The following is a 57671-nucleotide window of genomic DNA, read 5'->3' on the forward strand; positions in this document are numbered from 1 at the left end:
AAAAATGCGTCTGTTGAAGGTTAATAGTTTTATTCATCTTTGTTCATCATATTTTGTGTTTGGTTTAATTCTGCAAATCTAAAATATTTTAAATTTACTTCAAAATAATTCACTGTACTTTTTCTCATAATCTATTGACTATTAGTCAATAATACAAATGTAATCCTGTGCAGCGACAGAACTCGTCGTGTCTGAAATATGTTATACTGAAAAAATAAGGTTGAAAACAGTAAAAAAAGATTGGTGATATTTGAAAAGCACCAATAATAAAGAAATCGGTTATCTTAAAAACAAAAAATCCTCTGAAACAGAAGTTCCAGAGGATTTAGAGTACCCCAGACGGGACTTGAACCCGTACATCCTTGCGGATACAGGATTTTAAGTCCTGCGTGTCTACCAATTCCACCACCAGGGCATGGTGTGGAGCGAAAAACGGGATTCGAACCCGCGACCCCAACCTTGGCAAGGTTGTGCTCTACCAGCTGAGCTATTTTCGCAATCGTAGTGCGGATGAAGGGACTCGAACCCCCACGCCTCACGGCACCAGATCCTAAGTCTGGCGTGGCTACCAATTACACCACATCCGCATTATTATTGAGTTATTTTAAAGAACTTGTTTCGTTTTTGTGAGTGCAAATATAGGGCAATTTTCTTTACTTCCAAGCATTTTCCGAAAAAAAATTAATTTTTTGCAAAATTTATTTGAAACCATTTTTTTTAAATTTCATTTTACTACTTTTACACCGATAATATTTACGATATGGAATTACAAGGAACAGTAAAGAAAATCACTGATGTTCAAACATTTGCGAGTGGTTTCCAAAAAAGAGAAATGGTTATTCTTACACAAGAGCAGTATCCGCAGCCAATCAACATCGAATTTTTACAGGATAAAATAAATTTGCTGGATTCTTTAAAAGAAGGAGAAAATGTGAAGGTAGGAATCAACATCAGAGGAAGAGAATGGGTTTCACCACAGGGAGAAACTAAATATTTCAACTCTATTACAGGGTGGAGAGTAGAAAAAGTTTCTGATAATGCATCAGAGCCTACACAAGCTGCTCCGTCTCAATCTGCTTCTCCGGTATCCAACGAGAATCCTTTTGCAGGTGACGATGATGATGATTTGCCATTTTAATTAAAAATAAATCAAATAACAATCCTGCTTTTTGAAAGTAGGATTTTTTTTCCTCTACATGGTTCGATTAGACGAAAACGAAATTTCATTTCCCGATCCTGCTCAATATGACGGTCACGAAGGTATCATTGCTTTCGGCGGAGATCTATCGTTGGAAAGAATCTGGTTTGCTTATCGGAACGGAATTTTTCCATGGTTTGATCCGGGTGATGAAATTCTGTGGTGGTGTCCCGATCCTAGATTTGTACTGTTTCCTGATGAACTGAAGGTTTCAAAATCGATGAGAAAAATTTTAAATAAAAAAGTTTTTACCGTTACCGAAAACCAGAATTTCAGCGAAGTCATCAAAAGTTGTCGTGAGATCAACCGTAAAGGACAGGAAGGAACCTGGCTTTCTGATGAGTTAATGGAAACTTTTATTACCCTTCATCAATATGGCGTTGCAAGAAGTGTGGAAGTCTGGCAAAACGATGAACTTGTCGGCGGATTGTACGGCTTACAAATCGGAAAAGTTTTCTGTGGCGAAAGTATGTTTTCGAAAGTAAGCAATGCTTCCAAAGCAGGATTTATCCATTTTGTAGAAACGCATAAAAACGAATTTAAATTGATTGATTGCCAGTCTCACACCGATCATTTAGAAAGTCTGGGAGCGAGAATGATTCCTAAAAAAGATTTTTTGAAAATTTTACACGAAAACAATGAACGCAGATAAAGAAAAATGGCTTCTTCTGATTTTACTGAGTTTAATCTGGGGCTCTTCATTTATTTTAATTAAAAAATCCTTAGAACATTTCACTCCGTATCAAGTTGGTGCATTAAGGGTTTTGATTGCCGGAATCATTTTAATGCCCGTTGCGATTTCAAAATATAAGCTTTTCCCCAAGAAACATCTGAAATGGCTTATTTTGGCTGCTTTTACAGGAAATTTCATCCCGATGTTCCTCTTTCCTATTGCAGAAACCGAAATCAGCAGTACTATTGCAGGAATTATCAATTCGATGATGCCGATTTTTGTGATTATTGTAGGTGCTTTAGCCTGGAAATTTGAAACAACACAACGACAGATTACAGGAGTTATTATAAGCTTTACGGGAGTTTGTTTATTGGCTTTTGGCGGTGATGACGGAGCACAATTTAAATTATTCCCAATTCTTTTGCTGCTTTTAGCAACTTTGTGTTACGCAATCAGTACAACAACGGTAAAATCGAAGCTGATGGATGTTTCATCAACTGTTTTATCGGCATTTGTATTTTCTTTTGTCTTGTTTTTACCGTCGCTTATTTCATTGGTATCGACAGGTTTTATTTCCACATTTACGTTTAACCGAGAAAATATGATAGGATTAGGGTTTGTAAGCCTTCTTTCTATTTTCGGAACCGGATTGGCGATGATGATGAATTACCGACTGTTGAAAGTTTCTACTCCGCTATTTGCTTCTACGGTTACCTTGCTAATGCCGATTGTCGCAATTATCTGGGGTCTTTTAGATGGCGAAAAACTGACTTCTTTACAGTTTGCAGGAGCAAGTGTCATTATTGCCGGATTGATCTTTTTAAGAGCTAAAACTGTAGTTAAAAAGTAAGATAATTTATTTAAACGCAACGAACACAAAGTATACTAATCATTTGGAAAATATTTTTCGTTCGCAAAGGCTTTTGACTTCGTCGAATCTTCGATTTCATCCAGCAAAGAAAAACAAAAATCCCGCATCGCTGCAGGATTTTATTATTTAATGTATGCTGAAGAGTGACAATTTAAAACTTCAAATTTCCGTCACCCAGCTTCCAGCCTAAAGATTTTTCTTCTTAACCTTTGCTTTAGCTTTTTTCACTTCATCTTTGATGTAAGGATATTTTTTCTGCATATCACTGATTAATGAAGGATCTAATTCTAAAGCTTTTTCCAGAGATTCACTGCCTTTTTCATTGTTTCTCAAATTAAAATAGCAGTTACTCAGCTGATAAAACAATTCCGCTCTGTAATGATGCTTTAAAGCTATATTTAAAACCGTCACGGCTTCTTCATATTCGCCAACCAACATCAAAACTTCAGAATAAGCGTACCAATTGTAAAACCTTGAAGGTTCTGCGTCTACCAGTTTCTTCAGGCAAGAAAGACTTTCTTCAAACTTACCGGAATCGATGAACAAAAATGCCAATCTTTTCTGATAATCAAGGTTGCTGTCATTCAGCAAAGTTGCTTCTTTTGCGAAATGTAAAGCTTCCGGCATTCCGCCCATTTCTTCATAAAGATAAGACTGCTCCATCATGGCAAGATAAAACTGCGGGTCTTCTCTCAATGATTTCTGGAAAGAATTTAAAGCTACAATCGGTTGCTTTAAAGCTTTATAGCACAATCCGATTTTGTAAAATGTAAATGCTTTAGTATATTCCAATTCAAGCATTTCTTCATATACTTCAATCGCTTTTTTATATTGGTTTAAAGCTTCATAACAAGCTGCTTTGCTCGCATAAACTCCAACTGAGCTGGAATTTATCGCCAACATATAATCGAAACCTTTAATGGCTTCTTCGTAATTTTTTCTGTTGAAGTAATATTGTCCATACTCGCTCCATGCAATTTCTGAATACGGAAAATCATCTAGATATGCATTCAGAAAAGCAATTGCCTCTTCACCCTTATTCAAATCATTGAAGCAGACCATTGCATTTTCCAAAGAATATTCATCCATTGGATCGTGTTTAAGTGCTTGCTGATAATGTTTAAGAGCGTTAAAAGGATCTCCCAGGTTCACATATTCGTCTGCAATAAAATTATTGAGGAAGTTTTCCTCTTCCTGCAATTCCAGGGCTTTTTTGCAGATTTCAATGGATTTTTTAGGATTTCCAAGATTCGAATAATACTTGGCGTAGCAAACCAAAAAGTCTGTATTCTCCATAGAAGAACCTTTTAACTCATCGATTAATTCCTTCGCCGTATTATAATCTTCCCACTCCAGTAGAACTTCAAGTTTTTTTATTTTGATGTCTAAAGAATTGGGATGGAGTTTAAGACCGTAATTGACCGCCATGTCGGCATAATTAAAATCCCCAAGCTCCAAATAATAAACAATAACATCTTCTAACTCTTCTGTATCAAAGTAGAATTCATCATTGTTTTCCATCATTTCCTCGAACTTTTTTACCAGTTCATTTCCAAAGTATTCTTCCAATATCTTCTTCTGTGTATTTACAACGTTAAAAATTCCTTACTAACATTGTAAAACAATTTTTATTAATTATTAAAAAACCAAATCTCTTTAATTTTATTGATTAAAGTGTCATTAATTTTTATTAAAGTTAATGAATTTAAATTTCATTTTGATTTCTTCTGTTATCGAAAAAAGAGATTATTTGAATTTTATTTTTCACTAGTTTATAGGTCACAGAGAAATTTTCTAAAATCAGAGGTTTGATTTATTGTGCTCTATCCAAAATTTATAGATTAAATCAAACTCGCGTAATGCTTTTTTCGTCCATTCTATCTTAATCATTTACCGTAAGATTTCAAAAAATCTTCATGAGAAACAATATTTCCGTCTTCTATATCTTTCAAACCGTCTTCAATCATTTTTTTTTCGGCATCAGAAATATCGTTCCACCAAGATTTCTCTTCTTTTCTGATTTTCGAAATCTTATCTATTATCCTTAAATCATCGATAGAAGAAAGCCAATGTATCAACTCTAGCTTTTTAGTTTGAAGTTCTAAATTAATGTCCATCTTGCAATCTTTTATTTAAAGTTATAAAATTTATTTAAATCAAACTTCTGATTTTCGCAATCATATCATCACCCAGTTTGTCGGCTTCTTCCTGAGATTTAGCCTCTGTATAAATTCTGATAATCGGTTCTGTATTCGATTTTCTCAAATGAACCCAGTTGTTTTCAAAATCTATTTTTACGCCGTCTACCGTAGAAACCTCTTCATTTTGATACTCTTTTTCCATTTTAGTTAAAAGAGAATCTACATCAATCTCCGGAGTCAGCTCTATTTTCTTTTTACCCATGAAATAACTTGGATAACCAGCTCTTAGTTCTGAAACTGTTTTGTTTTCTTTTGCCAAATGCGTTAAAAATAAAGCAACACCAACCAAAGAATCTCTTCCATAATGAAGGTCAGGATAGATAATTCCACCGTTTCCTTCACCACCAATTACAGCATTTTTTTCTTTCATTAAATTCACTACATTCACTTCTCCTACTGCACTTGCAAAATATTCTGAGTTATGAGTCTTCGCTACATCCCTCAAAGCACGGCTTGAAGAAAGGTTTGAAATCGCTACTCCATTTTTATTTTTCAACAAATAATCTGCAACAGCAACCAAAGTATATTCTTCGCCAAACATTTCGCCTTTTTCGTCAATAAGAGCCAATCTGTCAACATCCGGATCTACAACAACGCCAAAATCTGCATTTTCTTTCTTTACAAGTTCACAAATATCTCCTAAATGCTCTTTCAAAGGTTCAGGATTATGAGGAAATTGTCCGTTTGGTTCGCAGTATAATTTTACCGTTTCACAACCTAATTTATCTAAAAGCATCGGAATGGCAATTCCGCCTGTAGAATTTACGGCATCCAGAACAATTTTATATTTTTTAGCTTTAATGGCATCAACATCTACCATTGGTAAATCTAAAATCTGCTGAATATGAATATCAAAAGCATCTTCTCTGGTTTCGTAAGAACCCAAATCATCTACATCGGCATAGTTGAAATCTTCGCTTTCAGCCAAAGCTAAAACTTCAGCACCATTTTCTCCGCTGATGAATTCTCCTTTGTCATTTAATAATTTTAAAGCATTCCATTGTTTCGGGTTGTGAGAAGCGGTTAAGATTATTCCGCCATCTGCATTCAATTCAGGAACCATTACCTCAACAGTCGGAGTTGTAGAAAGTCCCAAATCGATTACATTAATTCCTAATCCCTGCAATGTTGCAGTAACCAAAGAATTAACCATCGAGCCCGAGATTCTTGCATCACGACCAATAATTAAAGTTAAATCTTTTTTATTTTTATTATTCTGAAGCCAGGTTCCGAAAGCTGACGCAAATTTCACAACATCAAGCGGTGTTAAATTATCACCAACTTTACCACCAATCGTTCCGCGAATTCCCGAAATACTTTTTATTAATGACATTTTGTTTAAATTTTATTTTTCTGATTATTAAGATTATGCAAAGTGCATTTTTATTTTTAATAATTCAAAAAGTGTAGATTATTTTTAGTTTAATTTTCAGTTTGCAAAGATACTGAAAAGACAACCAACTTATAAGATTGGAATCTTTTTCTGAATTTTTTTATAATTTCTTTCAACAACTTTGGGAGGCGGAAAGCGGTAACCTATGTACAGAAGCCCATAAGTATTGTTGTTTTCTACGGTAGAGTTTTCTTTTTCATCATAAGCCGTAGCATTAAAATTCAGCTTCCCTCCAAATAAAAATCGATCAGAATTATATCCTACGTGTAAACCTCCCGATCCTTTTGCCGTTATATATTGCTCATTTTGTTTTGGGCCCATTGTTCCGTTTTCCAAAGTATCTTTGAAACTTGTAAATTTTCCGCCGAAACCTATGGTTAAGTATGGTGCAATATTTACCTTTTCGGCAATCACCCAATTGTAAAAATATCCGATGTTTGCTCCGAAATTGTATTGATATTCTTTGCTTTTCAAACCATTAATCGTATTGCTGAAAATTGTAAAATCATAATCTAAAAACGGAACCCAGCTTCCTTTGCTATTTTTCTGCCATTCCCCTTGTGTATATAGGTTTTTCAACGAAAAATCGTTGTTTAAAATATAGGCTGTAGAGCCGCCAAAAGTCTGAACCCTTAAATCCGGAAATTTAATATAAGGATCTGTATCTTTTTGCCACCCCGGAAGAAGATCCTGCATATTTTCGACATAAAATCCTTTTACATTTTTATAATATAGGGTTTGTACAAATCTTTGAGGAAAAAATCTAAAACTGAAATTGGTATAAGAGCTGTTTCCTTTTCTTTCGTCGTCATTATTTCCCGGAAAAAATCGGGGAGTGAAAGATAAAGTTGCACTTATGATCTTGTAATCTATAGATAACGATGCCTTTGTTTTGTTATTGATGGAAAGTATGGTTTCGTTTAAATTTTCTTCATCACCTTCAGAAAAAGTGTAATTTTCTACATTCGTATCAAAATTAGCACGAATCATCACTTTATCTGCGTAGGAAATAATTGTTGCAGAATCTGCTTTATTCTGTGCGTTTACACTCAGAAATAGGAGACTTATGCAAAAAAGTATGACGCGTTTAATCAAGCAAATTTGTTTAAAATCAGGGTTAAATTACTACAAATTATTCAGATTCTACGAACATCCACAATCTTTATCGCAGGCAGATCTTTTAGAACTAAACTTCTTGGGCGCAAAGTTTTTCCTGAGCAGCTTAAAAAGCGAATAACAGGCAAATGCAACCACAAGTGCGACAATTACATATTGAAAAATTAATGATGTACTCATTATTTTAAGATTTGATAAACAAACATCGACACAAAATATGCCAAACCGGTCATCATTGCTACCTGAAAACCAGTCCATTTCCAGCTTTTGGTTTCTCTGTAGACTACTGCAAGTGTAGAAACACACTGCATTGCAAATGCGTAAAACAACAATACCGAAACCCCTGTTGCAAAGTTGAAGACCTTTTCGCCGTTCGGTTTTACATCCTGTCTCATCTTATCGATTACTTTTCCTTCCGGAGCATCATCATCCAAGCTGTATAAAGTAGACATCGTTCCTACGAAAACCTCTCTTGCGACGAAACTTGTAAGAATTCCCACTCCCATTTTCCAGTCATAACCAAGAGGTTCGATAGCCGGCTCGATAAATTTCCCCATTCTTGCTAAATACGAATGGTCTAATTCAACATCAGTTGCAACTACCTCATCAGGATTTTGTTTCGGCCCGAAATAACTTAAAACCCAAATGATAATACTTACGATAAAAATAATTTTTCCTGCTCCAGTAATAAAATCCCAGACTTTCCCTAAAACCAATTTAAAATCGTACCCGAAAAGTGGTTTTTTATACGTCGGCAAATCCATCACAAGATATGTTTTACCGTCTTCTTTAATAAAGTTTTTAAGAATGGCTGCAGATAATAAAGCTACAAAAAATCCTAAAAGATACATTCCCAAAAGAACTAACGCTTTGTATTGAATTCCAAATATGGTGGCATCGGAAATAATAAGACCAATGATAATGCTATAAACAGGAAGTCTTGCAGAACAAGTCATGAACGGTGTTACCAAAATCGTAAGCAATCGTTCCTTTAAATTTTCAATATTTCTTGTTGAAATTACCGCCGGAATTGCACAGGCTGTCCCAGAAACCAATGGTACGATGCTTTTTCCGTTTAGTCCGAATGGTCTTAAAATTCTGTCCATCAGGAAAACAACTCTCGCCATATATCCTGAATCTTCCAGTAAATAAAGAAAATACAATAAAATTCCGATTTGTGGGGCAAAGATGATAATTCCGCCTAAACCAGGAATAATTCCTTGTGAAACCAATGAATTGATAGGACCTTCAGGAAGATGTGTTGATGAAAATTCAGAAAGCCACGCAAAAGCTTCATCAATCCAGTTCATCGGATATTCTGCCAAGAAATAAACGCACTGGAAAATAATTAAAAGGATAAATAAGAAAACAACATATCCCCAGAATTTATGAACCAGAACTTTATCTAATTTTTCGGTCAAAAGTTCTTTAAACTGAGCTTTTTTAGTAATAACATTTGCTAAAATCTTGTCTGCATTCTGGTAACGTCTCACGGTTTCCTGAACCTGAAGTCTTTTCGGAACTATATTTTTTGATTCAGAATCTGAATCTTTACCAAGAGTAAGATTGATCCATGCGTGATAATCATGCTCTGAATCTGTTTTAAGAAGATTTTTATGTTCTACAGGAATTTCAAAGCCGGCTTTTTCAGAAGTCATAAATTCGTTGTTGAAAACCGCTTCTTTAATCGCTTCTATTCCTATCTGTTCTTTTGCATTCGTCTGAATGACTTTTATGTTTAACGCCTGAGAAAGTTTTTCTACATCAATATGAATACCTCTTCTTTCCGCCTGATCGATTTGATTTAAAACCAAAATCATAGGAATTCCCAAATCCTGAATCTGTTGAAACAACAACAAGCCTCTTTTCAAACTTAATGCTTCCAGAATATAAACCACTCCGGAATAGTTTTTTTGCCCGTCGATAAGAAATTTAGAAAAAATAGCCTCATCTTCAGAACTCGGATAGATGCTGTAAGAACCGGGAAGATCTACAATCTCAACCTCTTCATTTTTATATGAATAATTCCCTGAATGACTCGATACTGTAACGCCTGCATAATTTCCCGTTTTCTGCTTTTTGTTGGACAGCGCATTAAAAACGGTAGATTTTCCTACATTCGGATTTCCTACTAAAAGGATCTGTTTGTTGTTATTTTCCTGCATTAATCAAATCTTCTACAATGATAAAATCTCCTTCTTCTTTACGCAAGGCAATACGGCTTTTTTCTTCACCAAATTCTACATAAAGCGGTCCGCCAAAAGGAGCCTGATACAAAATTTTAAAAAGTGTGTCCGGAAGAAGTCCCATTTCTATAATTTTGGCAGGCATTTTCAGTCCATCATTTTCATAACCCACGATTTTCCCGATTATATTTTTCGGGAAGCTGCTTAATGTATTTGATTGAATATCCTTCAAGACCCTTGATTTTTTGTGACTGCAAATATAGTTATTTAAATTTAATCTAAATAACGCTAGTTTTCATATTTAAAGGCAGTTAGATTTACAATATATTTAAGTATTAATAAAAATAAACCCAAACACATTACTGGATTTGGGTTTATTTTAAATATAGTTTAGTTGATATGAATGTTATTTTTTCTTTTTGTTTTCTGCTGCTGCATTTAGCTCAATAGAATTATTGTTTTCTTTTAGTTGTTTTTTTAGTCTGTCTTCAGCATCTCTCATCATCTGAGAAATCGAAGTTCCATCCGGCATTTTTGCATCAGCAGGAATCATTGCCATCTGTGATCTTATGCTTCCGAAAGGATCTTTTTTATAAGCAGCATACATAGTTTCGAATTTATCTCTGTTTACTTCAAGATTATTTTTCCCCTGCCCAAACTGCTTCATCAGCTTTTCGCCATAACTTTCGGGTTCGTAATTGGCAATTTTTTTGTTTCCTTTAAGCTCCCATGAATAATTTTTCGCATCATCTTCCACTTTTACAATCAGTCCCGGTAATCCTTTAAATTTATACGGTCCATCCTGGAATGGAACATCCGTAGTAAACCAAGCCACCCAGTTTCTTCCACCATAAGTAGTTGTCGCTTTTTGTGCATTATATTCTCCAATTTTAGCTTTATCTCCTAAAATTTTCCATTCAAAAGGCTTATCGTCTTTATAACTTACTTTATCCTGAAGAATATAGTCTGCATAAGAAATATCCATTGCAGGATAAGTTTTTGTAATGGTATGCGAGAACTTCGGTTGTTTTATAGATTTTGAAAGATCTTTGAAAGTTCCTGCTTTCTGCATTGCTTCAACCTCAACTTTCAGAATAGAATCCTGAGAAACCGCAAGATAATCTCTGTAAATAGATTTATCTTTTGTAATATCCAAGATCATCATCTCCTTATTCTTTTTTTCTAAAGAATCTTTATTTGGGGCATACGTTAATTCGTAAAAGAAACGGTTTGCTGTTTCCTGCGCATTTGCCATTGCAAAAACGGCGATCAATACTATTGAAAATATATTTTTCATTTTCTAAAGGGTTTATACTATTAGTTCGCAATGGTGTGTTTTTGTTACAGAATTTTTCAAATTTTTATTAATAAAAGTTTTTAGCTCTTCTAAAAGTTTTAATTTTAAGCTTACCTAAAAACAAAATATATGGACACTTTAAAACAACTAAGAGACGAGCTGAAAGCTGAGTATCAGACAACAAAAAGATTTTTAGAAATCTATCCTGATGACAAAAATGAATATGCTCCACATTCGAAAAGCATGAAAATGATGCATCTTGCCACCCACATTACGGAAGTTTTTGGCTGGGCAGGATTTATGCTGAATACTTCTGAACTTGATTTTGCCAAAAGCGGAATGGAACCTAAAGTTTTAACGACAAAAAACGAATTGCTTCAGGTTTTGGATGAAAACTATAAAGCTAGTGAAGAAGCATTGGAAAAAGCTTCAGAGCAAGATCTTGAGCCAAGATGGGCATTAAAAAATGACGGTCACGAACTGGCTTCCTGGACAAAATATGAAGCGATTCGCCACAGTTTAAACCAAATTACCCATCATAGAGCACAGCTGGGAGTTTATTACAGGCTGAATGATATTGATCTTCCCGGAAGCTATGGCCCGACTGCAGATCATCCAAATTTTTAAAAAGATTAAAAACAAAAAACCAATCTCGCTGAGATTGGTTTTTCAATATTTATTTAAAATTGAATTTTACGGTAAACATGACCTGGCTTGGTCGAAGTTGCATGGTTGTATATCTTACTGCATTCTGAGATGCTAAAATATCATACGTTTCAAAAACTTTACGATTGGCTATATTCATCCATTTCAATTCAAAGTCAATTTTCTTTTTTGCCCACGAAAACTGGTATGAAAGATCAAAAAATGCATTATCAAACTTTCGTGTACCATCACTAGAATTTACCTGATCCCAAGCAAACCCAATTGTATGATTTTCTAATGGATAAAGAAATGCCGCAAGATTATGATTAAATCCTTTATTTGTAGCCAATCTTCCTCCATTAGGGAGACCAACATTCTCCTGCTTGTTTCTAGAAAAACTTACATTATAGTCAATACTCATCCAGCTAAAATAAGTGTTATTAAATTTCAAACCATAAGATTGATTATTGTTTTGGCTTTCATATTGAATATTGTTAAAAAACGCATCAGAAACAGTATCCGAATTTCTATAGTTAACTGATAAATTAGTTTTAAACTTAGGAAAATACTTTCCAATTTCACCGCTAAAGCTATTGCTTGTTGAAGTATTATCCTGATTTCTGTATTGAATCAAAGTAAATCCTGTAGTAGGATCTAAAACCGGAGAAGACAATAGGTTTCGTTTTGTATCGCTTATTCTGTAATTTAAATTAAAAAATAAGTTATTCAGAGGATTTCTGTATTCTATTCGTGAGCCTGCAGTCTTTGTATTAATTTCAGGGATCGGATTATTTGCATCCATTACATTAAATCCTGCGGGACTCAGCAACATATAACCTGCATAAGCAGTTTGTATATCTCCAAAATTATTGCTGATGTTTCCGGTAAGACTTGCTTTCCAAAAAGAAGCAAAATTATATTGCACAAAAGCATTTGGAGTAAATGTTGTTTTGCTTAACGATTTTGAAACTCCTCTTACATCATCTTGAGCTTTAATGCTATTAAAATTCACGGGTAAATTTGCAAATAAGCTCCATGCATCATTTTTATAATTAATACCAAGTGAAGCTGAAGGTACTATTTCTGTAAATTCAAGATTATTTTCATACAAAGAGCTTGCGAAATCTGGTGGGGCAACGGTTGGAATAAGAGGATCTTGAACTGCTAAACCGTCAAAATTCGTATTTAATTTATTGGTTGAATAATCAAATCCTACTTCCGGAGTAAAAGTCCATCCCTTTTTTGTAAAACTGATGTTAGCCGAATGAGAAGTATCTAGTGTTTTTATTCTGAAATCTTGTACCGCTCTCGTTCCGGGAGCAAAATTTATCGTTGCATATTGGTCCGGATCAGTTGGATTTGTCTTAGGAAGTAAATATGGTAAAGGTAACTGCAGATAATTTGCAGGTGAAATGCTCAAAGTCTGGTTGTCATCTTGATAATTTATGTATGATTTTAAATTTACCATTTTCTCTTTCCACGGAATAATGGTGCTCAATGAGTTTTGAAAAGAAGAAGTTGGAGATTGCAAAGATTGATCACCTATTCTTCCAACTCTCGTAGCAACTGCCCTATCTGCATTCCAGAACTGCGAAAAAGTCGTTGTATTTTTGAAGAACCCTTTTTTTGCATTTTTAGTGAAAATTAATTCTCCTTTTAATTTATCCGTGTAAAAATTATTTCTTGTTGAAGTTGTAATAGTCGAGCCAGCTTGATCCTGTGTTGGTGCGTACACTGTTTGCACATTATCTTCTCTTTCAACACTGTTATTGGTGTAATTAGCGTTAGCTTTAAACTCCCATTCTTTTTTATTATCAATATTGGTAAGATAGTTTGCTGATAGATAATGCACATTGTTAAATAAATATCTTCTTACCGGAAGATTAGGTGTATTTGCATTTTCTACGTTTAGCCAATCATTTTGTGCAGCATTTCCTCTTCTTCCTTCCCAAGAACTTCCGAAGCCTATAATATTACCTTCATTTTCTACCTGCTCTCCCATATTGTTGGTCTTGTAGTTGGCTACCCACTGACTTTTTTGTCCGAAAAACATAGGTGTAAGTTTCACATTCCAAAGCCATGGATCGCCGAAACCAGTGCCGACTTCGCCTCGACCGGTCATGGTAACAGAGTTTTTAAGTTTAATATTTATCGCTGCCGCATCAGAAGGAATCTTTCCCTGCAACATTTTTACGGGTTGGTGATTTTCTAAAACCTCAACTTTTTGTACGGCATCTTTAGGCAGGGAGTTGTTGATGGTTCCATACCCTCCTTCCATTAAATCTTTTCCGTTGACATAAAATTTATTAATTGCATTTCCCTGATAAAGGATAGATCCGTCTGCATTTACTTCAATCCCCGGAATTTTTTTCATCACATCGGCTAAAGTACGGTCGCTTTTGCTGTCGAAAGCTTTCAGGTCGTAGGCGATGGTGTCACCTCTTGAAGTAATCATTTTTGTTTTCAGCTGCACCTCTTTGATTTCGGTTGCTTCAGACTGCATTTTGAATGTTAAAGTCTGATCGCTATTGCTGATCTGTTTAATGATTGGTTTTTGGTTGAACGCCTTCACTTTTAAGTCCACATTAGATTCTGCAGAAGTAAATGTTACTTTGTATTCACCTTTAGAATTGGTAATTCCGTATGCAAGAATCGCATCTTTCCCTGGTTCCTCAATCGTTACACTTGCGCTTGGAATCGCAATGCCGTCTTCATCAGTAATCTTCCCGGAAACTGTTTTTTGTGCAAAAACTATTGCAGAGAAAAAAATCATCAGAAAGAGGTAAATTTTTCCTTTCATAATTTATTATTTGAGTAATTAGTTATTTATTAATGTTTTTTGTTACACTTTATAGAGATATAAATTTTCAGGAATAGTTAAATTTAAAAAATTATCACTACAAACATAGTTATAAAAACAAATATCATTACGCTTCTTTTGTAAAATTTAACTTTTGAAGAGCAAATTTTAACATCAATATTCAAAAGCAAATAAAAAATCACCATTTAATGAATATTTTTTTCAATGTTTATTTAAATTTTAATTACTAAAAATCCTTGAATTATAAGGTAAAAGCTATGTTTATTTCGACTGAATAAAAACGTGATGAACATCATAGATTAAAAATATCTTAAAGAAGATACTGTATTTAAATATTTAATAATTTTGTAACATAAATTTTTACAAGAATGGGAGTTATCCTCAAACCGATAGATATTGTAGACGATATTACAAAAGAAGAGTTCTTTGAAAAATATCTGAAGCCAAGAAAGCCTGTTGTCATCAAAAATATGGCAAGAAAATGGCCGGCATATCAGAAATGGACAATGGAATATGTGAAGGAAGTGGTAGGAGACGTAGTGGTTCCTCTATATGACAGTGCAAAGGCAGATCCGGCTGCACCCATCAATACTCCTACTACGGAAATGAAATTTGCAGATTATATCGATTTGATCCAGAGAGAACCTACCGATTTGCGTATTTTCTTTTTTGATCCTATAAAACGCGCCAATAAGCTTCTTGAAGATTATATTTCTCCTTCGGATCTTATGGGTGGATTTCTCGATAAATATCCTTCCATGTTTTTTGGTGGAAAAGGTTCTGTAACATTTCTTCATTACGACATAGACTTAGCCCATATTTTCCATACTCATTTTAATGGGAGAAAGCACGTATTGCTATTCGAATACAAATGGAAAGAAAGATTGTACAAATTGCCTTATGCAACTTATGCATTAGAAGATTTTGATATTTCTAATCCTGACTTTGAAAAATTTCCGGCACTGGATGGTGTGGAAGGAATTGAATGTTTTCTGGAGCATGGCGACACTTTATTTATGCCAACCGGATGGTGGCACTGGATGAAATATCTTGACGGAAGTTTCTCTCTGTCACTTCGCGCATGGGACAAATCGTGGGCCGTAAAAGCCAATTCTCTGTGGAATCTCACCGTTCAGAGAAATTTCGATAATATCATGAAAGGTCAGTTCAAAAAGAAATACATGGACTGGAAAGAGAAAAAAGCTGTAGAAAGAGCCAACTATGCACTGAAAAAAGGCTTGCCAAAAAGATAGTTTCAAACAAAAAACAAAATGTTTAAATAAGGCCTTTCTGTAGTGGGAAGGCCTATAATATTTCTTCCAGTTTCTCAAACAGCGGTATAATCGATTTGCCTTTTTCGGTAAGGTAATATTCAATGTGGAGAGGTTTCTTTCTGATCACGATTTTCTCCAGCACTTCAGCTTCTGTCAGATCTTTCAATGCAATCGCCAAAGATTGTTTATTTGCACCATTTATTTCACGCAACAAAGTATTAAACCTCAGCGAAGATTTTGTAGCTAGAAGAAAAATTTCAGGTTTTAGCTTACCGGAGAAAAGCTTCAAAAGCCTTTGTACAGGACAAGGATTTGAATTATCATTTGTGTGTGTAGTAGTCATATTTTTTTTACTTATTGTAAAGTTAGACCAAAAGGTTAATCTTTGTATAAAATTAATCTTTTTTACAATAAGTCTAATAGTCTATCTATTAAATATATCTAAAAATTATTAACTCTAAAAACACATTATGAAATGAAAAAAAAATCTATTTTAAAATTTCTATTTTTGGTTTTGGGTCTTGCACACATCCCCATTTATTCTCAGAATATAGTGGATCTCGACCCGAATATTGAAGTTACGCAAACAGCTAATCAAAAGGGTGCTGTTGTGATAAAAGGTAATTTCAACAAACCAGTAACTTCTGATCACGTCGTGGTTACGATAAAGTACAAAGATGCTGTCGGAAACTGGATTCCGGTATGGCACAAAACATTTATCGCGGCCAATACATTTAGCCAAAATTTAACGGCAACATTTGAATTACCTGCATCTGCTGCAAGTTTACAAAACATCAAGATTGAACTAAGTTCTAATTCAAGTCTTTCAAACTGGTCGTCAATCATCTGGCAAAAAACGGTATCACATTACAAACAGTCTGACTATACAACCGGAAAATGTCAGCTGGATGAAAATGATTATACATATTTGTTTACCCCAAAAACCAACGGAACCATTGTATTAAACCCCAATGGAACGGTTGCAAATGTAAAAGACAGGGTAACTTCTCAGCATTTAGCAAAAAAACTTGATAACATTGCTTTATCAATCAATGCAAACGGTACATTGGATACGTCAAATCCTGATGCACCAGTTATAAATATTACCAACCCGAACAATTTAGCTACCATCGCAAGTTCTCAGAAATATATTTATCAGGGAAGCGATACAAGCCCATGGGAATATTCTTATCATGATCCCGTATATATGTTTGCAGGAAAATTTTCGAATGCCGGGTTTTTCATTAATTTTAGTAATTGGATAATGCCTCCGGAAGAAGGTGGCGAACAAGCGGGTAGAGGATATTTAGATTTTAAAAATCCCACTGCTTTAGTAAATAGGTATTTTAATCTTTATAATTATATCACCGAACAACTTAATAATGTAATTACAGACCAAGAACCTGTAGTAATCGTTATTAGTAAAGTTACAGGGCTAAGAGTGTACAAAGCCAATGGAAGCTATGTTACTATTAACGCAATGAGTAACTATAGTACAGCTAATGATTACGGTTATCCACCTTTAAACAATAAAGACAGAGGTCCCGGATCCGAAAATTTCTTTTTAGGAGATACTTCACAAGCTTCCCTTTACGGAGTCGGGGCAATCAGAAACAGACAGGTAACTCCGGCTTGGAACGGTACTTCAAGACCATTATCTGAAATTGAAACTGAAATCAATAAGTTTATTAATTATGTAGGGGTTTTTGGTAATACTGTAAATCCTGATACCGCAGCTTGTATCACCATCAATCCGGGAGCACAACCCGATGCTGTCGACTGGACAAAAGCACCAAACAGCTATGTTTTCACGGGTAAAGATAAAGATGGTAACAATGTAGACGGATTGTATATTCCTGTGAAAAAAGCTTACGAAATGTGGAGAAACGGAAATTACATGAAAGGAAGCACCATTCCTTCAGGTGTAATATCTGCCGATGTTTTGTGGGAAGACAATATGGGGCTTATAAAATCTAAAGAAAACTATGCTTTGGATATTGTTGGCAGCGGAGAAAATGCAGAGATAAAAATTCCTGTAAACAAAGTAAAAGAAGGAAACGCCGTTATTACATACAAAATAGACGGAGTTGTATATTGGTCGTGGCATGTTTGGGTAACCGATGATCCGACAAATGGTTCAACCTATAAAAGTTATGATGATATAAAAAGAGAACTCAGCGATGGTACGATAGAAACGATTCCGAATTCTGATTGGGGTTGGATGGATAGAAATCTTGGCGCTCTTGGCGGAACTTTGAATGGGGATGGTTGGAACAGAAGCGGCGGATTGATGTACCAATGGGGAAGAAAAGACCCTTTCCCTTCACTGACAAATAATGACGCAAGTTTCTACCAGATAACGGGAAGCATAGGAAAGGTTGTTTATGATGATGCAGCGGCAAGACTAAAGTATTCGAACAGTCCATTTAATGATTATAAAAACTTTAATAGTTTAATAAAATTCATTAATAAATCAACTGCAGAAATAAAAGAAAATATCAGAGAATCTGTAAAAAATCCTTTGAGTCTGATCTATGTAGCTGATGACGGAACTACAACACCAGCTGTATATAGCACTATATCAGGTGTTCCATATTATTATAACTGGTTCGGGCAGGTTACGGGATTACAGATCAATGAACTAAGCAAAACAAATTTATGGTCAGATAATTCTTTAGGAATACAGGCAACAGATATTTCAGTTCCGCAACCTTATAGAAATAAATCATCTTATGACCCATGTCCGAACAGATGGAGACTTCCATCGGCATTGGTTGCTTCGTCAACCAAAAATGTAAGAATGGACTTTACGCCTTTTGGACCTAAAGTAAGCAGCCCTCTTTCAGCTTTAAATGGAGTACAATCAAATATTCCTCCGGGACTGTCTAACTTAAAACCATATCTTGCTGGCATAAAAGTATATCCTCAATATGGTTTTGACATGACTAATGTAGCGGGCAACAACATCGGTATATTCCCGGGAACAGGATGGATTGGAAGAGGAAAAAGCGGCGATGGCAGATATCATACGAAAGCAACATTTACAGACCAACTTGAAACCTATTTATGGACCTCAACGATGACTACTTTTGGAGATATTTCATCAATAGCAGGTGCCCTGAGATTAATTCCTTCTGCAGATCAGATTGCTAATAATTATCAGCCTGACGCAGCCAACTATCCGAATGTGTATGGTTTGTACAGCTACAAACCCGCAGACGACTATCCAACAAATGATGCACACGCCTGTAGATGTATAAAAGATCCTCTGTTTGTAAAAAACAACTATGATTTCCAAACTAAGTTTTTCAGTGAAACTGAAACATATAAAACAGGATTAGATAATCCAAATAGTTACATGATTACAAAATCTGGTACAGATCAGATCATTTCAATCCCGGTAAGCAAGGCTTTCTCTGCGCAGAGCAATTATTTAGGAAATACTCAAATTTTAAATCCATCAAGCTTTAATGATTTAAAAGCGAACGTACTTTGGACAGATAATAACGGTTTAATCACTCAATTAACCATTGATAACCCGTCTTCAAAAGATGCTAATATAAATGTAAAAATAAATGCAAATAAGGCTGGAAATGCTGTTGTTACATTACATAATGGCTCTATCACTAATCCCGCATACTGGAGCTGGCATATCTGGGTGACAAATACTCCCATTAATTCTGTTACGTATGTAAATGATACGCCTATAACCACAGATAATTATGTGAATTATACGCCGTATGGTACAATCATGAAAACCACGATTATGGATAGAAACTTAGGAGCCATTGACACTACACCAACTTCTTATTCAAAATCGGCAGCGGAAATGCTTCAGTTAAATAATTCTCAGGGATTACATTACCAATGGGGAAGAAAAGACCCTTTACCAACATTCACTAATGTAGCACCACTTCTTTCTAAATTTAATGTATTTACCGGCAGTACCAATAATGGTATTGTTACATATTCTACTTTGACAGAAGCTAGCTATATTTCTGGAAATGTAGTGAACTATGACACTTACAAGAGCAGCATTAATACAGCTGATAAAATAGATGTAAGAATAGAAAAAATACTTGGATATTCTGTAGCAAATCCGCTAAAGTTTATGATGCCGAATGTAAAATATCCAACCCGTACAGATATTAATTATATTCTTGGTTCCGACTGGTTATTTGATACTAATTATCATGGTTTATATGCTGAAAGATGGGGCGTTGGCGAAAAGAAATCTGTTTTTGACCCTTGTCCAAGCGGATGGAGAATACCAGAGACCGGAACAAGTCCTACAAAATCTTCGCCTTGGAGTTTGAAAAACAATCCGGAGTATATTGCTTATTCAGGCAGTGACGGTCAACCTGTTGGCGGTTCTGAAATAGGCTATTACGGATCGGTTATTTCTCACATCCCATCAGGAACGAATCCTTATGGTAGAACGGTAGGTTTTATATTTAATAATAGTCTGTACAATACTGGCAATTATCCAAAGGGCTATATCCGAGGCAAAAGAACTGTATTATATACGGCATCTTTAACCAGTGAAATTGATCCTAATGTTCCTGGTATTCCAGGCGGAATCTGGTATGCCAATTTACAACAAAACCTTACCGGAAGAGGCACTTATATGAACTTCGACAGATTCTCCAGAATCCTTGTGAAATATACAGATGTAGATCCTTACGCAGCAATGAATTGCAGATGTGTAAAGCAGGAAGATAACGGAACGACAAGAGGTCCTTTACCTGGTATTCCTGTAGCTCCAAACACAGGTGGTCAGGCTAAGACCGCTTTCACAAAAGAAGTGATTGAAGAAAAAGTAAAAGCAGAAAAATTAGCTTTGTATCCTAATCCTGTGAGAGACATTCTGCACATTGATGCAAAAGATGATAAAGATTACTATTATCAGATTTATAACATGTCTGGACAACTTGTAAGAGAAGGAAAATTTGAAAACAAACAAACTAACATTTCTTCTTTAACCACAGGAGCTTATTTAGTTCGAATAAATAATTCCGAGCTTATTGTAAAGATCATTAAACAATAACTTTTTTGCAAAAACAATAACAAAAAAACCACGCGTCATGCGTGGTTTTTACTTTTATATTTTATTAATGCATTCTGCTTACTAATAATTCCTCCATATTTCTGGTAATTTCATTGCAAGAAAAACAGGCATCATTCCCATCCTGAGAAAACCATCTGCACTGAGACCGAATCGGGCAATAGGATAATTCCTTATTTTTGTTTAAGTCTAAATTCTGAACTTTCCGAGATAAAGAGCATTTAGATTCTTCATTATTCCACTGAGCACAACCCTTTTCTACACACTTTCCGGTAAATCGAAATCTCTGTTCAAGGTTTTCATTTTGCTCAATAAAATCTTCTGTGACAGCGAGAGGTGTGATAAACTGTACCTTTCCGTCTTTATTGACGACTCCAAAAAGCTGTGCCCCAACTTTCCCGAGATAACTGGGACACATTTTTTTTGAAGAATTAAATTCAGATTCCATAGCCTTTCATCTGGCTCTGAATATCCAGAATCTGCTTGTCGATTGCTACCCCAGGCTTGAAAATGATAATTCCCCAGGGAAACCAATCTTTCACTCTTAAAGGTCTCAAAAATTCTTTGAAATTTCTGTGTGCTCCGAAAGCCTGCGAATTATCCAATTTCGAAAGTTCGGAAAGCACTACATTCTGAATTCCTCTGTCGATGTTTTTTAACTGTTCGTCTGAAAGGTCTACTCCTTCCAATGAAACGAAAAATTGCTTTTTAGTTGCCATAGCTGTGATTTTTATTGGTTTTTTCTAAAGCAAATTTCACTCTATAAAATCATAAAAATCAGAGGAAAAACACCCGAATTGATAAGGTAAATACACCTGAAATCATTTTAATTTCGTAAAGGTTTGTAAAAGTGCTTGACAAACACAAAGTTTGTCATTCAGAGCGAAACGAAGTGGAGCGTGGAATCTATGCTATTTTGGAGTAATCGTCGAAATTCCTACGGAATGACAAAATTCATGTATAATTTTGTTCTCGCAGATTTTGCTGATTGTGCAGATTTTTACACTAAAAATATCTTCCCCATTTTAGAGAAGATATTTCAGCGGCTTCCTCCGTGAATGTCACCTATCGCTAATGTTCTTTTCATTTACTTTGAAATGTATTTTGCATCCACAAAATCTGTCAGCCAAACATTGTTTTCAGAAAGATAAAACAGAATTCCGTCTTCAAACATTTTTTCTGTTGAAATGGTGATAATAATTGGTTTTCCGTGGCGCATTCCAACATTCGTTGCCGTTTCTTTATCTATGCTTAAATGAACGTGTTGCCGGCTTCTTTTTTCAATCCCTTTTTCTAAAATGGAATAGATATTATTCTGAGCCGTTCCGTGATAGAGAAATTCCGGCGGTTGTTGCGGAATTAAAGCTAAATTAATATTGATAGAATGTCCCTGACTTGCTCTGATTTTAGTTTTATCTTCATTAAAAGCAAATCGTTTTTTAGAATTGGTCTGCACAATTTCATCCAGTTCTTCAAAAGTAAATCCTTGATAAGAATCTCTTTTTGATTTTGTGATCAATTCATCAACATTTGCCCAACCGTTTTCATCCAGATTCAACCCTATCGATTCGGGATGATGTCTGAGAACATAGCTTAGGAATTTGCTTATCTTCTTCTTTTGTTGTTCGGTCATGGTTTGTGTTTTTTTATTTCATTAATTTTTCATCCAATTTTTCACACAGCTTTTCAATATCCTTTTTCCTTGCTAAAACCTCAACCCACTCCTCAGGAATATTTTCAAAACCATAATAAATTCCGGCAATTCCACCCGTAATTGCTCCGGTTGTATCGGTATCTTCTCCTAAATTAACGGCTTTCAAAACTGCTTCAGAATAACTTTCAGAATTTAGAAAACACCAGATTGAGGCTTCTAAACTTGAAAGTACGTATCCCGATGAACTTATTTCTTCTTCCTCTAAAGTATGTAACGGAGCCAAATCATATTTACCCACTTTTAATTCTAAAATTCGATGAAATTTATCCATTTCATTTTGAGAGCAAACAGGATTATGATCCAAAAAGTTTCGAACTGTTTTCTGCATTGTTTTGTATGCTTCCCATTTATCTTTCCCTTTTAAAACTTCCAAAACCAACTCCAAATAAATAAAGCAAGCCAAAGCAGAACGAATGTGTCCGTGTGTAATCTTGGAAACATCTTTTGTAATATCAAAACGTTTCTCAATAGAAAAATCTTTAATATAAAATAATAACGGTAAAATTCTCATTAAAGAACCATTCCCATTATCAAACTCACTTGTTCCACCACATAAAGTAGGAGAAGTTCCTTTGCTAATTCTATGGATGGCTTGTGAAGTTGCTATTCCAATATCGAAAACTCTTCCGTGTGGTGTCCAAATTTCCGCATTGTACCACTGTAAAAACTTCAAAGCCATGTCTTCCAAATTATATCCATTACAAAGGCTGTCTGCAAGACATAATGTTAAAGAACCATCATCACTCCAGGTTCCCGCAGGTTGATGATGTGTTCCTAAAGCTCTCATTTTTGTAACTGGTGAACGTTTTAATTGTTCCCTGCTTCTGAATTCCACCGGAACGCCCAAAGCATCGCCAATGCAAACTCCGAAAACTCCTGCTTTTACAGTATTTTTCATTAGGCAAGATTTACTAATTTATCATACAATAATTGCATTCCTTTTGTTGCGGTTTCTTTCATTACGACCGCTCTTTGTCCGTATCCGAAACCTGTTTCGTTGGGATTAATTACAATTAAAAGACAATCATCCTTAATATCATGAAGCAATCCTGCAGCCGGATAAACCTGCAAAGAAGTTCCAATTACCAGAAAAATATCTGCTTCTTTCGCTTTTTTTGAAGCTTCATACATCAAAGGAACATCTTCACCAAACCAAACGATAAAAGGTCGCAATTGAGCGCCGTCTTCCGCTTTATCCCCGATGCTGATATCGTCTTTCTGTTCGTAAATCAGATTTTTATTGTTGCATGAACAAGATTTGAATAATTCTCCATGCAAATGAAGGATATTCGCAGAACCCGCTCTTTCATGAAGATCATCGATATTTTGTGTGATAATCTGAACCTCAAAATGTTCTTCTAAATCGGCAATTAATTTGTGTGCATCATTTGGTTTCACTTCATGAAGTTGGCGACGTCTCTGATTGTAAAATTCCAATACCAAAGCTCTGTCTTTTCGCCATCCTTCCGGACTTGCAACATCTGTTATATTATGATTTTCCCAAAGACCATCTCCGTCTCTGAAGGTTTTTATTCCGCTTTCGGCACTGATTCCTGCGCCGGTTAATATGGTTAATTTTTTCATTTGTTGTTGTTTTTAATTGTTTTTAACGCAAGGCTCGCAAAGAATTTTTTTACCATTATTCTGTATATTTTTCGTTCGCAAAGGCGTTACACTCAGCAAAGAAATAAGCTTAATCTCTTATACTTTGAATATCATTTGTCTTTTCAAAATTAACTTTTTGATGTTTTCAATCACCATTTTTTCTCTTTCTTCCCAAGTTCCGGAAACTTCGAGAAAATTAATCTTATTTTCTACTAAAACCTTTCGATGACTTTGATCTAAAAGGTTTCTTTCTTCAAATTCAAGGCGGGTTCCGTCCTGAATATATTCTGCATCTTTTGTCAAATAAAGATATAAATCGGCTTTATTTTTCTCAATAATTTCTTCCGGAACGTTTAATTTCCTCCCAAAAATAAATTCAGCGTACGATTTCGTAATGTGAACATCAGTATCAATTAAGGTTAAGAAACTTTCTTTATGATCCACTTTTTCAATTCGATTGGCGTGTTCTGTGTAGACTTTTTCAAGATTTTCAAATTCGAATTTCTTAGAATTTTGAATTAAATCTCTTCCCGCTTCCGACACTTTATTTGCTTTAAAATATTCGGAAAGTTTATTCGTCATAACCGTTTTTCCCGTTGATTCTGTTCCTAAAAAAACAACTTTTAATGCAAAATATTTCTGAACGGATAACGGAAGATAACTCCAGTTTTCAAATAAATTTTCGCGGATTTCTGAAGCTGAAATCTGAATACTTTCCCTGTTTTCATCAAACATAAAATGGTCAACATCCATAATCACAGAAAGCATTTCGCCATATTCCTCAGATGTTACCAGAAAGTTTTCTTCTTTAAAATACTCATTAAAAACCTCACTCCACTTCTTTGAAATTTCCCAATCTGAAACTGATGAATTCGGAAAATCTTTTTCACTGTAATTGAATATTTTTACGTTAAGATTTTTATTCTCAGAAAAAGTATCTTTTATCCATTGCTTTCGGATATTTCCGTCGATTTTTTCATTTTCTTCTGCACAAACTAAAACCGTTACATCTCCTTTTTCAAGTGCAAATTCGATCATTTTTTGATGACCGATATGAAACGGATAAAATTTACCAAATACAAAACCTTTCATTTTAAAAAACTTTAAATTTTAAAGAAGCCATATAATTTCTCGGCATCTGAATAAAATACTTTCCTGTGCCATCTGCTTCTGTGTAACCGTAATTATAATATCGTCTGTCCGTTATATTATTCACAAAAAATCCTATTTGCCATTGATTCCAGTCATACAAAACTCCGGAATTCAAAATTACATAAGATGGAAGTTTTGCCGTGTTTGAAAAATCCATGTACGAACTGTCCTGAAATCTGGAAGTTACATTAATCGTAAGATTCTTCAATGTATAGTTTACTTCCTGATTTACAATAAATTTTGGCGTCAATACCGGACTAAACGAAACATTTTCTTCTTTAATTCTTGAATACACAAAAGACGAGTTATTTTTCAAATTCCAATGTTCATTAATCTGATAATTGAATGAAACTTCTGCTCCCAATCTGTAACTTTTATCAACTTTATTGGTCAACGCCAATCCGTTGGGTCCGAAGTTTCCGTTTAATACAATTTCATCCTTAAAATCCATGTAAAAGACATTAAATTCCAATTTTATTTTTTGTTTATTAAAACGGTAACCTAACTCATAATCAGTTACATATTCAGGCGTAACTGTTCCAAGAGCCAACTGATTATTTTCATCCAGCATTAAGTTATCATTTCCCATAAAAATATCATTTCTGGTCGGTTCTCTTCCTACTCTTCCCAAACTGAAAAATACATTTGAATGGTTATCTATCAAATAATTAACACCAACTTTTGGATTAAAGAAATTCCACTCCAGCTTATTCATTTCAAGATCTCCTTTATATCTGAAATCTGCAAATCTGTATTGAATATCTCCGGAAAAAACCCACTTTCCAACTTTGAATTCTCCCTGAGCAAAAACACTTACATCATTTTTATACCCTGTATTTCTGTACAATTCTCCCAAGGAAATCTCGCTTCCTGTGTGATTTCTGTGGTATACATTTCCATTAATTCCTGCGACAATTTTCCCGTTTTTAAATTTATTCTGAAAATTGGTGTAAAATCCCAAGAAATTTGAATTAAAAGCATAATTGTAAATTTCTCCGTTTTCCGGTAATCCGATGAAGTTATTCCAGTTAAAATCATAATTTCCATTCAAATGCGTATAATGAATACTGCTTTGAAGAGAAGAAGATTCGCTCAATTTTGTCTGATTTAAAACCTGCAGAAACGTCTGGAAAAAACGATCTTTTTCGTCACGATTTCCATTTGTTCGCGGATCTTTATCTATCTGTTCCTGAGTAACGCCTAACCAAGCCAGTTCGTTTCTCTGATTTCCCATCAAAGCATTGAATTTCCAGATACTTTTTTCTTTAAAAATCCCACCGCTGATAAACGCAGACTGTCCATGATTAGAGGAATTATACTTGTAACCATCTGAATAAATTTCGGATAATCTCACATGAATTCCCATTTCATTTTTAATTCCTGAAGTGTATTTTCCATATACTCTCAATGAGTTATATGCACCATAATTTGCTCCGAATTCAAGATTTTTTTCTTTTAAATCAGGAGAAAACAACTGAATGCTTCCGCCATAACTCGCTGTTCCGTTCTTTGATAAACCAACTCCTTTCTGAATTTGAATTTTATCAAAAGAATTAAAAATATCCGGATAATTCGAAAAATAAGAACCCTGATCTTCCGGCTCATTCATCGACGCTCCATCCATCGAAACATTGATTCTCGTCTGATCGATCCCACGAATTCTATAGTAAGAATAGCCATTATTTCCACCCGTATCCGAATAAGCCGTGACCGACGGAACAGATTCTGACAATAAAAAAGAGGGCTCCTTCCCTACATTTCGAATACTTTTAGCAGGATTGATATTATGAAAATTCACCGCCTGCAATCTTCCCGCTTCACTCTGAATCACCACCTCCTGAATATCCCTGATCGAATCTTTTTCCTGAGAAAAAAGGTAGGAAATCGGGATAAATGTTGCTAAAAGTATGAGTTTTTTCATGGTTTTTAAATTTTTAAAAGTTCTCTATAAATGAATTCATTTTCATCATCAAAACAGACAAAAACAACTTTTTCAATAATTTCTGACTGAAAATTCTGTACTTCATTAACAGCAATTTTGGCAGCCAATTCCTTTGGAAATTTATAAACTCCCGTACTGATATTTGGAAAAGCAATGCTTTTAACATCAACGCTTTCTGCCAGTTTTAATGAATTTTTATAGCAATTCGCCAAAAGTTTCGAACATTTTTCTTCATCTCCATTCCAAATCGGGCCAACCGTGTGAATAACATATTTTGCAGGCAAATTTCCGGCTGTTGTTATGACCACTTCTCCTGTTTTACATTTTCCCTGTTTATTTCTAATTTCAATACATTCATCTAAAATTTGCTTTCCACCTGCTCGGTGAATTGCTCCATCAACACCGCCACCTCCCAATAAAGATGAATTGGCAGCATTGACGATTGCGTCTGCTTTTATTTTGGTGATGTCGCCTTTTATTAATTCAATTTTCATTGTAATTAGTTTTCATTCAATCTCAGCTTCCTGTTTAAATCACCCTCATCGAATCGTAATGGTTTTTCTTCAGGAATCAACAAATTATCCAAGTCATCATTTAAAACAAATTCATGCTGTTCTTTCACGAAATCTGAAATACTTTCAATTAAAACAATATCTTCCTGAGCAAAAGATTTGATGAAATCATTTCTCAACCCGATTTGTATCGCTCTTCTCTCCAATTTATTACCGAAAGGATCATGATCCGGATCCCATTGCAATCTCGCAGATGATTCTTTTACCTGATTTTGCCATTCTTCTCTTGATAATTCCAACCTTTCGTTGTAAGAAGAATAAACGGCATTTTCTAAGTACTTTTTAAAAGCATCCATTTTTAAATGAATTGCCAAAACATATTCCTGTCCTTCTTTTCTTCCCCATCCGTTTCGGTACATCATCCACAGAAAATTAGGTTTGATCCAAGTCATTCTTTCAAGACTAAATGCTCCTCCGAAATATTGATTTTTAACAGCAAATTCACCAATTTCTTTTCGGTATGACTGATAAACAATTATTTTCTCATCATCATATTGAGCCATGATGTGATGTCCCTTTTGAGGCCAATCTTGTAGTTGTTCTTTATATTTTTTTAATTTAAGTCTCATCCTATTTCTTCGAATGGCTTTATCATTTCTTCCTTTTTAGTGAGAACCGCAAAAACCACTCTTTTAAATTTATTTTTATATTTCCCATGAAGATGTTTTTTGAACAATTCTGCAATTTCTTTCGGATCATTTTTGAAAACTCCACATCCCCAAGCTCCTAAAATCAATGTTTCATTTCCCTGGTTTAAAGCTAAAGCGAGCATTTTATCCATTCTCAAATCCATTGCTCCGAAAATTTCGTCTGCTCTTTCAGGTTCCTGTCTTTTTACAACACCCGCATTTTCCGCAGGAGAAGTTATAAAATTGCACAAAACAGGTTTTGTCAGCAATTCACCTTTATCTTTTCTGAAAACCGGAACTTTCGGACTGTAAATCATCATATCTGTGTAAAAACAAGATTCCATTGCGCGATGGGTTTCATAATATTCCCATCCTTGCAATAAACTGTCATGAAGACCTGAAGTTCTCGCCAAACTCTCTTCCTGAGCTTCTGCTCCATTGATAAAACCTCCGCCCGGATTTTTTGCTGATGCGAAATTCAGACACATGATTTTCTCCTGATTTTCTTCTTCAGCCAATCGTAAAATCGCTTTTAAAGAACTGCAGCTCCAAGTTTCAAATTTTGTTTCAAAATCTGTTTTCGGAAGCTTATTTGCTGTCATTTCCGAAAGCTGTTCAGATGAAAACAAAACAGTTTCTTTTTTACAGATTTCCAGTTCGTTTTCTATATTTATTTTTTCGTTGTCTTCGTTTATATAATATTTTTTGGCTAGGATTTCTAATGTATCTTTTGCCATTCCTTTATTTGTCATCGTTAGTTTTTTAATACTTAATAATAAGTTTTCTACATCCGGATTTGCAGGATTTTTAAAATTATCTCCAATAAATACTTTTGTCACATCAATTTTTCCTACAATTGCCTGATTAAATTTTTCTAAATCTTCAGAAGGAATCCACAATTCATTATGATTTTTTGCGCCAACATTTTGCGTTGGATATTTATTTACTTCATCTTCCAACACTTCAAATTTTGTTACAAAACCAAGATAATTTCCTGCTTCATCTCTTGTATTCCATTTTTCGGCAATTTCGGAGGCATAGTCTTCGTTCAAAACGGGATAGAAAATCGGTTGCCATTCTAGTCTTGGAGGAAATTTTTTGTAATTGCTTTCGATTATTAAAATCATTTCTTTTTCTCCGACTGGTCTGAAAAGTGTTTTTGTTTTCATAATTAATGCTTTGTGTTTTTATCCCCTCAATTCGTCTCTTACTTCCATTAAAGCAAATCCCAGAAGATTTTCACCATTCCATTGCTGAGGATTTTCGGCTTGTCTATCTGTTTCGAGCATTCCGATTCCCCAGATTTTGTCATAAGGACTGGCTTCTACTAAAATTTTATCTTCTGTAGAGAGTAAAAATTCTTTAAAACCTTTATTTTGAGAGAACTTTAATAAATTTCCCTGTTTTACGATTTCATATTTATGATCATCCCAAAATTGAGGATCAAAGTTTTTGACTTTTCTTCCTAAGCTTTTGGCTTGATTTGGAGTTGCTGCATTTAGAATTTTCTCTAAAATTTCCATATCATTAAATAATTTCGCTTTTCCGGCCATCATATAATGTTCAGCAGTTTTATAAACAATTCCATTTTCGTGAAACTCAAACGGAAACCATTGACTGAAACATGCTTTTGTAATTTCATCTTTTACCGTGTGTCCCCAAAAGAACAGGAAATTCAACGTCTCTTTTTTCTGAAACTTTTCAATTGTATTTTGTAATGTATATTTCATATTGTGTTATTTTTACACAAATTTAAAAGAATATGATTTTATCATCCAAATTTATTTGCGTTAATTTTACACTAAATTATTTAATCGATTGATTTTCTGTAATTAAAATTTATTTTATGTAAACACAAATGACACAAATGTTTTTCACAAATGATACAATTTTGATTATTTTCTATGTTTTGGCTAAAGCCAATTTGATGTATTTTGAATTGAAAACGGACTAAAGTCTGTTCCTATTGATGTTGAAATTCTGAATTGTATCTAAGATTTATTCACAAAGTTTGTCATTCTGACGAAGGAAGAATCTAAAAATATGAAAATAGATTCTTCATTCCGCTTCGCTTCATTCTGAATGACAGTAACGCAAAAAATATTATTGAAAATTTGTGTAATATTCATGAAATTAATGTTTAAAAAAAGCTATTTTATTTCAAAATAAAAGCCTTCCTCTTCCAATTCTTTATATTTTTCCTGATTAAAAGTGAATAATTTCCCAGGTCTGCCGCTGCCTTCTTTTTTAAGATTATTGGTTTCATTCAACAGATCATAACTCATAATCTTTTTACGGAAATTTCGACGGTCTATTTCTTTACCAACGATTGTTTTATAAAGATTTTCAAGGTCTGAAAAAGCAAATTCTTCACTCAAGAGGTTGAAACCAATGGGTTGATATTGGATTTTTGTACGAAGTCTTTTTAATGCAATATCAATAATTGTCTGATGATCAAAAGCTAATTTAGGCAGCTGGTTTACACTGAACCATTGCGCATCTTCCGCATCAGAATCCGCAAACAGTTCATGATAAGAAGGGTTAACAAGTCCCAGATAAGCGATAGAAACCACTCTATTTCGCGGATCGCGACCAACATTACCAAAAGTATAGAGTTGTTCCAAAAAATCGGGTTTTATGCCCGCTTCTTCGTGGAGCTCCCTTTTTACAGCATCATCGAGGTTTTCATCATCCAAAACCAATCCGCCGGGAAGCGCCCAACCTCCTTTGAAAGGTTCAATATTTCTTTTAATCAACAAAAGCTGAAGATCTTTTTTATCAAAATATCCGAAAATAACTGCGTCTACAGCAACTTTTATATCCTGTAATTTTTTTGGAGACTCCATAATATTAATTTGCGTTACGAATACACAAAAATATTGTTTTAATTCTGATCTTTAAAATTAATCTGTCTCTTTTTGCTGTCAAATAAAAAATAATTCACTCTATTCAAAAATTCATTATATTTATTTTCATTAATAACTAACTTAAAACTAAACTATTATGAAAAAATTATTTCTTGCATTCTGCACCGCTACTCTATTCATTGCCTGTGACAAGGTAAAAGTGGATATGAAAAATTCTGACAAAAAAGATTCTTTAACCAACGACGAATGGAAACCCGTAGATTCGGCAACCGCAACCAAAGCATGGATGGATTATGCAACTCCTGGAGAAATGCAGAAAATGATTGCTAAAGCCGACGGAAATTGGAACGGAGAAACTACTATGTGGATGGAAGATGGCGCACAACCAATGACTAGCAAATCTGAAGCGACAAACAAAATGATGTTCGACGGTCGCTATCAAATGAGCACACACAAAGGGAATATGATGGGAATGCCTTTTGAAGGAGTAAGTATTCTGGGATATGACAATTCTAAAAAGAAGTTTGTAAGCACCTGGATCGACAATATGGGTACCGGAATTATGAATATGGAAGGCGATTGGAACTCATCCTCAAAATCTATTGAATTTAAAGGAAAAATGACCGATCCTTCAAGACCCGGAAAAGATTGTAATGTAAGAGAAGTTTTCACTTTCGTTGATGATAACACCCAAAAAATAGAAATGTTTGGTCCAGATCCGAAGACCGGAAAAGAGTTTAAAACAATGGAAATAAAATTTACCAGAAAATAAATACTCTAAAACAAAAAAATCCGCAGAAATCTCTGCGGATTTTACTTTTATTTTTTGCCTTTTACCTGACTCTTTTACTTAATCATTAAGCTTCAATACAGCCATAAATGCCGATTGCGGAACCTCTACTCTACCAATTTGCTTCATCTTCTTCTTACCCTCTTTCTGTTTTTCCAAAAGTTTTCTCTTTCTGGAAATATCTCCTCCATAACATTTTGCGGTAACATCTTTTCTTAAAGCCTTAATGGTTTCTCTTGCAATAACTTTCGCTCCCAAAGCTGCCTGAACTGCAATGTCAAACTGCTGTCTCGGAATCAGTTCACGAAGTTTCTCACACATTTTTTTACCAATGTAATAAGCATTAGAATCGTGAATCAATGAAGAAAGCGCATCCACCATGTCACCATTAATCAGAATATCCATTTTAACCAACTTAGAAGAACGCATCCCAATTGGTGAATAATCGAATGATGCATAACCTTTAGAAATTGATTTCAAACGATCGTAAAAGTCAAAAACAACTTCTGCTAAAGGCATATTGAATGTTAATTCCACTCTATCTGCCGTTAAATAACTTTGGTTTACAATCTCTCCTCTTTTCTCAATACAAAGCGTCATTACGGCTCCAACAAAGTCAGATTTTGTAATGATCGAAGCTTTAATATAAGGTTCTTCAACTCTGTCTAAAAGATTAGGATCAATCATTTCAGATGGGTTGTTGATTAAAATTGCAGTTTCGGGCTCTTTTTTAGAATATCCGTGGTACGAAACGTTGGGAACGGTCGTAATAACGTTCATATTAAATTCTCTTTCCAAACGTTCCTGAACGATTTCCATGTGAAGCATTCCTAAGAATCCGCAACGGAAACCAAAACCAAGAGCCGCAGAACTTTCCGGTTCGAAAACCAAAGAAGCGTCATTTAATCTTAATTTTTCAAGAGAAAATCTTAATTCCTCAAAATCTTCAGATTCGATAGGATAAATACCCGCAAAAACCATTGGTTTAACTTCCTCAAATCCATCAATTGGTGCATCTGCAGGGTTTACAAAAGAGGTAATCGTATCTCCTACTTTTACTTCACGGGCGTCTTTAATCCCCGAAATAAGATAACCTACATCTCCACATTCAATTGTTTTCTTTGGAACCTGCTTTAGTTTTAAAGTTCCGACTTCATCAGCTCCATATTCTTTTCCGGTTGCGAAAAATTTGATCTTTTCGTTTTTGGAAATACTTCCATTTACAATTTTGAAATAAGCTTCAATTCCTCTAAAAGGGTTATAAACAGAATCGAAAATCAATGCCTGAAGTGGTGCTTCAGGATCACCAACCGGTGGCGGAACTCTTTTTACAATCTCCTCAAGCAACTCATGAACACCTTCACCAGTTTTCCCGGAAACACGAAGAACATCTTCGTATTTACAGCCTAAAAGTCCCATGATTTCGTCGGTAACTTCTTCAGGATTAGCAGATGGAAGATCTATTTTATTAAGAATCGGAATAATTTCCAAGTCGTTTTCTAAAGCTAAATATAAATTACTAATCGTTTGTGCCTGAATGCTTTGCGCAGCATCAACAATTAAAAGTGCTCCTTCACAAGCTGCAATAGAACGAGAAACTTCGTAAGAAAAATCTACGTGTCCCGGTGTATCGATAAGATTCAAAATATATTTTTCGCCATTAAGCTCATAATCCATCTGGATGGCGTGAGATTTTATCGTAATCCCACGTTCTTTTTCCAAATCCATATCATCAAGCGTCTGAGATTGTAACTCTCTTTGAGTCACCGTATTGGTATACTCCAAAAGACGGTCTGCCAAAGTAGATTTACCGTGGTCAATATGGGCGATTATGCAAAAATTTCGTATGTTTTTCATTTAAGAACTATGTAATTTGCAAAGATAAAAAAATGCAGGAGAATTTCATTTTTAATTTTTAGTGATAAACACCATTTATTCTGTTGATTTAAATTGAAAAAAAGAGGTAAAATGTTTTTCTTGGATACTTATTTAGATTTACCAAAATTCTCTGGTAATATATAATGTCCGGTTAAAGGATCAAGTGAAACTTCAGTTCCTGCCATTGCCTTTCTCTTTTTTGCAGCTTTGGCATCAATTGCCACGATTGCCACATTAGCAACCACACTTCCTATTAATCCCGCAATACCGCCGCCAACCATCATAAACGAAGAATTAGATTCCGGGAAAAGTTCTTCTTTTTTAACTTCAATAAAAAGCCCCAGTTCATCCCTGAAAATTTCAGTATACCCTACCGGAATTACTTTATACGGAACTCCATTATATACAAAAGCATAAAAATTTCTAATTGGCATTTTCTCTTCTCCATTTACTGCTTTGGTAACGATTCCTTTACTATTGGTTTCAATGATAAAGCCATGTTCAGGATGGTGAGTAAAGAAGCTGTAATAGTCTTTATAAACACCTTCTTTTAGATGATCTGCTTTATAAATTTCAAGTGTATCTTTTAAAATGGTTTCATAATTTTGAAGTTCCTCCTGAGAAATCGTAATCTCCCAAGGTTTTGCATTATAAGAACCTTTTAATAATTCCGAAAACGTAAGACTGATTTTTTTAGCAAGACTTTGAGCAAGATACGGCGTCACGCGAGAAGAAACTGTTGCAACGGTGTCTTTTCGGTATAATAAATGATATCCGTCCTCTTTTTTAAGAAATGTGCTTGCGCGGACTTCAAGTTTTCCTATTGAGAACTTCTCTTGTTTATCTTCAGAAACTTTTATATTTTCAATCAAAAGAACTAATTCGTCATTTCCTTTTACAGGATTATCACTGTAAAACCAATCCTGGAAATCTTTGACTGCATTATTTTCAAACGCTATATTTACCTGGTCTTTATGGTACATTACAGAGCCAATTTCTTTATTTTCTCTTTGATCAATTACCGTAAAATTTTTATAATTAATTTTTTTGCTTTTAACTGACTGCGAAAGTTTTATTGTCTCAGTTTTCTGAGCATTCATAAAAAGTGTTGCAAACAAGAAGAAAAATATTTTTTTCATAATCGAATTTTCACAAAAGTAAGAAATCATTAAATATTTTAATTGATATTAATATTCTAAAATTAAACGACCCTCACAATAAATTGCAAGAGTCGTCCAACATTAAAAAAATAAACTATTATGGGTTTTGCTTCGGTCTGGGAGAATTTCTCTTCCCATCATGAGATTTCTTTTCATTCATTTTATCTCTCATCATGGCTTCAGAATTGAAAAGTTTCAATACTTTCTGACAAGGAATAACGGTCTGCATCTTTTCAGCATATCTCTTTTTATTATCCAACAATTTTTGTCCTAAATCAAAACTTTGCTGAAGTTTTACTTTCGCTTCTTCTTCATTAAGTTTCTCCGGATCAAAATTAGAATCAAACTGGCTTTTTATTTTCTTCTGATCATCCAAATATTCATTGTAAATAGAAGTAAACTCTGCTTTATCCTGCGGTGAAACTTCCAGCATATCGACAACCATTTTATTTCTGAATTCAGTAAGAAGAGCTTTTCTTTCATCCGGTGACATACTATTTATCACCTCTTTCCTCTTTTCCGGACTCATTTTCTTCCAGTCATAATCCTTGACCTGGGCATTCAAGCCAAACCCTGAAATTATAAAAAGTGTAAATAATATTTTTTTCATCTTCTTTTTAATTATATAAGTCCAAATAAACATCCTGACTCGAGTTATTGGCTAACTCGGCGATTTCAGAATTGGTAAGAGATTCAAGATATTCATTCATATGAACGTCATTTGCTGCTTTTACCGATTTTTTATTCTGATTTTCAGAATTATTATTCACTACCTGAGAAACAACAGGCTTTATATTCATCTGACTTTCAACTGTTTGATTAGCATTTTCAACAGAAGTTAAATCTGATGCTAAAGTTTCGTAAGCTATTTGACTTTCTTTTTTTGGAACTTCTCTGTTATTAGCATAACGATTAACCGAATCTCCATTTACCGGAGAATTTGAATTATAAACAAAAGTCACTCCAAAAATAAGAGCTACAGACGCTGCAATTGCATATCCCCAATTCAGTTTAAAAATTGGCGCTTTTTTCTCAGCTTTTATTTCATTCAATACATTTTCCTGAACAGTTTCAAAAACACCTTCAGGAATTTTATATATGTTTTTGCGTTCCAATTTATCCAAATCAAAACTCTGCACTCCGCTTAGAACTCTATCCTGAATCGTTTCAAACATATTTTCAGGAACTTTGTAAATATTTTTACGTTCTAATTTTTCCAGATCAAAATCTTTCACTCCGCCCAACACGTTTTCCTGAATGCTTTCAAAAAGATTCTCAGGAACTTTATAGATGTTTTTGCGTTCTAAATTATCCAGATCAAAATTTTCCATTTCTTGTTTTCTCAAAAATTATCTTTCGTAATTCTCTTTGATATATTCTTCTATTTTTTGTTTGGCATAATGATAATTTGTTTTTAATGTCCCCACCGACATATCTACAATCTGAGATATTTCTTCGTAAGGTAAATCATCATAATACCGCATCATAAATACCAGCTTCTGTTTTTCAGGCAGACTTTGTATCGCTTTTTGCAGAAAAATTTGTATTTCTTCCGCATCACCTTCGGTGTTATCGGCAACCAGATTCTGCATATAATATTCAGGATCTTCGTCGGTCTTCTGCATTTTCTTAAGCTTATTAATCTGCTGCAACGCTTCATTGGTTGCAATTCTGTAAAGCCAGGTGTACAGCTGACTGTCATTTTTGAACTGATGAAAATTCTGGTACGCTTTGATGAAGGTTTCCTGCAAAGTATCCTGAGCTAGATCTGCATCTACAATAATACGTCGAATATGCCAATATAATCTGCTTTGATAAGCATCCATCAGCACACGAATACCTTTTTCAAGTGTTCGTGGGTCTTGCATCAGCGCAATAATTTCCGCGTCCTTAATCTTCATAAGATGCTTTCATTGGTTTTGATTACAAAAATATTTAAAAGTTAAATTACTTATTCAATTTTTGTGCTATAATTTGGGTTCTTATTATTAAAAGTTAAAAAAACATCCATCGTCTGACTTCCATCACCCAATCAAAATATTTATCTTTGTTCAATGCAAACAGTCATTATCGGATCCGGAAATGTTGCCTATCATCTGGCAAAAGCATTCGTTCAGAATGGTATTTCTTTAGCCCAAATCTTTGGTAGAAATGAGAATGAACTTCAAAAAATTTCTTCAGAATTAAATATTCCTTTTTCAACAGAAAAACTGGAAGATGCAGATTTATATTTTATCTGCGTAAGTGACAATTCTGTAGAAGATGTTTCTAAAATAATTTCTAAAAAAAATAGTCTGGTTGCTCATACTTCAGGATCTCTTCCTAAAGAAGTTTTGGTAGGAGAGTACAGAAAATCAAGTTTTTATCCTTTACAGACCTTTTCAAAATCGAAAGATTTAGACTATACAAAAATACCTTTTTTTGTTGAAGCTGAAAATACAGAAGATCAAAAAATCCTAATCGATTTAGCCTCAAAAATTTCAGAAAATGTAATGGAAAGTACGCACGAAAAGAGAAAATATATTCATTTAACAGCAGTTTTCGCCTGCAATTTTGTGAATCATCTTTTTTCGAGAGCGAAAGAAATTTCAGATGCTCAGAAAATCCCGTTTGATTATTTTTTACCATTAATTGATGAAACCGTTCAGAAAATTCATGAAATTGAACCAAAATCTGCACAAACCGGACCAGCTGTGAGAAACGACAAAAGAGTTCTTGAGTTACACGAGCAATTATTGCAGGACGAAAGTCTTGAGATTTATAAAACGATGAATCAGTCGATTAAAAAAATGTATCAATTGCCATAAAGTTTTAACTTTGAGGAAAACAGAAAAAATGAATACAAATATCATTCGTTCCCTCATCATCGGAGCAGCCATCGTTATTACCGCTTTTGTGTTAGGTTCAAGCTTTAAAAACAGAAACTTAAAACAGGACACCATATCCGTTACTGGTCTTGGTTCTAAGGATTTTATTTCAGACGAAATAAGTTGGGGCGGAAGTTTCGACGCCAGTGCGATGGATGCCAAAGAAGCCTATAATTTAATCTCGCAGGATAAAGAAAAAGTAAAAGCTTTTTTCTACAGTAAAGGTTTCAAAGCTGGTGAATTTGCTTTTGGCGGGGTTAATTTCTCAAGGTCTTATCGTACCGTTACCACAAAAGAAGCAGACGGATCAGAAAAATCTGAAGATATTTTTGATGGCTATAAAGCTACTCAGAGCGTGTTTTTCAGAGCGAAGAAAAATCCGGCTTTGATGAAGAAAATTGAAAGCGTTATTGATAAAACTGCAGAACTCATCAACAATGGTGTTCAGTTTGAGCCGTCTTCAGCACAATATACGTATTCTGATCTTTCTTCTTTAAAGCACAGTTTGATAGAACAGGGCTCAAAAGATGCCAAAGAAAGAGCCGAAAAAATTGTAAAAAGTGCCGACGGAGATTTAGGAAAACTAAAAGATGCTTCGATGGGTGTTTTTCAGATTACGGCGAAAGGTTCTACTGATGAAGACAGCTATGGAGGAAATTTTGATACTTCCAGCAAGGAAAAATCAGCGAGAATTACCGTAAGACTTACGTATAATCTTGATTAAAATTAGTATTAATAAAAATAAAATGCGATTAGTGAATGCGATTGACTTGAATTTTTTATCATTCATCAATTATCATTGATCAATCATTAATTAAAATGAGTTATAAAGAGAAATTAAAAGATATAAAAGCATTTGTATTTGATGTAGATGGTGTTTTCACAGACGGAAGCGTTTATCTGATGCCCGGTGGAAATATGAGCCGTGTAATGAACGTTCTGGATGGTTATGCTGTTGTAAAAGCTTTAAAAAACGACTATCTCATTGGCGTTATTACCGGTGGAAATGATGAAATGGTGAGACACCGTATCAGTTATCTCGGAATTCAGGATTATTATGCAAAATCGCATGATAAGATGGTAGATTATGAAGATTTTAAGAAAAAATATAAGCTTAAAAACGAGCAGATTCTTACCATGGGAGACGATTTACCGGATTTTCATATGATGCAGAATTCGGCGATTGCAACCTGTCCTGAAAATGCCGTTCCTGAGATCAAAGGAATTGCAGATTACATTTCTCAGATCAAAGGTGGAAGTGGAGCAGTACGTGATGTCATCGAACAGGTAATGAAAGTTCAGGGGAAATGGCACGATGATAATACGCAATCTGTTTAAAATTTAATGATGAAAATATTATTAGCATCGCAATCTCCGAGAAGGAAAGAACTGTTGTTAAACTTAGGGTTTGATTTTGAAGTTGTAAAAATCGATTGTGAAGAAATTTTACCGGAAAATATAAAAGTAGGAGAGGCTGCAGCGTATTTATCTGAATTAAAAGCTAATGCGTTCAGAAATCTTTTAGAGGGAGAAGTTTTACTGACTGCCGATACGGTTGTTGCAAATGATAATAAATTTCTCGGAAAACCGAAAGACGAAAATGAAGCCAAAGAAATGCTTCAGTCATTATCCGGAAAAACACATCAGGTTTACACCGGAATTACGATTAAAACATTAGATAAAACCATTACAGAAACTGATGTTGCCGATGTAGAATTTGATGAAATTTTGGATGAGGAAATTGATTTTTACATTAAAAATTACAAACCTTTCGATAAGGCAGGAAGCTACGGAGTTCAGGAATGGCTCGGAATGTCGAAAATCAAAAAGATCAACGGAAGCTTTTATACCATCATGGGATTGCCCACTCATTTGGTCTATAAAATTTTGAAGGAAATCTAAATATTTTCAAAATAAAATTTTATTATTTTTACAAAATCATCAAACTGCTGATAATAAAAAGTAAATTAGCGAGTTATATTGAAATAATGAAAAAGAATATATTACTCCTTTTAGCCGCAATCGTTGTCGTTTCCTGCAGCACGAAAGTGAAAAAGCCGGAGGCGAGATCTAAGTTTTTAAAAGGATTTTCAACATATTATAATACACTTTTTAATGCAAAAGACGCATTGAACAGTGAATTTACAGACAGAGATAAAGCCCATAAAGACAATTTTTATGCGCCATATATTCCTATTCTGACATACGAAGAACAGCCTTTAGGAAGTGATTTGGGGCAGTCTGCTGCTTTTGCCGAAAACTCAATGAAAATGGCGGAAGTAAACCGATCGCAACAATCTGGCAGAACCGGTCCTGGAATGCCTTCAAATGGTCCCGGAATGCCCGGAAATATGCCTCAGGATGCCAACAATCCGGAAGCTGCAAAAGGAGCAACCGTTTTGGAAATCGCAGAAGCAAAAGCCTTAAAAGCTATCAATAAATATTCTGTCATCAGAAAAGGGGAGGAGAAAAATAAAGTGATTTTTGATGCTTATATCATTTTAGCACAATCAAGAATTTATCAGGGTAAAGCCGTGAAAGCACTGGATGCACTGAATTACGTTTTCACCCACATGAAGGAAGACAAAAGGCTTCCTTTAGCTCATATTTATGAAGCTTTGGCTTATTCACAGATTAAAAATTATCACAAATCGGATGAGATTTTTGATAAGGTGAAAAGTGAAAAATTAAGCAAAGATCATGAGAAACTGCTGAGTATTTATTATGCAGAATCTCTTTTGGATCAGGGTAAAAAAGAAGCTTCTGTAAAAGAGCTGGACCGTGCTTTTGAATTAAATGGTAACAGAAAACTGAAAAGTAGAATTGCTTTTTTGAGAGGTCAGGTTTTACAGGAATTGGGGAGATCAGAATTAGCCAGAGAAAGCTTTGTGGCCGCTTACAAATATGCGAATGATTTTGAATTTGAAGTAAAATCACAGATCGAGATTGCTAAAACCTTTAATGGAAGAGGAAATTATGAAGGGGCAAAAGATTATCTTGAAAATATAAGTAAAAAAGGAACGTATGGTTCCAGAAAAAATGAGTTTTATTATGCCTTAGGTTTAATGGCTACCAAAGCCGGGAAGAAGAAAGAAGGCCAGGAGTTTTTCAGAAAATCATTGCTTGAGAAGGTTTCTGATCCGCAGGTGAGAGGTTTGACTTATTATGAAATCGGGAGAGATTATTTAGACCGAAACGATTACATCGGAGCAGGAGCTTACTATGATTCGGCATTGGCTTCAATGACGTACCAACCTTCAAAAATTTTGTTGCAGGATCAGTCGAATTACATTAAAAAGATCTCAAAAAACTATTATTTAATCAAGAAAAATGACAGTATTCTTACATTGGCAAAAATGACAGAGCCACAGAAAACTGATTATTTTGCAAAATATATTGAGAAACTAAAAATCAAAGAAGAAAAAGAAGAACTTGAGAGAAGACGTGCCGAGAGAAGCAAAGGTTTTGATACCGGAGATTACAATGCCAATTCTTTATTTGCCAACAGCGGAAATTCTTTTGAAGATTTCGGAGTGGCGCAAAAAGGTTTTTATTTCGGCAATACAGGAACGGTAAGCAAAGGTACATCAACATTTAAGCAGGTTTGGGGAGATCGTGCTTTGGTTGATAACTGGCGCTATTCTAAAAAAATGGCTACGATTGAAGATATGAAAAACGAAGCATTGGGAATAACTTCTGCACCCAACCCGCGACGTTTTGAACCTTCTTATTATATCGAACAAATACCATCTGATGCAGGAAAATTATCTCAGCTTAAAAAAGACAGAGATACCGCTTCTTTGGGACTTGGAATCATGTATCAGAACTATTTTACCAATACTGCTTTAGCTACAAAAACATTGTATGATCTGGTAGACGTAAAACCTGAAGAAAAAGTAATGTTGCAGGCTTTATATGAAATCTTTGCAATGAATTATGAGAAAAATCCGCAGATTGCAGCGAGAGCGAAGCAGATTTTACTGACCGATTATCCTTATACTTCTTATGCAGAATTCGTAAGAAATCCTAAGAATAACTCTTTTGTAAAATCGTCAGAAGAAGTTGAAAACGAATACAAAATGGCTTATGCACTCTACGAATCTGAAAAATTTACGGAAAGTCAGGGGAAAATAGATCAGGTGATTCTTAAATATCCGAAAGATGCCATGATTCCGAAACTGAATCTCCTGAATGCATTCAATGCCGGAAAAACAAGCGGAAAGGAAGTAATGATTCTTCAGCTTGAGCAGATTGTTCTCAACTACGCCAAAACTCCGGAAGGTTTAAAAGCTAAAGAAATGCTTAATTATTTGAAAAGCGATTTGGCATTCAAGGCAACAGACAATAAAGGAAATGCGGTTCAGAACAGCCCGTTCAACGGACCTGGTAAACCAACAAATATTCCTCAAAATAATCAGAATAATATTGCTCCGGGGAATAATCAGATGCAGATGAATAATAACAGTCAGATGATGAACAATAATCCTCAGAATAACAATAACATGAAAAAGGGCGCTCAGATGCAAAAACTCGAAGCTCCTGTTGAAGCAAAGCCGATGAATAAATAAAAGAAAAGCGAAGATTTACTCTTCGCTTTTTTGTTTTTTCTTTACTCCATGAAAATCTTTTAGATAGAAGGGCTCGAAATAAGCAATATCTTCAAACTCTTTTTTTTCTATTTTCTCTAAAGTTTTCTTTACCAAATATTTTGCAGAAGGGTAGATGTCTGCATTAAATTCAGCATTGGGAAGCTGTACAATATCTTTTGTTTTTAATGCACCATCGCCAACAAAAAGAACTTTTTTATCTTTAAATTCTTCGAAAGCATTTTCATCTAAAATTTTTGCTTCGGTTGCCGAGATCTCAGTTCCTGTCTGGCCATCATAAACGGCCGTATAAACCTCCATTCTTCTTGCGTCGACTAAAGTGATGATATAATCAAAATTTTGCCCTAAAAACGGCTCTATCATGCTTTCCATAGAATTAACCGCTACTAAAGGGATTTTTAAGCCGTAACAAAAACCTTTTGCCGAAGCCGCACCAATTCTTAAACCAGTATAAGAACCAGGGCCTTTTCCCAAAGAAACCGCTTCGATATCTTTCATGGTCAATTTTGCGCCTTCTAAAGCCCATTCGACAAATGTATGCAGCGATTCGCTTTGTTTATAATTTTCTGAAACTTCTTCACAAACGCACAAAAGTTTCTCGCCATCAGAAATAGCTACCGAACAGTTTTTGGAGGAAGTTTCGAGATATAATATTTTCATTTTTAAATTAAATTTTAAACAGCAATTCTAGCTTTTACTTTTACTGTGCAAATTTATGGCATTATTTCCACACTTTGCCGACTCCACAATTTCCACGCTGATTTGTTTCTAATCCAAATCTCAAGCAGCGATAAATTCATTTCAAAGTCTTCATTTTTATATAATCCTGAAACTTTTATTTTTCTTCTGATACTGAAAGTATTCTTGAACTTCTTGATCTCAGAAACTTCGGTCTGTTTGATTTCTTTATAAACCACTTTTTTGGACGATAAATCTTTTTTGAAATCATCCAGATTCTGAATCCATCCATTGGAATGACCGAATGAAACATTTGATTCAAACAAATTTAAGATTTTAGAATCATTATTCTGCATCAAAGAATCCAGCTTTTTGGTTAGAGACAGCAATTGTTTTTGTTGTTTTGAATAAGCCTGGGAATATCCAAGAATACAGCAAAAGAAAAATAAAAGTGGGAAGAGTTTCATTTTCAAATTGAAATTATCCTTTTCTGTAAATCGTTCTCGGTTCACTTTGAGCACTCGGATAAATTGTCATATCCGAAACCGTAACGTGTTGCGGGGCATTAATGCAATACGCAATTGCATCGGCAATATCTTCAGCTTTCAAAGCTTCGTAACCGGCATAAACGGTCGCTGCTCTTTCCTGGTCTCCTTTAAATCTAATCAATGAGAAATCGGTTTCTACAGCTCCCGGTTGAATGTTGGTTACACGAATTCCAAATTCTGTCAATTCGATTCTCATTCCTTCAGAAATTACATCAACAGCTTTTTTGGTGGCACAATACACAACTCCATTCGCATAAGTCTGTCTTGCAGCAACCGAACTGATATTGATAATCTGTCCTGAACTTCTTTCTTTCATCATCGGAATCAGCGTTTTTGAAACGTATAAAAGACCTTTTACATTTCCGTCAATCATATTATCCCAATCATTTGTACTTCCTGCTGAAAGAGGCTCTAAACCATGCGCATTTCCTGCATTATTAATAAGAACATCAATATTTTTCCATTCTTCAGGAAGTGATGAAACAGCATTTTCAACTTCTTCTAAATTTCGAACATCAAAATTTAAACTAAATATTTCGGTTAAAGCTGATAATTCATTTTTTACCTTCTCTAAAACCTCAGCACGTCTTCCGCAAATAATAATTCTGTTTCCCTGTTTTGCTAAGAGTTCTGCTGTTGCTTTTCCTATTCCGGAAGTTGCTCCGGTGATGAGTATTGTTTTCATAATTTTGATTTTGCCATTAGCTTTTTAGCATCTGGCTTTTTTTGTGTATTAAAAACTAATAGTTTGCTGCCAAAAGAAAGAAGCTAATTTGCATCAAATGCCTCAAATGCATTCTCAATATGCTCTATGTTTAAATTTCTTTTTTCGTCAGGAAGAACAGAAATAATATCAAATCTTACTTCCTGATTTTTATTAAATTCTTCCATAAAATGATTCGCCGCCGAAACAATAGATTTGATTTTACCTTTTGTAACCGCTTCTTGAGGAAGAATGAAAAAATCTGTAGATCTGGCTTTTACTTCGACCACTATAATCTGATTATCTTTTTCGGCAATGATATCTACTTCATTTTTCTTGAATCTAAAATTTCGCACAAGAATTTTATAGCCGTTTTTAATTAAATAATCTGCGGCAAGATTTTCTGCTTCTTTTCCAAGTTCGTTGTGATCCGCCATTTTTTGAGTTTTAGAGTGGGAGAGTTTTAGAGTAGATTAAAACTCAATCTTTACCTTATCCTCGACCTTTACCTTAATTTCAGCTCCAATAATCAAAGGTCGATTGTCTTTAATATGACCATTTGGGAAACCAAAAATCACAGGAAAATCATACTTTGAAATTCTGTCTGAAATCAGTTTATAGGCAAATTCATCAAAGCTTTCTTCGTATTGCTTATTCTCTTTTTCATCGCCCATATTGGTCATTCCGCCGACTATTAATCCTTTAATTTTATTGAAAACTCCGGCTAATTCGAGACTCATTATCATTCGGTCTAAAGCATAGAAATTTTCGCCAATATCTTCAATAAATAAAATTTTATCTTTAAAATCAAATGAATATTTAGTTCCTAAAAGCGCATAAACTAATGCTAAATTCCCTCCAATCAATTCTCCTTGAACATTCCCTTTTTTATTAAATTGATACGATTTTAAGCTATAATTTGGCTTTTTACCCTTTAAAATATCGAAAAGCAAATCATAACTTTCTTCAGTCACTCCAAAACTTGAAGTTTTGATGGTTTGTCCGTGAATGGAAGCAAAACCTTTTTTCAGCAAATAACTTTGAATAACTGTGTTGTCAGAATATCCGATATACCATTTCGGATTTTTGCTGAATTCTTTTAAGTTTAAACTTTCCAATAAATGTTGACAGCCATAACCACCTCTTGAAGCCCAGACTGCAGAGATTTCGTTGTCATTTAAGGCCCAGTTCATATCTTTTAACCTTTCTGTTTCGGTTCCAGCATAATTATAGCCATTTGAAAATTTGGTATAAAGATTTTCACCTAAAACGGGTTCATAACCTTTAGATTTAATCATTTCTATACCTTTTTCCAGTTGAGTAGGTTCTACTGAACCAGCAGGGGAAATAATGGCTATTTTATCGCCTTTCTTTAGTGGTTTCGGGAATATTTTTTCCATTTGTTTTTTTAAATTTTACTTCTTTTTTCTCGGCTTCTTCAAGTTGTTTATCGAATTGATTAAACATTTTAAAACTCTGTAAGAAGATAAAAAAACTGAAAATAATCAATACGACACCAACACCTTTTCTGATATTATTTGCTAACCTTTGAGTCAGCCTGTCGTGAAACTGCTTTGCCAAAAATATTTTAAGAAAATCAATCGCAAGATAAGTGGCAATTACAATTCCCAGATAGAAAATAACACTTTCTGTATCGGGATATTGATTTCTCACACCAATTACCGTTACCAACCAAAAAAGAATGACCCCAACATTCAGAAGGTTTAATAAAAACCCGTTTAGAAATGTTTTAAAGTAATTCTGACTGATCAGTTTTTCTTCACCGGGCATATGCATTTTGGTTTTTGTAATCAACATGATTATTCCGTATGTGAGAATAAGGATGGAAGTAATTCTGTAAAAACCTGGATGTTTATCAATAAGCTGTACAATATCTGCACTGGCATAATACGCCGCAATAATACAAAGCAAATCTGCCGTAATGACACCAAAATCGAGCGCTAAAGCATGTTTAGGTCCTCTTGTAAAGCTGGTTTCGATCAACAGGAAAAAAATGGGCCCGATAAAAACGAGACTCAGCATAAAGCCTAAACCAATGGCAGAAAATATGAGTTCAAACATTAAAAATTTGTTTCAAATCCAAATTTAAAGATTATATTTTTATTGAGGTTTAAAAAGGTTATTGTTTTAATTCTAATTTAAATAAAAAAAGACCACAAAATGTGATCTTTAATATTTAAAATTATAAAATTCTATTCAACAATCTTAAAATCAAGTTGTTTTGCAATCAAATTGGCTTTTACCACTTTAATCTGAACCTGATCTCCCAACTGATAACGATTTCCTGTACGGTTACCGTAAACTGCGTGAGTAGCTTTGTCATAGGTGTAAGAATCATCCATCAAATCGCGAAGTTTAATTAAACCTTCTGCGCCATTTTCCGGAATTTCAACCCAGAAACCAAATTCGGCAACTCCGGAAATAACACCAGTGAAAGTTTCTCCCAAATGTTTTTCCATGAATTTCACCTGCATAAATTTGATAGAATCTCTTTCTGCATCAGCGGCCAAACGCTCCATTGCGCTGCAGTGTTTTGCTTTTTCTTCCAATTCATTTCTGTCGGGAGATTTTCCTCCATCCAGATAATGCTGCAATAATCTATGGGCAAGCAAATCCGGATAACGACGGATAGGAGAGGTGAAATGCGAATAATAATCGAATCCTAAACCGTAGTGACCAATCGGTTCTGTAGAATAGACCGCTTTACTCATACTTCGCATCGCCAGAGTTTCAATCATATTTTCTTCGCCTTTTCCTTTTACATCTTTCAATAAAGTATTTAAAGATTCCGCAACTTTTTTGGTATTTGCCAGGTCCATTTTATATCCGAAAGTAGAGACAAAATCTCTCAAAGCTTCCAGTTTTGCAGGATCCGGATCGTCGTGAATTCTGTAAATAAAAGTATTTCCGTTTGGACTTCCTTTTTTTAATGATACAAATTCAGAAACTTTTTTATTTGCCAACAACATAAATTCTTCAATCAAATGATTTGAATCTTTGCTGATTTTAAAATAAACACCAATCGGCTGATTGTTTTCATCTAAATTGAATCGAACTTCGCTTCTGTCAAACGTAATTGCACCGTTTTTGATGCGTTCACCACGCATAATTTTGGCCAATCTGTCCAAAACATTGATTTCTTCCTGCAAATCTCCTTCTTTGGTCTCAATTCTTTCCTGAGCTTCTTCATATGTGAATCTTCTGTCGGAATGAATAACTGTTCTTCCAAACCACTGTTTCTGAATTTCTGCTTTATCATTCAATTCAAAAACTGCGGAGAATGTATATTTATCTTCATTTGGACGAAGCGAACAAACATCATTACTCAAAACTTCCGGAAGCATCGGTACAACTCGGTCGACTAAATAAACTGAAGTCGCTCTTTCATAGGCTTCATCATCGAGAATAGTTCCCGGAACCACATAATGAGAAACGTCTGCAATGTGAACCCCGACTTCCCAGTTTCCGTTTTCCAGCTTTCTCATTGATAGAGCATCATCAAAATCTTTTGCATCCTTAGGGTCAATCGTAAAGGTTAAAACATCACGCATATCCCAACGCTTTGCAGCTTCTTCATCGGTAATTCTGCGGTCAATTTTGTCGGCATCTCTTTCTACTTCTTCCGGGAATTCGTACGGTAAACCGTATTCTGCGAGAATAGAGTGAATCTCGGTTTCATGCTCTCCCGGATTTCCTAAAACCTGTAAAATTTCTCCTTCAGGATTTTTATCTCCCGGTTTCCATTCGGTCATTTTTACAACAACTTTATTTCCGTTTTCTGCTCCGTTTATTTTTCCTTTTGGAATAAAAATATCGGTATTGATGGTCTTTTTATCACAAACCACAAATCCGAATTCCTTATGCTGAACCAATTGGAAAGTTCCCACAAATTCTGAACGTTTTCTTTCTAAAACTTCTAAAACAGAACCTTCCAGCTTTTTACCTTTAAAATTATAGGTAACAATTAAAACTTTATCGCCCTGCAAAGCATCTTTCACATTTTTTGAATGAATGAAAATATCATCTTTCAGATTTTCTACCGTTACGTAGGCATTTCCACTCTGGTTGAAATCGATGGTTCCTGTTAAAGTTCCTGCAATATTAAGATTGATGCTGAATTTACCTTTCTCGGTTTCTTTAATTCTTTGGTTTGCTAATAATTTATGCAAAGCCTGAATCACCATTTCTCTCTGTCGGGGATTTTTGTAATCAATTCCGTCTGAGATTTGCTTGTAATTGTATAATTTTGTTTGGTTCTGATTCATAAACCTCATAATCAGCTTACCGATTTCCATAAGTTTATGGTCGTTTTTCTGACTTATATATTTTTTCTTTTTTGGCATTTTTTTCTTTTAAATTTTTAATATAATTATCAAATTTTTCTGATAATTCTTTTGTGTTTGGTAATAATTTTGATAATCTTTTGGTAATTTTTCCGACGTTGAATAGGTTGTAATTCCTATCGGCAAATTACTGGATTTTAATAAATATTCTACAACAGTTCTGTCTTTACTTTTACAGATAATAATTCCGATTGCTTCATTCTCGTGAGGTAATTTTATTTTATCATTAAGCAGATTCAAATAGAATTCCATTTTGCCTTTATACTCAGGTAAAAATTCACCGATCTTTAATTCTAACATTGTAACCGTCTATGAAAAAGAAGCAAATCAATAAAATACTCTTTATCTGAAATTTCAAATTTAAATTGATTCTGATTTTCTGAAATAGACATTCCAATTTCCCAATACAGATTGATCAAAGCAACGTTTACCGCCTTCATTGCTTCGTACTGGGCATTTCTTACTTTATTTTTAATTTCAGAAATAAATTGTATTTGAGAATTTTCAAGCATTATGAGTTTCTATTCTAAGCATTATTGTTTACAACGCAAAACTTAGTTTTTGTATAAATTTATAATAAATATGGAGAAGGAGAGAAAAAATTTTATGATGAACTCTGATAAAGCATCTTAAATTTTCAAAAGGAATCAACAGTATGGTAAATTCTGTTGGACAATGCAAATATATGAAATAAAAAATAAACAAGGCTCGTAATTTGATTTACAAGCCTTTACAAATTTAGCAAAATGCAATTTTATCAACTCTGTTTTGGTGTCTTCCACCTTCAAAATTAGTAGAAAGAAATTTATTTGCAATTTCTATAGCGACCTCTTTTGCAATGAATCTTGCGGGTATTGAAATCATATTGGCATCATTATGCTGTCTTGCCAATACAGCAATTTCCGGCATCCAACACAATGCACATCTTATTTTCTGATGTTTGTTGGCTGTGATCTGAACGCCGTTTCCGCTTCCGCAGATCAGAATTCCCAATTCGTTTTCTCCGTTTTCAACTGAAGTTGCAGCGGGATGTACAAAATCCGGATAATCAACCGAATCTGTAGAGAAAGTTCCGAAATCCTGAACCTCGAAGTTTTCTTCAAGATATTTTTTCAAGATTTCTTTGTATTCAAAACCGGCGTGATCACATGCAATAGCAATTTTTCTTTTCATTTTTACTTTATTTACTATTACAAAGTTACGGTAAATCTTATTTTAATTTTCTTTATTGCTTAAGGTTTATTAAAACTGATTTTTTCAAACTTTTTTTAAATAATCCGGATTTCTGAAGAATTTTCAATTATTCAATTCAAATAATATTTTTTTCAAAAATAACTTAAAAAAGGTTATTTAAAGCATAAAGCATTGATTTTCATTAAACTATAATTGATAAGGTATTATTCTAATAATTGTTAATTAAATTCTAACAAAATGTTAAAAGCATTGTGAATAAGTGTGGAAAACTTTGTTGAAAATAATGTTTTTTATCATCCGAAAATTTATTAATGAAAATTGCTTCCAAATATTCGGACAAAAATTTTCAAAAACTTTTATCGGAGAATTCTTTAGTTTCTCCATAAATCGGTTATTCATATTCGACATCGTGGAAAAGTTATCAATATTTGTTAGTAACTCATCGAAAAATCAGATTTACAGCGTTTTATTTTGTGAATTAAATATGAATTGCAAATAAATTATATGTTATGAAGTTTTAACATTAAAGTTATCCCCGAAACTCACAATACTCAACAACAGTATTCACTCTTTATTTTTAAAAAAAAGAAAATAGTGTTGATTAGTGAGTGGTGGGTTTGTCAGGAAAATTCTGAAAACTTTTGGAGGTTTCGATTTTTTGCGAAACTTTAAAATCTTACATTTGTGAAACAAAAATCAAAAAGAATTTATGAAATTGAAGTGTTCAACGGTTTACTAAACTGTTTTGCAGAAAGCAATTTCATAATCGTGTAGAAATAACATAAAAGTGCATATGAAAACAATCAATAATTTCAATTTTAACGGAAAGAAAGCTCTTGTAAGAGTGGATTTTAATGTTCCGCAGGATGACCAGCTGAAAGTTACAGACAATACAAGAATAGTTGCGGTAAAACCTACTGTTGACAAAATTCTTAAAGACGGAGGTTATGTAATTCTAATGGCTCACTTGGGAAGACCAAATGGAGAAGCTAAAGATGAATTTTCGCTTAAACATATTGTAGAAGAAGTTTCTAATGTATTAGGTAAGGAAGTAAAGTTTGTTGAAGAATGTGTAGGAGAGAAGGCAGAACAGGCTGCTTCTGAACTTAAAGTAGGAGAAATCCTTTTGTTGGAGAATCTACGTTTTCATAATGAAGAAGAAAAAGGCGATGAAGCTTTTGCAGAAAAACTTTCTAAATTGGCAGATGCTTACGTGAACGACGCTTTTGGTACCGCTCACAGAGCACACGCTTCTACAGCAGTAATTGCTAAATATTTTCCTTCAACTAAATATTTCGGTTTACTGATGGCTAATGAACTTAAAGCTATTGATAAAGTATTAAAATCAGGAGAAAGACCTGTAACTGCAATACTTGGAGGATCTAAAGTTTCAACTAAAATTACCATTATAGAAAATATTTTACCTGCTATCGACAATTTAATTATTGGTGGCGGAATGGCTTTTACATTTATTAAAGCTCTTGGAGGTAAAATCGGAACTTCATTAGTAGAAGAAGATAAATTACCTTTAGCTTTAGAAATCCTGGGTAAAGCAAAACAGCATAATGTAAAAGTATATCTTCCTTCTGATACGATCATTGCAGAGAGTTTCAGTAATGACGCAGATAGAAAAGAAGTTGATATTTATTCAATTCCTGAAGGTTGGATGGGTCTTGATGCAGGTTCGAAATCCAGAGATCAGTTCAATGATGTATTACTAGATTCAAGAACAATTTTGTGGAACGGTCCTATAGGAGTTTTCGAAATGTCAAACTTTGCTGCAGGTACCATTGCTTTAGGTGACAGTATTGCGGAAGCTACAAAACAAGGTGCATTTTCTTTAGTAGGAGGTGGAGATAGTGTTGCTTTTGTAAAACAATTTGGTTATGGCGACAAAGTAAGCTATGTTTCTACCGGAGGTGGTGCGATGCTTGAAAGTCTTGAAGGTTTAGAACTTCCAGGGGTTGCCGCAATTAATAATTAAACATTTTATTTTTTGAAAATTAAAGTCTGCTGAAAAACTCAGCGGACTTTTTTATGGACACATTTCTCAAAATTTAATTTTTAAAATTTAATCGAAAAAATGACCCTTAGAAATATATTTAAAATCGAGAAATAGAAATTTTTCAATACTTGATATATAATTTAAATTTTAAGATAAGAATATAGTATTTCTAAATGAATTTACTTTTTCAGTTTGAAATTTTTACTTTTTTCAACTTTTCAACTTTTCAATTTTTAGCTTGTATTTATTATCAAAAATTGTTTGTTAATTTTTAGCTTACTTTTATAAGGATTCAATTTGACATGCCTTAAATTTTATTTTTTTAGAATTTGCATTTTTTTAATAATATTTTTTTCCTTTTGCTAAATTTTCTATGAATAGTAATTCTTGTGCTAAAGATTATTTCATCATTCGTTGTAAAATTTCATGTGAAAATTAGAAAGTAGGGTAGAGTAAAAAAAGAAAAACTCAAGAAAAATTCCTGAGTTTATAGTTTTTCTTCTAATAATACTGAAAATTGACCTTTAGAAACGGTTCAAAAATCGATTTTCTACTTTTTCTCGATAATATAGATCAAACTTGAAAATTCGTTCGAAAAAAGTGCTTTTACGTTAGAAATCGTTCCGTAGATGGTAGCTTTTAGCAAAAAAAGAGGAGATTTTTTATATTTTTCGCTCAACATAGAGATGTAGTATGAATCTAAAACCAGAGGTTTAATTTTTCTCATTTTCCAATTTGGTTTCTTCGAGATCAGATTTTCCATTCCTTTTTTTGAAAAATGATAGACGTGTCTTGGTACATCATAAGCTGCCCAATATTCTTGATAATGTTTTGCGTCGTAAGAAGTGGGGTTCGGAACAGCGATAATGAGTAATCCTTTTTCTTTTAATTTTTTGTTAAAGATTTCAAGCATTTCATCTTGATTTTCCACGTGCTCGAAGACATGCCAGAGTGTAATGGCATCTAAACTTTGATCGTCAATAGTGTTGATATTATCTAAAACTGTAGCTTTTGAAATCTTATTTTTTGCTGCATTTCTGGCATTAGAATTTGGCTCAAACCCGAAAGTTTCGAAATCGTTTTCTATGTATTTTACAAATTCTCCTGCACCACATCCGTAATCTAAAACTCTTGAACCTTTTTTAATTCTGTCTAAAAGAATTGTTTTTTTATACTGTAAATTGAAAGATTGTAAGAATTTATAAAGTTTTTCTTTCAAACTTCCTGAGTCCTGATGATGAGAAATGTAATCTTCACTTTCATAATATTTTGAAATATTGGATGGAATAGGGGTAGTTTTGAAAACACCTTCTGTTTCCGTTTCTTTAATCTCAAAAATTTCCTGTGAAAGAAAATGATCTTTAATTTTCATTATTTATATCTTAATTTAAAATGAAATTTGAAGCTGTTTTCAGCCTCAAATTTCAATTAACTTTATTCAAATTGTTTCTATGTTTCACGTGAAACATCTCTTAATTATCGTCCTAAATAGACCAATAAAACGTTGATATCGGCAGGAGAAACACCACTTATTCTACCAGCTTGAGCTACTGTTTTTGGTCTTACATTATTCATTTTTTGTTTTGCTTCCGCAGATAAACTTGATATTTTTAAATAATCAAAATCTTCCGGAATCTTTACATTTTCTAGACGATTTAGTTTTGCTACATTTTCTTTTTCCTTTTCGATATAGCCTTTGTATTTAATATTTACCTCTGCCTGTTCTCTTACTTCGTCATCAAATTGAGAAGTAAATTCTTTTATAACATCGATATTATCTAATTTTTCTAAGGTAATATTTGGTCTTGTTAGGAACTGAGATGCTCTGTAGGCCTGATCTACCGGATTACTTTCTATGCTTTCTAAAATAGGATTAATAACTCCAGGTTTTAAAGAAGTTTCTCGTAAAAAGGTCTCAAGTTCCTGGCTTTTAGCTACCTTCTCCTGAACTCTTTTTAATCTTTCTTCTTTTGCTAAACCAAGTTCAAAAGCTTTTTCCGTTAACCTTATATCTGCATTATCCTGTCTTAAAAGAAGCCTATATTCTGCTCTGGAAGTAAACATTCTGTACGGTTCTTCAGTTCCTTTTGTAATTAAATCATCTACTAAAACGCCGATATATGCTTCGTCTCTGTTGAGAATAAATTCTTCCTTTTCTTTTACTTTATTGTGAGCATTGATTCCTGCAATTAAACCTTGTCCTGCTGCTTCTTCATATCCAGTTGTACCATTAATTTGACCTGCGAAATATAAATTATCTACTAATTTTGTTTCTAAGGTATGCTTTAATTGGGTAGGAGGGAAGTAATCGTATTCAATGGCATATCCAGGACGAAACACTTTTACATTTTCGAATCCAGGGATATGTTTCATTGCTTTAATCTGAACATCTTCAGGAAGTGAAGAACTGAACCCATTGACATAGATTTCTACTGTTTTCCAACCTTCAGGTTCTACGAAAAGCTGATGTCTGTTTCTTTCAGCAAAACGATTGATTTTATCCTCAATACTTGGACAATATCTTGGACCTAAACTTTGGATTGTACCATTAAACATAGGGCTTCTGTCGAATCCCTCACGTAAAATATCATGAACTGTTTCGTTAGTGTAAACGATGTGACAGCTTAATTGTTTGGTTAATTTAGGTGTGTCTAAATAGCTGAATTTTTGAGGGTTTTCATCTCCTTTTTGTTCTTCCATTTTGGAATAGTCAAGGCTTCTTCCATCTACTCTCGGTGGAGTACCGGTCTTCATTCTTCCTGCTTCAAAACCCAAAGAAACCAATTGTTCGGTGATGCCAAAAGCTCTCGGTTCACCCATTCTTCCACCGCCTAATTGCTTGTCGCCAACGTGTATAAGACCATTCAGAAATGTTCCGTTTGTAAGAACTACAGATTTTGATCTGATCTCGATTCCTAATGAAGTTACAACTCCTGCAGCTTTACCGTTTTCGATAATAAGCTGTTTTACCATATCCTGAAAGAAATCCAGGTTCGGGGTGTTTTCTAATGCTAAACGCCATTCTTCTGCAAAAAGCATTCTGTCATTTTGAGTTCTTGGAGACCACATTGCAGGACCTTTGGAAAGATTAAGCATCTTGAATTGTATAGCAGATTTATCTGCTATTATTCCTGAATATCCTCCCATTGCATCGATTTCTCGTACAATTTGTCCTTTTGCAATTCCTCCCATTGCAGGGTTGCAGCTCATCTGTCCAATAGTCTGCATGTTCATTGTAACAAGCAGCGTTTTTGAACCCAAATTGGCTGCTGCAGCTGCTGCTTCACATCCTGCGTGACCGGCACCAACTACAATTACGTCATATATTTCTGAAATCATTTCTTTATTGCTTATTTTAAGCCTTAAATTTTAATCTTTTTTATAAATGTTTCACGTGAAACATTATTGTAAATTATAGGCTATAATCGCCTATATGCTGTGTTTTTAGCCCCGATCGCAGCAATTGTTTGAGCTTATTTTCTTTTTGAAAAAAAGAAAATAGCGAGTGCGGAGAGCGGGATTAAGCTTCTAAAAAAATAAAACTTAATTGTATTTTGCTAAATAAAAATCTTCTTTGCTTCGCATCAACTTTTCTTCTTCCTCGGTTTTATCTTTATATCCGCTAAGATGAAGAATACCGTGAGCCAAAACTCTTCTCAGTTCTTCTTCGAAATTTTTGGAAAGGGTAGAAGCGTTGTCTGAAATGCGCTGCAAAGATACGAAAATCTCGCCGCTTATTGTTTTGCCTTTAACATAGTCGAATGTAATGATATCGGTATAGTAATCGTGCTGTAAATAATCCTGATTTACTTTTAATAAATATTCGTCGTCACAGAAGATATAATTGATTTCGCCGACTTTTTTTCCTTCTGAAAGAATAATTTCTTCCAGCCATGTTTTGTAGTCTGTATTTACAGATTCGGGTAAGTTTTCGTAAAAGAATTGTATCATTGTATTAAAACCAGTGTCCTAAAATAACACTGAATATGCTTTTTTGATTGTTTTTTAGTGAATGGCTGAAATTGAATTTGATCTGTCCAAACGGAGATCTGTAGCCTATAGTTGCTCCCAATGAGCTATAATTAACCTTTACCGCATCTTCGAAAGTAATATCGTTTGAAAGGTTGGCAAAAGAAAAATTACCGCTCAGGAATAAGTTTTTATAAAATTTGAATTGCAGATCGTTTGAAATCAAGACCACATTATTGGTATTAAGCTGAGCGAAATAAAATCCTGCAAAATTGTGAAAGTTGATAATATTCTGCTCAAAAATTCCACCCAATCTGTACTGGTAGAACTGTGGCAGATTTTCTCCAATTGTAATTCCGCCATAAAGATTTAAATGATAGCTCAGCTTTCTGATAAGTGGTAAATTAATTCTTACATCAGTTTTTACTTGGATAAGACGTTTGTCGACTTCAGATTTGAGAAGATCGATCACTTTACCTTCAGCGTTTAGATAAAATCCTCTGGTTGGAAAATCGCGGTCATTTTGGGTATCGCTTTTTAAAAATACGTACGGATTCAGAAAGCGGTTGTATCTTTTATTTAAACCATTCATATCTGCTTCAAAATAATCATGACTGATTCCTGCTCCGATTGCAAATTTATCTTTCCATACAGATTGTATATAAGCTTCGTTTCGTAACCACTGCCACTTATCTATGCTTATATTATCATTTCCTCTCAAATCGAAACTCATTCCGGAAGAGTAAATACCAAAGCCAGGAATGTAGCCATTATCAATAAAATAGTTTAAATAATATCTCGGCTTATCTCCGACAACAACATCTAAGGATAAGTTTGAATTTTTAAATAACAATCTTTTTGCTGAATAATTTAACAGAAGACCAGTTTTGAAAATTTCATCATAATGCAAACCGACTTTCAGAAAATGTCTTGCTTCATCTTCGGTAACATATAATTTAAGGTAATTAAAATTATTTTCTGTAACAATGTCGTAATTGATGAATCGATAGTTGTTTGTAGCAATAAGTTTGTCTAAACCTTTGTTGATACTTCCGTATGTCTGCATGGATGGAAGACGCAGTCCCATTTTACCGAGAACATAGTTTTTACCGTAAATACGGCCTCCTTCTATCGAAATGCTATCAATCTTATAAACATTAGAATAAATTTGATTTATGGGCTGTCTAAGACGGTCAAATTCACGTTTAGGGAGTTGATCCAGAATTGCCGCATACTTCAGCCCTTCAACATAACCGCTATCCAGAATTTTTTTCTTGTCATCGTAGCTTGTTGCTGTCATTCCGGTTAGATTGGGCTTAATGTTGATATCCGTATATTTATATTGTCTTCTGGTATCTTTTTGAATTCCGAAATCAATTACCTGGTTTAATATTGCTATAATGTTATTTAAATCTTCTCTTTTTGAAAGATCCTGATTCAGGTCGACCCCAATTACAATATCAATTCCTTTTTCTTTTAATGGCTTTGAAGGATAATTTACCGTCATTGCTCCATCAATATAAATACTGTCGCCAATCTTCACAGGATCCATTAAAGAAGGAAATGCCGAACTTGCCATGATAGACTGTACCAAATCTCCTTTTTCAAAAATTTCCATATTTCCGCTTTCGAGATTTGTGGCGATGCACATGAAAGGAATTGGCAGTTTTGAAAAATCATTAACGCT

The 57671-nt window shown here is 34.2% G+C and carries 52 protein-coding genes, 3 tRNA genes and 1 pseudogene (1 of these 56 running past the window's edge); 13 read left to right on the forward strand and 43 right to left on the reverse strand.

Annotation, left to right across the window (positions count from 1 at the left end):
• Positions 1-331 precede the first annotated feature (331 nt).
• The 3 genes from BM371_RS06150 to BM371_RS06160 form a co-directional block, all read right to left on the reverse strand.
• Positions 332-415: transfer RNA gene (locus BM371_RS06150), tRNA-Leu, on the reverse strand.
• A 6-nt stretch (positions 416-421) separates the two neighbouring features.
• Positions 422-497: transfer RNA gene (locus BM371_RS06155), tRNA-Gly, on the reverse strand.
• Between the two features lie 8 nt (positions 498-505).
• Positions 506-587: transfer RNA gene (locus BM371_RS06160), tRNA-Leu, on the reverse strand.
• A 173-nt stretch (positions 588-760) separates the two neighbouring features.
• On the opposite strand from BM371_RS06160, the gene BM371_RS06165 reads away from it, so the two are divergent.
• Genes BM371_RS06165 through BM371_RS06175 form a run of 3 tightly spaced genes read left to right on the forward strand, consistent with a single transcriptional unit; the run spans position 761 to position 2721 of the window.
• Positions 761-1138 carry a DUF3127 domain-containing protein gene (locus BM371_RS06165; protein ID WP_047481855.1) on the forward strand — a complete coding sequence of 126 codons (378 nt, stop codon included), beginning with the start codon at positions 761-763 and terminating at the stop codon, positions 1136-1138.
• Positions 1139-1196: 58 nt separating this feature from the next.
• Positions 1197-1850, forward strand: a complete 654-nt coding sequence (gene aat, locus BM371_RS06170) for a leucyl/phenylalanyl-tRNA--protein transferase (RefSeq protein ID WP_074958621.1) — start codon at positions 1197-1199, stop codon at positions 1848-1850.
• Positions 1837-2721 carry a DMT family transporter gene (locus tag BM371_RS06175; protein WP_074958624.1) on the forward strand — a complete coding sequence of 295 codons (885 nt, stop codon included), beginning with the start codon at positions 1837-1839 and terminating at the stop codon, positions 2719-2721. The genes aat and BM371_RS06175 overlap by 14 nt, the downstream gene beginning before the upstream one ends.
• A 207-nt stretch (positions 2722-2928) precedes the next feature.
• Here the strand turns inward: BM371_RS06175 and BM371_RS06180 are convergent, their stop codons facing one another.
• The 7 genes from BM371_RS06180 to BM371_RS06210 form a co-directional block, all read right to left on the reverse strand.
• On the reverse strand, positions 2929-4311 hold the full coding sequence (locus tag BM371_RS06180; protein WP_074958627.1) for a tetratricopeptide repeat protein: 1383 nt from the start codon (positions 4309-4311) through the stop codon (positions 2929-2931).
• Between the two features lie 317 nt (positions 4312-4628).
• The gene (locus BM371_RS06185; RefSeq protein ID WP_083206755.1) at positions 4629-4859 is read right to left on the reverse strand and encodes a hypothetical protein; all 231 of its coding nucleotides are present in this window, start codon (positions 4857-4859) and stop codon (positions 4629-4631) included.
• 34 nt (positions 4860-4893) lie between these two features.
• Complete coding sequence (glmM, locus tag BM371_RS06190) at positions 4894-6276, reverse strand: phosphoglucosamine mutase (RefSeq protein ID WP_074958630.1); 1383 nt, start codon at positions 6274-6276, stop codon at positions 4894-4896.
• A 129-nt stretch (positions 6277-6405) separates the two neighbouring features.
• Positions 6406-7431 (reverse strand): DUF4421 family protein, encoded by a 1026-nt coding sequence (locus BM371_RS06195; protein WP_074958633.1) that lies wholly within the window; start codon positions 7429-7431, stop codon positions 6406-6408.
• A gap of 200 nt (positions 7432-7631) precedes the next feature.
• On the reverse strand, positions 7632-9617 hold the full coding sequence (gene feoB / locus BM371_RS06200; protein WP_074958636.1) for a ferrous iron transport protein B: 1986 nt from the start codon (positions 9615-9617) through the stop codon (positions 7632-7634).
• Positions 9604-9870 (reverse strand): FeoA family protein, encoded by a 267-nt coding sequence (locus BM371_RS06205; RefSeq protein ID WP_394334184.1) that lies wholly within the window; start codon positions 9868-9870, stop codon positions 9604-9606. The genes feoB and BM371_RS06205 overlap by 14 nt, the downstream gene beginning before the upstream one ends.
• Positions 9871-10044: 174 nt before the next feature.
• Positions 10045-10935, reverse strand: coding sequence for a GLPGLI family protein (locus BM371_RS06210; RefSeq protein WP_034672964.1), 891 nt, complete (start codon positions 10933-10935; stop codon positions 10045-10047).
• 129 nt (positions 10936-11064) lie between these two features.
• Between BM371_RS06210 and BM371_RS06215 the strand changes: the two genes are divergently transcribed.
• Complete coding sequence (locus BM371_RS06215; RefSeq protein WP_034672961.1) at positions 11065-11562, forward strand: DinB family protein; 498 nt, start codon at positions 11065-11067, stop codon at positions 11560-11562.
• Between the two features lie 49 nt (positions 11563-11611).
• On the opposite strand, the gene BM371_RS06220 is transcribed toward BM371_RS06215, so the two are convergent.
• The gene (locus tag BM371_RS06220; RefSeq protein ID WP_034672959.1) at positions 11612-14380 is read right to left on the reverse strand and encodes a carboxypeptidase-like regulatory domain-containing protein; all 2769 of its coding nucleotides are present in this window, start codon (positions 14378-14380) and stop codon (positions 11612-11614) included.
• A gap of 389 nt (positions 14381-14769) precedes the next feature.
• Here BM371_RS06220 and BM371_RS06225 point away from each other — a divergent pair, with 389 nt between their 5' ends.
• Complete coding sequence (locus BM371_RS06225; protein WP_034672956.1) at positions 14770-15654, forward strand: cupin-like domain-containing protein; 885 nt, start codon at positions 14770-14772, stop codon at positions 15652-15654.
• 52 nt (positions 15655-15706) lie between these two features.
• Here the strand turns inward: BM371_RS06225 and BM371_RS06230 are convergent, their stop codons facing one another.
• A complete protein-coding gene (locus tag BM371_RS06230; protein ID WP_034672954.1) occupies positions 15707-16018 on the reverse strand; it encodes a winged helix-turn-helix transcriptional regulator in 312 nt (103 codons plus the stop codon).
• Positions 16019-16150: 132 nt separating this feature from the next.
• Between BM371_RS06230 and BM371_RS06235 the strand changes: the two genes are divergently transcribed.
• Entirely contained in the window at positions 16151-20722 is a 4572-nt protein-coding gene (locus BM371_RS06235) for a T9SS type A sorting domain-containing protein (protein ID WP_034672952.1), read from the forward strand.
• A 64-nt stretch (positions 20723-20786) separates the two neighbouring features.
• On the opposite strand, the gene BM371_RS06240 is transcribed toward BM371_RS06235, so the two are convergent.
• The 12 genes from BM371_RS06240 to BM371_RS06300 form a co-directional block, all read right to left on the reverse strand.
• Complete coding sequence (locus tag BM371_RS06240; RefSeq protein WP_143106485.1) at positions 20787-21158, reverse strand: hypothetical protein; 372 nt, start codon at positions 21156-21158, stop codon at positions 20787-20789.
• Positions 21159-21177: 19 nt separating this feature from the next.
• Positions 21178-21459, reverse strand: a complete 282-nt coding sequence (locus BM371_RS06245; RefSeq protein ID WP_034672947.1) for a hypothetical protein — start codon at positions 21457-21459, stop codon at positions 21178-21180.
• A gap of 368 nt (positions 21460-21827) precedes the next feature.
• On the reverse strand, positions 21828-22373 hold the full coding sequence (locus BM371_RS06250; RefSeq protein WP_034672944.1) for an RNA 2'-phosphotransferase: 546 nt from the start codon (positions 22371-22373) through the stop codon (positions 21828-21830).
• Positions 22374-22386: 13 nt separating this feature from the next.
• Complete coding sequence (locus BM371_RS06255; RefSeq protein ID WP_034672942.1) at positions 22387-23352, reverse strand: ADP-ribosylglycohydrolase family protein; 966 nt, start codon at positions 23350-23352, stop codon at positions 22387-22389.
• Positions 23352-24038, reverse strand: a complete 687-nt coding sequence (locus BM371_RS06260) for an SIR2 family NAD-dependent protein deacylase (protein WP_034672938.1) — start codon at positions 24036-24038, stop codon at positions 23352-23354. Before BM371_RS06260 ends, BM371_RS06255 begins: the two co-directional genes overlap by 1 nt.
• Positions 24039-24155: 117 nt before the next feature.
• Positions 24156-25151: an AAA family ATPase gene (locus tag BM371_RS06265; protein WP_034672937.1), complete on the reverse strand. Its 996-nt coding sequence runs from the start codon at positions 25149-25151 to the stop codon at positions 24156-24158.
• A 1-nt stretch (position 25152) separates the two neighbouring features.
• Positions 25153-27132 (reverse strand): TonB-dependent receptor, encoded by a 1980-nt coding sequence (locus tag BM371_RS06270; protein WP_034672935.1) that lies wholly within the window; start codon positions 27130-27132, stop codon positions 25153-25155.
• A gap of 5 nt (positions 27133-27137) precedes the next feature.
• Positions 27138-27647: an O-acetyl-ADP-ribose deacetylase gene (locus BM371_RS06275; protein ID WP_034672933.1), complete on the reverse strand. Its 510-nt coding sequence runs from the start codon at positions 27645-27647 to the stop codon at positions 27138-27140.
• A 5-nt stretch (positions 27648-27652) separates the two neighbouring features.
• Positions 27653-28294, reverse strand: coding sequence for a DUF4291 domain-containing protein (locus BM371_RS06280; RefSeq protein ID WP_034672931.1), 642 nt, complete (start codon positions 28292-28294; stop codon positions 27653-27655).
• A complete protein-coding gene (locus BM371_RS06285; RefSeq protein ID WP_228376695.1) occupies positions 28291-29523 on the reverse strand; it encodes a TIGR02452 family protein in 1233 nt (410 codons plus the stop codon). Before BM371_RS06285 ends, BM371_RS06280 begins: the two co-directional genes overlap by 4 nt.
• Positions 29524-29541: 18 nt before the next feature.
• A complete protein-coding gene (locus BM371_RS06295; protein ID WP_034672929.1) occupies positions 29542-30084 on the reverse strand; it encodes an NADAR family protein in 543 nt (180 codons plus the stop codon).
• 420 nt (positions 30085-30504) lie between these two features.
• The gene (locus BM371_RS06300; protein WP_034672927.1) at positions 30505-31200 is read right to left on the reverse strand and encodes an NUDIX hydrolase; all 696 of its coding nucleotides are present in this window, start codon (positions 31198-31200) and stop codon (positions 30505-30507) included.
• Positions 31201-31357: 157 nt separating this feature from the next.
• Here BM371_RS06300 and BM371_RS06305 point away from each other — a divergent pair, with 157 nt between their 5' ends.
• A complete protein-coding gene (locus BM371_RS06305) occupies positions 31358-31993 on the forward strand; it encodes a DUF1579 domain-containing protein (RefSeq protein ID WP_034672925.1) in 636 nt (211 codons plus the stop codon).
• A gap of 78 nt (positions 31994-32071) precedes the next feature.
• Here BM371_RS06305 and lepA read toward each other — a convergent pair whose 3' ends face one another.
• The 5 genes from lepA to BM371_RS06330 all read right to left on the reverse strand — a co-directional run bounded on the left by lepA (position 32072) and on the right by BM371_RS06330 (position 36950).
• Positions 32072-33868 carry a translation elongation factor 4 gene (lepA, locus tag BM371_RS06310; RefSeq protein WP_034672923.1) on the reverse strand — a complete coding sequence of 599 codons (1797 nt, stop codon included), beginning with the start codon at positions 33866-33868 and terminating at the stop codon, positions 32072-32074.
• Positions 33869-33996: 128 nt separating this feature from the next.
• Complete coding sequence (locus BM371_RS06315; RefSeq protein ID WP_074958638.1) at positions 33997-35028, reverse strand: hypothetical protein; 1032 nt, start codon at positions 35026-35028, stop codon at positions 33997-33999.
• A 118-nt stretch (positions 35029-35146) separates the two neighbouring features.
• Positions 35147-35659, reverse strand: coding sequence for an SRPBCC family protein (locus BM371_RS06320; RefSeq protein ID WP_034676904.1), 513 nt, complete (start codon positions 35657-35659; stop codon positions 35147-35149).
• Positions 35660-35666: 7 nt separating this feature from the next.
• The gene (locus BM371_RS06325) at positions 35667-36380 is read right to left on the reverse strand and encodes a hypothetical protein (RefSeq protein ID WP_228376694.1); all 714 of its coding nucleotides are present in this window, start codon (positions 36378-36380) and stop codon (positions 35667-35669) included.
• An 18-nt stretch (positions 36381-36398) separates the two neighbouring features.
• On the reverse strand, positions 36399-36950 hold the full coding sequence (locus BM371_RS06330; RefSeq protein ID WP_034672917.1) for an RNA polymerase sigma factor: 552 nt from the start codon (positions 36948-36950) through the stop codon (positions 36399-36401).
• A gap of 153 nt (positions 36951-37103) precedes the next feature.
• Between BM371_RS06330 and BM371_RS06335 the strand changes: the two genes are divergently transcribed.
• The 5 genes from BM371_RS06335 to porW all read left to right on the forward strand — a co-directional run bounded on the left by BM371_RS06335 (position 37104) and on the right by porW (position 42484).
• Positions 37104-37856, forward strand: a complete 753-nt coding sequence (locus BM371_RS06335) for a Rossmann-like and DUF2520 domain-containing protein (RefSeq protein ID WP_034672915.1) — start codon at positions 37104-37106, stop codon at positions 37854-37856.
• 28 nt (positions 37857-37884) lie between these two features.
• Positions 37885-38640, forward strand: coding sequence for an SIMPL domain-containing protein (locus tag BM371_RS06340; RefSeq protein WP_051882518.1), 756 nt, complete (start codon positions 37885-37887; stop codon positions 38638-38640).
• 95 nt (positions 38641-38735) lie between these two features.
• Positions 38736-39254, forward strand: coding sequence for a KdsC family phosphatase (locus BM371_RS06345; RefSeq protein ID WP_034672912.1), 519 nt, complete (start codon positions 38736-38738; stop codon positions 39252-39254).
• Between the two features lie 9 nt (positions 39255-39263).
• Complete coding sequence (locus tag BM371_RS06350; protein ID WP_034676899.1) at positions 39264-39818, forward strand: Maf family nucleotide pyrophosphatase; 555 nt, start codon at positions 39264-39266, stop codon at positions 39816-39818.
• A gap of 86 nt (positions 39819-39904) precedes the next feature.
• Positions 39905-42484: a type IX secretion system periplasmic lipoprotein PorW/SprE gene (porW, locus tag BM371_RS06355; RefSeq protein WP_228376693.1), complete on the forward strand. Its 2580-nt coding sequence runs from the start codon at positions 39905-39907 to the stop codon at positions 42482-42484.
• Positions 42485-42499: 15 nt separating this feature from the next.
• On the opposite strand, the gene tsaB is transcribed toward porW, so the two are convergent.
• The 10 genes and pseudogenes from tsaB to rpiB all read right to left on the reverse strand — a co-directional run bounded on the left by tsaB (position 42500) and on the right by rpiB (position 49989).
• A complete protein-coding gene (gene tsaB / locus BM371_RS06360; protein WP_034672911.1) occupies positions 42500-43183 on the reverse strand; it encodes a tRNA (adenosine(37)-N6)-threonylcarbamoyltransferase complex dimerization subunit type 1 TsaB in 684 nt (227 codons plus the stop codon).
• A 53-nt stretch (positions 43184-43236) separates the two neighbouring features.
• Positions 43237-43668, reverse strand: a complete 432-nt coding sequence (locus BM371_RS06365) for a hypothetical protein (RefSeq protein ID WP_034672910.1) — start codon at positions 43666-43668, stop codon at positions 43237-43239.
• A 13-nt stretch (positions 43669-43681) separates the two neighbouring features.
• Complete coding sequence (locus BM371_RS06370; protein WP_034672908.1) at positions 43682-44434, reverse strand: SDR family NAD(P)-dependent oxidoreductase; 753 nt, start codon at positions 44432-44434, stop codon at positions 43682-43684.
• Between the two features lie 83 nt (positions 44435-44517).
• Positions 44518-44892, reverse strand: a pseudogene (locus BM371_RS06375) (YraN family protein); the annotation flags it as partial.
• Positions 44893-44925: 33 nt separating this feature from the next.
• A complete protein-coding gene (locus tag BM371_RS06380) occupies positions 44926-45852 on the reverse strand; it encodes a S66 peptidase family protein (protein WP_034672903.1) in 927 nt (308 codons plus the stop codon).
• A complete protein-coding gene (locus BM371_RS06385; protein WP_051882517.1) occupies positions 45812-46534 on the reverse strand; it encodes a LysE family translocator in 723 nt (240 codons plus the stop codon). Before BM371_RS06385 ends, BM371_RS06380 begins: the two co-directional genes overlap by 41 nt.
• 131 nt (positions 46535-46665) lie before the next feature.
• A complete protein-coding gene (gene rnr, locus BM371_RS06390) occupies positions 46666-48816 on the reverse strand; it encodes a ribonuclease R (RefSeq protein WP_034672900.1) in 2151 nt (716 codons plus the stop codon).
• 9 nt (positions 48817-48825) lie between these two features.
• Positions 48826-49116 (reverse strand): PDDEXK nuclease domain-containing protein, encoded by a 291-nt coding sequence (locus BM371_RS20665; RefSeq protein WP_051882516.1) that lies wholly within the window; start codon positions 49114-49116, stop codon positions 48826-48828.
• Positions 49110-49328 carry a DUF1016 N-terminal domain-containing protein gene (locus BM371_RS20670; RefSeq protein ID WP_051882515.1) on the reverse strand — a complete coding sequence of 73 codons (219 nt, stop codon included), beginning with the start codon at positions 49326-49328 and terminating at the stop codon, positions 49110-49112. Before BM371_RS20670 ends, BM371_RS20665 begins: the two co-directional genes overlap by 7 nt.
• A 226-nt stretch (positions 49329-49554) precedes the next feature.
• Entirely contained in the window at positions 49555-49989 is a 435-nt protein-coding gene (gene rpiB, locus BM371_RS06405) for a ribose 5-phosphate isomerase B (RefSeq protein WP_034672898.1), read from the reverse strand.
• An 814-nt stretch (positions 49990-50803) separates the two neighbouring features.
• On the opposite strand from rpiB, the gene BM371_RS06410 reads away from it, so the two are divergent.
• Entirely contained in the window at positions 50804-51994 is a 1191-nt protein-coding gene (locus tag BM371_RS06410) for a phosphoglycerate kinase (RefSeq protein WP_034672896.1), read from the forward strand.
• Positions 51995-52565: 571 nt separating this feature from the next.
• Here the strand turns inward: BM371_RS06410 and BM371_RS06415 are convergent.
• The 4 genes from BM371_RS06415 to BM371_RS06430 form a co-directional block, all read right to left on the reverse strand.
• Entirely contained in the window at positions 52566-53387 is an 822-nt protein-coding gene (locus tag BM371_RS06415) for a class I SAM-dependent methyltransferase (protein ID WP_034672893.1), read from the reverse strand.
• A 104-nt stretch (positions 53388-53491) separates the two neighbouring features.
• The gene (gene mnmG / locus BM371_RS06420) at positions 53492-55354 is read right to left on the reverse strand and encodes a tRNA uridine-5-carboxymethylaminomethyl(34) synthesis enzyme MnmG (RefSeq protein WP_034672891.1); all 1863 of its coding nucleotides are present in this window, start codon (positions 55352-55354) and stop codon (positions 53492-53494) included.
• A gap of 204 nt (positions 55355-55558) precedes the next feature.
• Entirely contained in the window at positions 55559-55966 is a 408-nt protein-coding gene (gene ybeY / locus BM371_RS06425) for an rRNA maturation RNase YbeY (protein WP_034672889.1), read from the reverse strand.
• 4 nt (positions 55967-55970) lie between these two features.
• Positions 55971-57671, reverse strand: the 3' portion of a protein-coding gene (locus BM371_RS06430; RefSeq protein ID WP_051882514.1) for a patatin-like phospholipase family protein. The gene runs 456 nt beyond the window's last position; the window shows 1701 of its 2157 coding nt (coding positions 457-2157); its start codon lies beyond the right edge, outside the window; its stop codon occupies positions 55971-55973.

The sequence above is a fragment of the Chryseobacterium formosense genome, assembly GCF_900116415.1.
GTDB lineage: Bacteria > Bacteroidota > Bacteroidia > Flavobacteriales > Weeksellaceae > Chryseobacterium > Chryseobacterium formosense.

What these genes read in the sequence shown, in the direction of transcription:
- BM371_RS06165 (WP_047481855.1), top strand. Translation starts at nt 761, where the DNA reads ATGGAATTACAAGGAACAGTAAAGAAAATCACTGATGTTCAAACATTT.
- BM371_RS06285 (WP_228376695.1), bottom strand. Translation starts at nt 29,523, where the DNA reads ATGAAAACAAAAACACTTTTCAGACCAGTCGGAGAAAAAGAAATGATT.
- BM371_RS06295 (WP_034672929.1), bottom strand. Translation starts at nt 30,084, where the DNA reads ATGAAATATACATTACAAAATACAATTGAAAAGTTTCAGAAAAAAGAG.
- rpiB (WP_034672898.1), bottom strand. Translation starts at nt 49,989, where the DNA reads ATGAAAAGAAAAATTGCTATTGCATGTGATCACGCCGGTTTTGAATAC.
- BM371_RS06225 (WP_034672956.1), top strand. Translation starts at nt 14,770, where the DNA reads ATGGGAGTTATCCTCAAACCGATAGATATTGTAGACGATATTACAAAA.
- BM371_RS06330 (WP_034672917.1), bottom strand. Translation starts at nt 36,950, where the DNA reads ATGAAGATTAAGGACGCGGAAATTATTGCGCTGATGCAAGACCCACGA.
- BM371_RS06265 (WP_034672937.1), bottom strand. Translation starts at nt 25,151, where the DNA reads ATGAAAGGTTTTGTATTTGGTAAATTTTATCCGTTTCATATCGGTCAT.
- BM371_RS06270 (WP_034672935.1), bottom strand. Translation starts at nt 27,132, where the DNA reads ATGAAAAAACTCATACTTTTAGCAACATTTATCCCGATTTCCTACCTT.
- BM371_RS06280 (WP_034672931.1), bottom strand. Translation starts at nt 28,294, where the DNA reads ATGAGACTTAAATTAAAAAAATATAAAGAACAACTACAAGATTGGCCT.
- BM371_RS06240 (WP_143106485.1), bottom strand. Translation starts at nt 21,158, where the DNA reads ATGTGTCCCAGTTATCTCGGGAAAGTTGGGGCACAGCTTTTTGGAGTC.
- BM371_RS06255 (WP_034672942.1), bottom strand. Translation starts at nt 23,352, where the DNA reads ATGAAAAATACTGTAAAAGCAGGAGTTTTCGGAGTTTGCATTGGCGAT.
- BM371_RS06345 (WP_034672912.1), top strand. Translation starts at nt 38,736, where the DNA reads ATGAGTTATAAAGAGAAATTAAAAGATATAAAAGCATTTGTATTTGAT.
- BM371_RS06245 (WP_034672947.1), bottom strand. Translation starts at nt 21,459, where the DNA reads ATGGCAACTAAAAAGCAATTTTTCGTTTCATTGGAAGGAGTAGACCTT.
- BM371_RS06305 (WP_034672925.1), top strand. Translation starts at nt 31,358, where the DNA reads ATGAAAAAATTATTTCTTGCATTCTGCACCGCTACTCTATTCATTGCC.
- BM371_RS06300 (WP_034672927.1), bottom strand. Translation starts at nt 31,200, where the DNA reads ATGGAGTCTCCAAAAAAATTACAGGATATAAAAGTTGCTGTAGACGCA.
- BM371_RS06220 (WP_034672959.1), bottom strand. Translation starts at nt 14,380, where the DNA reads ATGAAAGGAAAAATTTACCTCTTTCTGATGATTTTTTTCTCTGCAATA.
- BM371_RS06320 (WP_034676904.1), bottom strand. Translation starts at nt 35,659, where the DNA reads ATGAAAAAAATATTATTTACACTTTTTATAATTTCAGGGTTTGGCTTG.
- BM371_RS06325 (WP_228376694.1), bottom strand. Translation starts at nt 36,380, where the DNA reads ATGGAAAATTTTGATCTGGATAATTTAGAACGCAAAAACATCTATAAA.
- ybeY (WP_034672889.1), bottom strand. Translation starts at nt 55,966, where the DNA reads ATGATACAATTCTTTTACGAAAACTTACCCGAATCTGTAAATACAGAC.
- BM371_RS06365 (WP_034672910.1), bottom strand. Translation starts at nt 43,668, where the DNA reads ATGAAACTCTTCCCACTTTTATTTTTCTTTTGCTGTATTCTTGGATAT.
- BM371_RS06315 (WP_074958638.1), bottom strand. Translation starts at nt 35,028, where the DNA reads ATGAAAAAAATATTTTTCTTCTTGTTTGCAACACTTTTTATGAATGCT.
- mnmG (WP_034672891.1), bottom strand. Translation starts at nt 55,354, where the DNA reads ATGATTTCAGAAATATATGACGTAATTGTAGTTGGTGCCGGTCACGCA.
- BM371_RS06230 (WP_034672954.1), bottom strand. Translation starts at nt 16,018, where the DNA reads ATGACTACTACACACACAAATGATAATTCAAATCCTTGTCCTGTACAA.
- lepA (WP_034672923.1), bottom strand. Translation starts at nt 33,868, where the DNA reads ATGAAAAACATACGAAATTTTTGCATAATCGCCCATATTGACCACGGT.
- BM371_RS06385 (WP_051882517.1), bottom strand. Translation starts at nt 46,534, where the DNA reads ATGTTTGAACTCATATTTTCTGCCATTGGTTTAGGCTTTATGCTGAGT.
- BM371_RS06185 (WP_083206755.1), bottom strand. Translation starts at nt 4,859, where the DNA reads ATGGACATTAATTTAGAACTTCAAACTAAAAAGCTAGAGTTGATACAT.
- aat (WP_074958621.1), top strand. Translation starts at nt 1,197, where the DNA reads ATGGTTCGATTAGACGAAAACGAAATTTCATTTCCCGATCCTGCTCAA.
- rnr (WP_034672900.1), bottom strand. Translation starts at nt 48,816, where the DNA reads ATGCCAAAAAAGAAAAAATATATAAGTCAGAAAAACGACCATAAACTT.
- BM371_RS06380 (WP_034672903.1), bottom strand. Translation starts at nt 45,852, where the DNA reads ATGGAAAAAATATTCCCGAAACCACTAAAGAAAGGCGATAAAATAGCC.
- BM371_RS06210 (WP_034672964.1), bottom strand. Translation starts at nt 10,935, where the DNA reads ATGAAAAATATATTTTCAATAGTATTGATCGCCGTTTTTGCAATGGCA.
- BM371_RS06235 (WP_034672952.1), top strand. Translation starts at nt 16,151, where the DNA reads ATGAAAAAAAAATCTATTTTAAAATTTCTATTTTTGGTTTTGGGTCTT.
- BM371_RS06340 (WP_051882518.1), top strand. Translation starts at nt 37,885, where the DNA reads ATGAATACAAATATCATTCGTTCCCTCATCATCGGAGCAGCCATCGTT.
- BM371_RS06410 (WP_034672896.1), top strand. Translation starts at nt 50,804, where the DNA reads ATGAAAACAATCAATAATTTCAATTTTAACGGAAAGAAAGCTCTTGTA.
- BM371_RS06260 (WP_034672938.1), bottom strand. Translation starts at nt 24,038, where the DNA reads ATGAAAAAATTAACCATATTAACCGGCGCAGGAATCAGTGCCGAAAGC.
- glmM (WP_074958630.1), bottom strand. Translation starts at nt 6,276, where the DNA reads ATGTCATTAATAAAAAGTATTTCGGGAATTCGCGGAACGATTGGTGGT.
- BM371_RS06350 (WP_034676899.1), top strand. Translation starts at nt 39,264, where the DNA reads ATGAAAATATTATTAGCATCGCAATCTCCGAGAAGGAAAGAACTGTTG.
- tsaB (WP_034672911.1), bottom strand. Translation starts at nt 43,183, where the DNA reads ATGAAAATATTATATCTCGAAACTTCCTCCAAAAACTGTTCGGTAGCT.
- BM371_RS06250 (WP_034672944.1), bottom strand. Translation starts at nt 22,373, where the DNA reads ATGACCGAACAACAAAAGAAGAAGATAAGCAAATTCCTAAGCTATGTT.
- BM371_RS06370 (WP_034672908.1), bottom strand. Translation starts at nt 44,434, where the DNA reads ATGAAAACAATACTCATCACCGGAGCAACTTCCGGAATAGGAAAAGCA.
- feoB (WP_074958636.1), bottom strand. Translation starts at nt 9,617, where the DNA reads ATGCAGGAAAATAACAACAAACAGATCCTTTTAGTAGGAAATCCGAAT.
- BM371_RS20665 (WP_051882516.1), bottom strand. Translation starts at nt 49,116, where the DNA reads ATGTTAGAATTAAAGATCGGTGAATTTTTACCTGAGTATAAAGGCAAA.
- BM371_RS20670 (WP_051882515.1), bottom strand. Translation starts at nt 49,328, where the DNA reads ATGCTTGAAAATTCTCAAATACAATTTATTTCTGAAATTAAAAATAAA.
- BM371_RS06415 (WP_034672893.1), bottom strand. Translation starts at nt 53,387, where the DNA reads ATGAAAATTAAAGATCATTTTCTTTCACAGGAAATTTTTGAGATTAAA.
- BM371_RS06335 (WP_034672915.1), top strand. Translation starts at nt 37,104, where the DNA reads ATGCAAACAGTCATTATCGGATCCGGAAATGTTGCCTATCATCTGGCA.
- BM371_RS06175 (WP_074958624.1), top strand. Translation starts at nt 1,837, where the DNA reads ATGAACGCAGATAAAGAAAAATGGCTTCTTCTGATTTTACTGAGTTTA.
- BM371_RS06215 (WP_034672961.1), top strand. Translation starts at nt 11,065, where the DNA reads ATGGACACTTTAAAACAACTAAGAGACGAGCTGAAAGCTGAGTATCAG.
- BM371_RS06275 (WP_034672933.1), bottom strand. Translation starts at nt 27,647, where the DNA reads ATGAAAATTGAATTAATAAAAGGCGACATCACCAAAATAAAAGCAGAC.
- porW (WP_228376693.1), top strand. Translation starts at nt 39,905, where the DNA reads ATGAAAAAGAATATATTACTCCTTTTAGCCGCAATCGTTGTCGTTTCC.